This is a genomic window from Bacillus sp. UNC41MFS5 (assembly GCF_000686805.1).
Genome location: NZ_KK366022.1, coordinates 24,674 through 74,426 on the forward strand (window position 1 = coordinate 24,674; position 49,753 = coordinate 74,426).

General features: G+C 39.0%; 54 protein-coding genes, 2 rRNA genes and 2 riboswitches. Of the genes, 7 read left to right on the plus strand and 49 right to left on the minus strand.

Annotated features, from left to right (window positions below; all coding sequences use genetic code 11):
• The first annotated feature begins 421 nt into the window (after positions 1-421).
• Complete coding sequence (locus BR30_RS0132180; RefSeq protein WP_035446491.1) at positions 422-1,717, plus strand: arsenic transporter; 1,296 nt, start codon at positions 422-424, stop codon at positions 1,715-1,717.
• 162 nt (positions 1,718-1,879) lie between these two features.
• Here the strand turns inward: BR30_RS0132180 and BR30_RS0132185 are convergent, their stop codons facing one another.
• The 6 genes from BR30_RS0132185 to BR30_RS0132210 all read right to left on the minus strand — a co-directional run bounded on the left by BR30_RS0132185 (position 1,880) and on the right by BR30_RS0132210 (position 6,165).
• Complete coding sequence (locus BR30_RS0132185) at positions 1,880-2,320, minus strand: SgcJ/EcaC family oxidoreductase (protein ID WP_026568639.1); 441 nt, start codon at positions 2,318-2,320, stop codon at positions 1,880-1,882.
• Positions 2,321-2,439: 119 nt separating this feature from the next.
• Positions 2,440-3,612 carry a DUF3800 domain-containing protein gene (locus BR30_RS0132190; protein WP_026568640.1) on the minus strand — a complete coding sequence of 391 codons (1,173 nt, stop codon included), beginning with the start codon at positions 3,610-3,612 and terminating at the stop codon, positions 2,440-2,442.
• 322 nt (positions 3,613-3,934) lie between these two features.
• Positions 3,935-4,135 carry a cold-shock protein gene (locus BR30_RS0132195; RefSeq protein WP_007083691.1) on the minus strand — a complete coding sequence of 67 codons (201 nt, stop codon included), beginning with the start codon at positions 4,133-4,135 and terminating at the stop codon, positions 3,935-3,937.
• A gap of 208 nt (positions 4,136-4,343) precedes the next feature.
• Positions 4,344-5,009: an LbetaH domain-containing protein gene (locus tag BR30_RS0132200; protein WP_051633877.1), complete on the minus strand. Its 666-nt coding sequence runs from the start codon at positions 5,007-5,009 to the stop codon at positions 4,344-4,346.
• 128 nt (positions 5,010-5,137) lie between these two features.
• Entirely contained in the window at positions 5,138-5,797 is a 660-nt protein-coding gene (locus BR30_RS0132205) for a PspA/IM30 family protein (RefSeq protein ID WP_026568642.1), read from the minus strand.
• A 23-nt stretch (positions 5,798-5,820) separates the two neighbouring features.
• Positions 5,821-6,165, minus strand: coding sequence for a lmo0954 family membrane protein (locus tag BR30_RS0132210; protein ID WP_026568643.1), 345 nt, complete (start codon positions 6,163-6,165; stop codon positions 5,821-5,823).
• 397 nt (positions 6,166-6,562) lie between these two features.
• On the opposite strand from BR30_RS0132210, the gene BR30_RS0132215 reads away from it, so the two are divergent.
• A complete protein-coding gene (locus tag BR30_RS0132215) occupies positions 6,563-7,150 on the plus strand; it encodes a guanylate kinase (protein WP_026568644.1) in 588 nt (195 codons plus the stop codon).
• A gap of 63 nt (positions 7,151-7,213) precedes the next feature.
• Here the strand turns inward: BR30_RS0132215 and BR30_RS0132220 are convergent, their stop codons facing one another.
• The 22 genes from BR30_RS0132220 to BR30_RS0132330 all read right to left on the minus strand — a co-directional run bounded on the left by BR30_RS0132220 (position 7,214) and on the right by BR30_RS0132330 (position 26,417).
• Positions 7,214-7,684: a redoxin domain-containing protein gene (locus BR30_RS0132220; protein ID WP_231507886.1), complete on the minus strand. Its 471-nt coding sequence runs from the start codon at positions 7,682-7,684 to the stop codon at positions 7,214-7,216.
• A 37-nt stretch (positions 7,685-7,721) separates the two neighbouring features.
• The gene (locus BR30_RS37195) at positions 7,722-7,868 is read right to left on the minus strand and encodes a hypothetical protein (protein WP_155929022.1); all 147 of its coding nucleotides are present in this window, start codon (positions 7,866-7,868) and stop codon (positions 7,722-7,724) included.
• Between the two features lie 41 nt (positions 7,869-7,909).
• Complete coding sequence (locus BR30_RS38645; protein WP_269320672.1) at positions 7,910-8,044, minus strand: hypothetical protein; 135 nt, start codon at positions 8,042-8,044, stop codon at positions 7,910-7,912.
• Between the two features lie 221 nt (positions 8,045-8,265).
• On the minus strand, positions 8,266-9,144 hold the full coding sequence (locus BR30_RS35055; RefSeq protein WP_051633878.1) for a GHMP family kinase ATP-binding protein: 879 nt from the start codon (positions 9,142-9,144) through the stop codon (positions 8,266-8,268).
• 64 nt (positions 9,145-9,208) lie between these two features.
• Positions 9,209-10,726 carry a cobyric acid synthase gene (locus tag BR30_RS0132245; RefSeq protein WP_026568647.1) on the minus strand — a complete coding sequence of 506 codons (1,518 nt, stop codon included), beginning with the start codon at positions 10,724-10,726 and terminating at the stop codon, positions 9,209-9,211.
• Between the two features lie 198 nt (positions 10,727-10,924).
• Positions 10,925-12,124 carry a CbiX/SirB N-terminal domain-containing protein gene (locus BR30_RS0132250; protein ID WP_026568648.1) on the minus strand — a complete coding sequence of 400 codons (1,200 nt, stop codon included), beginning with the start codon at positions 12,122-12,124 and terminating at the stop codon, positions 10,925-10,927.
• Positions 12,125-12,234: 110 nt separating this feature from the next.
• Positions 12,235-13,074 carry a methyltransferase domain-containing protein gene (locus BR30_RS0132255; protein WP_026568649.1) on the minus strand — a complete coding sequence of 280 codons (840 nt, stop codon included), beginning with the start codon at positions 13,072-13,074 and terminating at the stop codon, positions 12,235-12,237.
• A 94-nt stretch (positions 13,075-13,168) separates the two neighbouring features.
• Positions 13,169-13,708 (minus strand): cob(I)yrinic acid a,c-diamide adenosyltransferase, encoded by a 540-nt coding sequence (locus BR30_RS0132260; protein ID WP_026568650.1) that lies wholly within the window; start codon positions 13,706-13,708, stop codon positions 13,169-13,171.
• 12 nt (positions 13,709-13,720) lie between these two features.
• Positions 13,721-14,275, minus strand: a complete 555-nt coding sequence (locus BR30_RS0132265; protein WP_026568651.1) for a nitroreductase family protein — start codon at positions 14,273-14,275, stop codon at positions 13,721-13,723.
• Positions 14,269-15,030 carry a uroporphyrinogen-III C-methyltransferase gene (gene cobA / locus BR30_RS0132270; protein WP_026568652.1) on the minus strand — a complete coding sequence of 254 codons (762 nt, stop codon included), beginning with the start codon at positions 15,028-15,030 and terminating at the stop codon, positions 14,269-14,271. Before cobA ends, BR30_RS0132265 begins: the two co-directional genes overlap by 7 nt.
• Complete coding sequence (locus BR30_RS0132275; protein WP_026568653.1) at positions 15,027-15,656, minus strand: precorrin-2 dehydrogenase/sirohydrochlorin ferrochelatase family protein; 630 nt, start codon at positions 15,654-15,656, stop codon at positions 15,027-15,029. Before BR30_RS0132275 ends, cobA begins: the two co-directional genes overlap by 4 nt.
• A complete protein-coding gene (locus tag BR30_RS0132280) occupies positions 15,625-17,010 on the minus strand; it encodes a cobyrinic acid a,c-diamide synthase CobB (RefSeq protein ID WP_026568654.1) in 1,386 nt (461 codons plus the stop codon). The genes BR30_RS0132275 and BR30_RS0132280 overlap by 32 nt, the downstream gene beginning before the upstream one ends.
• On the minus strand, positions 17,007-18,143 hold the full coding sequence (locus BR30_RS0132285; RefSeq protein ID WP_026568655.1) for a cobalt-precorrin 5A hydrolase: 1,137 nt from the start codon (positions 18,141-18,143) through the stop codon (positions 17,007-17,009). The genes BR30_RS0132280 and BR30_RS0132285 overlap by 4 nt, the downstream gene beginning before the upstream one ends.
• Positions 18,140-18,919: a precorrin-4 C(11)-methyltransferase gene (cobM, locus tag BR30_RS0132290; protein ID WP_026568656.1), complete on the minus strand. Its 780-nt coding sequence runs from the start codon at positions 18,917-18,919 to the stop codon at positions 18,140-18,142. Before cobM ends, BR30_RS0132285 begins: the two co-directional genes overlap by 4 nt.
• Positions 18,919-19,623 carry a precorrin-2 C(20)-methyltransferase gene (gene cobI, locus BR30_RS0132295; RefSeq protein WP_026568657.1) on the minus strand — a complete coding sequence of 235 codons (705 nt, stop codon included), beginning with the start codon at positions 19,621-19,623 and terminating at the stop codon, positions 18,919-18,921. Before cobI ends, cobM begins: the two co-directional genes overlap by 1 nt.
• Entirely contained in the window at positions 19,620-20,819 is a 1,200-nt protein-coding gene (locus tag BR30_RS0132300) for a bifunctional cobalt-precorrin-7 (C(5))-methyltransferase/cobalt-precorrin-6B (C(15))-methyltransferase (protein WP_026568658.1), read from the minus strand. Before BR30_RS0132300 ends, cobI begins: the two co-directional genes overlap by 4 nt.
• Positions 20,794-21,930, minus strand: coding sequence for a cobalt-precorrin-5B (C(1))-methyltransferase (locus tag BR30_RS0132305; RefSeq protein WP_026568659.1), 1,137 nt, complete (start codon positions 21,928-21,930; stop codon positions 20,794-20,796). Before BR30_RS0132305 ends, BR30_RS0132300 begins: the two co-directional genes overlap by 26 nt.
• On the minus strand, positions 21,905-22,579 hold the full coding sequence (locus BR30_RS0132310; protein ID WP_026568660.1) for a precorrin-8X methylmutase: 675 nt from the start codon (positions 22,577-22,579) through the stop codon (positions 21,905-21,907). The genes BR30_RS0132305 and BR30_RS0132310 overlap by 26 nt, the downstream gene beginning before the upstream one ends.
• The gene (gene cobK, locus BR30_RS0132315; protein WP_026568661.1) at positions 22,560-23,336 is read right to left on the minus strand and encodes a precorrin-6A reductase; all 777 of its coding nucleotides are present in this window, start codon (positions 23,334-23,336) and stop codon (positions 22,560-22,562) included. Before cobK ends, BR30_RS0132310 begins: the two co-directional genes overlap by 20 nt.
• Before the next feature lie 9 nt (positions 23,337-23,345).
• A complete protein-coding gene (cobJ, locus tag BR30_RS0132320) occupies positions 23,346-24,968 on the minus strand; it encodes a precorrin-3B C(17)-methyltransferase (protein ID WP_026568662.1) in 1,623 nt (540 codons plus the stop codon).
• A gap of 140 nt (positions 24,969-25,108) precedes the next feature.
• A riboswitch (cobalamin riboswitch) is annotated at positions 25,109-25,286 on the minus strand.
• An 18-nt stretch (positions 25,287-25,304) separates the two neighbouring features.
• Positions 25,305-25,559 carry a hypothetical protein gene (locus BR30_RS38315; RefSeq protein ID WP_155929024.1) on the minus strand — a complete coding sequence of 85 codons (255 nt, stop codon included), beginning with the start codon at positions 25,557-25,559 and terminating at the stop codon, positions 25,305-25,307.
• A gap of 57 nt (positions 25,560-25,616) precedes the next feature.
• Entirely contained in the window at positions 25,617-26,417 is an 801-nt protein-coding gene (locus tag BR30_RS0132330; protein WP_026568664.1) for a HoxN/HupN/NixA family nickel/cobalt transporter, read from the minus strand.
• 155 nt (positions 26,418-26,572) lie between these two features.
• A riboswitch (cobalamin riboswitch) is annotated at positions 26,573-26,762 on the minus strand.
• 309 nt (positions 26,763-27,071) lie between these two features.
• Here BR30_RS0132330 and BR30_RS0132335 point away from each other — a divergent pair.
• Positions 27,072-27,461: a CotD family spore coat protein gene (locus tag BR30_RS0132335; RefSeq protein WP_442853017.1), complete on the plus strand. Its 390-nt coding sequence runs from the start codon at positions 27,072-27,074 to the stop codon at positions 27,459-27,461.
• A gap of 484 nt (positions 27,462-27,945) precedes the next feature.
• Here BR30_RS0132335 and BR30_RS0132340 read toward each other — a convergent pair whose 3' ends face one another.
• From BR30_RS0132340 to BR30_RS0132350, 3 genes are all read right to left on the minus strand, one after another.
• A complete protein-coding gene (locus BR30_RS0132340; protein ID WP_026568666.1) occupies positions 27,946-29,382 on the minus strand; it encodes a DHA2 family efflux MFS transporter permease subunit in 1,437 nt (478 codons plus the stop codon).
• Between the two features lie 327 nt (positions 29,383-29,709).
• Positions 29,710-30,009: a DUF2187 family protein gene (locus BR30_RS38320; protein WP_051633879.1), complete on the minus strand. Its 300-nt coding sequence runs from the start codon at positions 30,007-30,009 to the stop codon at positions 29,710-29,712.
• Complete coding sequence (locus BR30_RS0132350; protein WP_026568667.1) at positions 30,009-30,290, minus strand: hypothetical protein; 282 nt, start codon at positions 30,288-30,290, stop codon at positions 30,009-30,011. Before BR30_RS0132350 ends, BR30_RS38320 begins: the two co-directional genes overlap by 1 nt.
• A gap of 276 nt (positions 30,291-30,566) precedes the next feature.
• Here BR30_RS0132350 and BR30_RS0132355 point away from each other — a divergent pair, with 276 nt between their 5' ends.
• Complete coding sequence (locus BR30_RS0132355; RefSeq protein WP_026568668.1) at positions 30,567-31,388, plus strand: Cof-type HAD-IIB family hydrolase; 822 nt, start codon at positions 30,567-30,569, stop codon at positions 31,386-31,388.
• Positions 31,389-31,516: 128 nt separating this feature from the next.
• Positions 31,517-32,011, plus strand: coding sequence for an SdpI family protein (locus BR30_RS0132360; RefSeq protein ID WP_026568669.1), 495 nt, complete (start codon positions 31,517-31,519; stop codon positions 32,009-32,011).
• Positions 32,012-32,068: 57 nt separating this feature from the next.
• Here the strand turns inward: BR30_RS0132360 and BR30_RS0132365 are convergent, their stop codons facing one another.
• The 10 genes from BR30_RS0132365 to BR30_RS0132410 all read right to left on the minus strand — a co-directional run bounded on the left by BR30_RS0132365 (position 32,069) and on the right by BR30_RS0132410 (position 40,197).
• Complete coding sequence (locus BR30_RS0132365) at positions 32,069-32,755, minus strand: LrgB family protein (protein ID WP_035446492.1); 687 nt, start codon at positions 32,753-32,755, stop codon at positions 32,069-32,071.
• Positions 32,755-33,123, minus strand: a complete 369-nt coding sequence (locus BR30_RS0132370) for a CidA/LrgA family protein (RefSeq protein ID WP_026568671.1) — start codon at positions 33,121-33,123, stop codon at positions 32,755-32,757. Before BR30_RS0132370 ends, BR30_RS0132365 begins: the two co-directional genes overlap by 1 nt.
• Positions 33,124-33,258: 135 nt before the next feature.
• Complete coding sequence (locus BR30_RS0132375) at positions 33,259-34,137, minus strand: LysR family transcriptional regulator (RefSeq protein ID WP_026568672.1); 879 nt, start codon at positions 34,135-34,137, stop codon at positions 33,259-33,261.
• 19 nt (positions 34,138-34,156) lie between these two features.
• Entirely contained in the window at positions 34,157-35,260 is a 1,104-nt protein-coding gene (locus tag BR30_RS0132380) for a threonine aldolase family protein (protein WP_026568673.1), read from the minus strand.
• Positions 35,261-35,339: 79 nt separating this feature from the next.
• Positions 35,340-35,540 (minus strand): cold-shock protein, encoded by a 201-nt coding sequence (locus BR30_RS0132385; RefSeq protein ID WP_026568674.1) that lies wholly within the window; start codon positions 35,538-35,540, stop codon positions 35,340-35,342.
• Between the two features lie 189 nt (positions 35,541-35,729).
• Positions 35,730-36,419, minus strand: coding sequence for a BsuPI-related putative proteinase inhibitor (locus BR30_RS0132390; RefSeq protein WP_026568675.1), 690 nt, complete (start codon positions 36,417-36,419; stop codon positions 35,730-35,732).
• 178 nt (positions 36,420-36,597) lie between these two features.
• Entirely contained in the window at positions 36,598-37,389 is a 792-nt protein-coding gene (locus BR30_RS0132395) for an HAD family hydrolase (RefSeq protein WP_026568676.1), read from the minus strand.
• Between the two features lie 108 nt (positions 37,390-37,497).
• Positions 37,498-38,691, minus strand: a complete 1,194-nt coding sequence (locus BR30_RS0132400; protein WP_026568677.1) for a glucose-1-phosphate adenylyltransferase — start codon at positions 38,689-38,691, stop codon at positions 37,498-37,500.
• Between the two features lie 2 nt (positions 38,692-38,693).
• The gene (locus BR30_RS38325; RefSeq protein ID WP_231507887.1) at positions 38,694-38,843 is read right to left on the minus strand and encodes a hypothetical protein; all 150 of its coding nucleotides are present in this window, start codon (positions 38,841-38,843) and stop codon (positions 38,694-38,696) included.
• A gap of 121 nt (positions 38,844-38,964) precedes the next feature.
• Entirely contained in the window at positions 38,965-40,197 is a 1,233-nt protein-coding gene (locus tag BR30_RS0132410; RefSeq protein WP_026568678.1) for a DUF438 domain-containing protein, read from the minus strand.
• A gap of 268 nt (positions 40,198-40,465) precedes the next feature.
• Here BR30_RS0132410 and BR30_RS0132415 point away from each other — a divergent pair, with 268 nt between their 5' ends.
• Positions 40,466-41,443, plus strand: coding sequence for a ring-cleaving dioxygenase (locus tag BR30_RS0132415; RefSeq protein ID WP_026568679.1), 978 nt, complete (start codon positions 40,466-40,468; stop codon positions 41,441-41,443).
• 550 nt (positions 41,444-41,993) lie between these two features.
• Here the strand turns inward: BR30_RS0132415 and BR30_RS0132420 are convergent.
• From BR30_RS0132420 to BR30_RS35065, 6 genes are all read right to left on the minus strand, one after another.
• The gene (locus BR30_RS0132420) at positions 41,994-42,683 is read right to left on the minus strand and encodes a TetR family transcriptional regulator (RefSeq protein WP_026568680.1); all 690 of its coding nucleotides are present in this window, start codon (positions 42,681-42,683) and stop codon (positions 41,994-41,996) included.
• 200 nt (positions 42,684-42,883) lie between these two features.
• On the minus strand, positions 42,884-44,185 hold the full coding sequence (locus BR30_RS0132425; RefSeq protein ID WP_026568681.1) for an MFS transporter: 1,302 nt from the start codon (positions 44,183-44,185) through the stop codon (positions 42,884-42,886).
• Between the two features lie 25 nt (positions 44,186-44,210).
• Positions 44,211-46,256, minus strand: a complete 2,046-nt coding sequence (locus BR30_RS0132430) for a CocE/NonD family hydrolase (RefSeq protein ID WP_026568682.1) — start codon at positions 46,254-46,256, stop codon at positions 44,211-44,213.
• 303 nt (positions 46,257-46,559) lie between these two features.
• Positions 46,560-47,198, minus strand: a complete 639-nt coding sequence (locus BR30_RS0132435; RefSeq protein WP_026568683.1) for a PspA/IM30 family protein — start codon at positions 47,196-47,198, stop codon at positions 46,560-46,562.
• 17 nt (positions 47,199-47,215) lie between these two features.
• Positions 47,216-47,569 (minus strand): lmo0954 family membrane protein, encoded by a 354-nt coding sequence (locus tag BR30_RS0132440; protein ID WP_026568684.1) that lies wholly within the window; start codon positions 47,567-47,569, stop codon positions 47,216-47,218.
• A gap of 123 nt (positions 47,570-47,692) precedes the next feature.
• Positions 47,693-48,676 carry a DUF1835 domain-containing protein gene (locus BR30_RS35065; RefSeq protein WP_051633880.1) on the minus strand — a complete coding sequence of 328 codons (984 nt, stop codon included), beginning with the start codon at positions 48,674-48,676 and terminating at the stop codon, positions 47,693-47,695.
• A 155-nt stretch (positions 48,677-48,831) separates the two neighbouring features.
• On the opposite strand from BR30_RS35065, the gene BR30_RS0132450 reads away from it, so the two are divergent.
• Positions 48,832-49,140 carry a hypothetical protein gene (locus tag BR30_RS0132450; protein WP_026568685.1) on the plus strand — a complete coding sequence of 103 codons (309 nt, stop codon included), beginning with the start codon at positions 48,832-48,834 and terminating at the stop codon, positions 49,138-49,140.
• 120 nt (positions 49,141-49,260) lie between these two features.
• Here the strand turns inward: BR30_RS0132450 and rrf are convergent.
• A 5S ribosomal RNA gene (gene rrf, locus BR30_RS0132455) occupies positions 49,261-49,377 on the minus strand.
• Positions 49,378-49,455: 78 nt separating this feature from the next.
• A 23S ribosomal RNA gene (locus tag BR30_RS0132460) occupies positions 49,456-49,753 on the minus strand; the annotation flags it as partial.

Consider the following 49,753-nt stretch of genomic DNA (forward strand, 5'->3'; position numbering starts at 1 on the left):
ATGGAGAAGACTCTCAATCTCAAGCCGATGGAGAAGACTCTCAATCTCAAAATAATCAAGCCAATAAGAAAGGCCCTGGTTCTCCAAAAGGAAAGAAGAAAAACGACTAATTGCTAAACTGGAGAGAATAGGTGATAACTGGTGATAAGTTGGTGGCAAAGTTTATCTTTTTGCCAGCAATAAAATCACCCTCCATACATCACTAGCCTAATTGGATGTCTTCTGGCATATATTTAATAATTTTCATTTGTGGGAGGGTTTACATTGATTGTTTTGCTATTAGGGGTTTTTTTCTACATTTTCTTGGTTCCATCGACAAAGTATAGTAATTCAGCAAAACAAGCGAGGATAAACGACGACATGAAAGGTTCCCAAATAAACCTTGGGGTGAAACAAGATATTTAACTTAGAATTGATCCTCATGTTTATCATTTTTTTATCAGTAATTAGTTTAATAATTTGGCGACCTAAAGGGCTCAATGAATCGATCCCCACAGCTATTGGAGCAGCGATTACTATTTTTTTAGGAATTGTGCCTTTAGATGATATTTATAAAATCCTCGATATTGTTAGTGGAGCGTCTATTACCATTTTATCAACGATTATTATGTCTATTGTATTAGAAAGCATTGGTTTTTTTAATTGGGTTGCATTCAATTTAGTTAAAAAAGCAAAGGGTTCAGGAACTTTACTTTATATATTTGTAAACCTAATTTGTTTTTTAACGACTATCTTTTTTAATAATGATGGAAGTATATTAATTACTACACCGATAATAATTCATATGACAAATTACCTCAACCTTAAACCCCATCAAAGAATTCCCTATTTACTCTCAGGAGCATTAATTGCAACCGCTTCCAGTGCCCCGATTGCAATTAGTAATATATCAAATTTAATTGCATTGAAAATTGTTGGGATAGATTTAAACAGCTATATAGAAATGATGTTCGTACCATCTATGATTGGTATTGTAACAATTGCAAGCTTGCTTTATTTGTACTATAAGAAGGATATTCCCAAAAAGATTGATCAAAACTTCACTGATCCGCTTACGATGCAAATAAATATAAAGATGGATTGGTGGATGTTTAGGGTATGTATGGTCATTGTTGTAGCAGTAAGAGCCAGTTTCTTTATCTTAACACCATTTGGTATTCCTATGGAGTGGATAGCATTAGCAGGGGCCATTTTACTTATTATGATTAGGTGGTATAAAGCAGGAAAAGGAGTAAAAGATGTCATAAGTAAAACCCCGTGGCATATACTCATTTTTGCTTTTAGTATGTATGTTTTAGTATACGGTCTTCAGAATGTTGGATTAACATCCTTATTAGTAAAACACCTTCAACCCCTTGTAGAAAGTAGTTATTTAAATGCTAGTCTAACAATGGGTATATTATTAACGTTTTTGTCAAATGTATTTAATAATTTACCTGCTGTGATGATCGGTACATTATCACTCACTAGTATGGGGCTAGACCTGCATACATTACAACTATCTTATCTGGCAAATGTGCTTGGCAGTGATATTGGTTCATTAATAACCCCTGTAGGAACTCTTGCCACTTTAATATGGATGTACATTTTAAAAAGCAATAGAATTAGATTTACGTGGGGGCAGTATATTAAAGTCGCTGTACTCGTTATACCAATTGGATTGATTACAAGCTTAGTAGCTTTATATTTCTGGAATGTATGGTTTATCTTCAAATAAGGAATTGTCAATATGGACTTGTTCTCAAAGTGTTATCGTCAAACTTATCCCACCTCGCTCCAGATTGAGAATTATGTGTTACTCTCCAAAACAATTGAGCGATTACCCGAATAATGTACACTTAAAAAAGTATCTTATTCGGGTTGTGTCCAATGGAGCCTATCATTTTAATAATTCTCTCAACTCTTCTGTCATCTCTTCCACTAATTCAGGTCGGCCATGAAACTGAGCAGGAGTATTTTGAAACAATTGTATTTGCCAATCCCCTTCCCTTTTTACAACAATCAGTGTATGAAGGGTGTTCACGTTCGGGTTAATATCCGATTGCCCCGGAGGCACCATTCCTGCAATGGCTCGTAAAAGGGCTATCTCGGCACTTAAAAAACGGACTTCCTTCACTTTACTAACAAATCTTGCGGTAGGATGGTGATCAAAGATTGGCTTCAGGTGCGAAAAAATTTCTTGTTTGCCAATTGATTGAGATCCATCAAATCCGATACTCTCGCCATCGTCTGTAAATAAGGCTGCCATGCCCTCAGCACTGCGTTCATTCCATGCATCTAATAGCTTTTTATAAATTGCTTGTACATCTTTTGATTCCATCATTTTACTCCTCTCATTTCTTTTATATTATCGTAATTCAAACCTGAGCATAATTTCAACTTTCGGGCCAGCCCGACCTCAAAAAAAAGGTCAGACCCAAATGAACCAGGACTGATCCTTTATTCCGTAACCACTAATTTTTCCATCTCAATTATTTTTTTAAGATATTCATATTCATTGTTAGCGAGAATATCAATCTCATTGTTCGTGGCCAGGAGAATTTGATTTCGACACTTAGATATTCTTTGAATCATTGGATGAATCGTAAGGCTGGATAAATTAACAAAATCATATATGTCTGTTAAACAAACCGGCAGCTTATAGCCCTTATTACTGCTGGCAATTAACAAGCCGCTATCGCGGAGCTTGGAAACGATGTTCGACCTGAAGTAATGGTGATTGATTTTGTTCACCCGGATGGCATTTAGATTATCAAGAATTTCTTGTGTGAAAACATATTCACTCGGATTTTCTCGTAGATTAAATAATAGAAACTTGAGCAAATCAATCCTGATTTTCTCATCCAAGTCTTCACTGTTTTTATTTTTCTCTAGGTAATGAAGGGTTAAATTCACCGATTGTTGAAAAATAACCTCATCAAACTCCGAGTCCTGATTCCTTGATATGTAATCATGTAAATAATTTTTATAGTTTTGCGGCCATAAATTCATTGCGATGATTTTCTTTTTGATGATTTTATTAAAATGCGGATAATGTTCCGAGTACTGGGTTTGATCATATCCTTTCGCAATCGTCCCAGCGATTATATTTGCCAATTGGAGGAGGATCTCAGATGAGCTGTTGTTAAATCCAAAGGTGGAGTAATTGAATAAATCGGGAATACTTTTTTCGGTGATATAGTTTTTAAATTCGGTCATGAATTCTTTCGATCCCAGTTCAACCAAAACAAGATCGAGCTGATCAAAGGTTCGTTTTAAGTCATCATATATCAACCGATTCATGTATTTAATAAACGTCTTTTCAAACGTGATTCCACAATCTTCTCTAATTTTTCTTTTGTCGACGACGTAGGCATAGATATTAAACGGAAGATCCTTCAGTTCATTTAATAGTTGAATTCTTAGATGGGGGTTGTCGATTTTGTCTGATTGCATAACTTCGGTTGAAAAATATTTTTGTCGAACCTGCTCAACTTCCTGTTCTAACCATTCTTTATTAGACTCTTTTGCTAGAATAGCCACGATAATAAAGTGGGTTGAGACTTCATTATTTTCAAAATCAAAACTATAATCTCCTGATTCGTCGATAAACGCAAATTGGATATCGTTCATTTTCCCACCTCACTCCTAAATTCTTACCTTTTTAATTCAACAAAATAGGCTCGAAAACCTTTAAATAGTTAATTTTTCCTTTAAAAATTGAAGAATAATATGGTTAAAAGTGATCTTGGGATTAGTATGTGGGGGAATGGGAAAATATAACTTTATAAAAAAGATTAGGGATTACTATGATTGTGTGCTATACTCTGTATACCATTTGCTTTACGTTATTCTAATACCCGCCCTACTCGACTGCCGAGTAGGGTTTTTTATGTTTTATTGGACACACAAAAAAAAGACTCTACAAAAGAGTCTTTTTATCTATTGGTTCTTATTATGCTTTGCGAACGTTAGTAGCTTGGGGTCCACGTTGACCTTGCTCTACTTCAAATGTTACAGCTTGACCTTCGTCTAAAGATTTGAAACCTTCGCTTTGGATAGCTGAGAAGTGTACGAATACGTCGTCTCCTGCTTCACGTTCGATGAATCCGAATCCTTTTTCTGCATTAAACCATTTCACTTTACCTTGTTCCATTTGTTGTTTCCTCCTCGTGTGCTTTGCACACATTGTGTTACTATCCTTGCTCAGATCTTCAAGACAGAAAGTTTAGCACTTATTATCCTACCGACAAACAAAAATAATTCTTCCTTACTATAACAGAGACCGCCTATTAATGCAAACCTTCCACACGAAAGATTCACTTGGAGGGTACAATTTTAATCCAACACGATTTTAAATATGATCAATACGATAAACCACATGTGCACCGATTTTTTCCAAAAACAATGGAATAGGCAGAAGGGAATTCTTGATTCACCCGTTGAACCTCTTTGGCAAACTCTACTTCATTTTTGGGAACTTGTGATAAGGAATCCGCCTTTTTCTGCGAATCAATATGCGCTCCTGGTGGAACGAAGCTGCCCGGCTTAAGTGTCACCCCACCGGTAACAAGGGCTCCGGAAGCAATAAAACTACCCTCTCCGACTTGTGCGTTATAGACAATTGCCTTAAAACCAATAAATACTTTTTGATCAATCTGGCAAGGGCCATGAATAAGCGCCCCATGGGCACAAGATACCTCGTCCCCCAAATAAATCGAGTATATCTTTTGGTTAATCTCCATATGTTTGTTTTTTAACCCATGAAAGATTACTCCGTCTTGAAGATTACAGTTGTTTCCAATATAGAATGGCGTCCCTTCATCTGCACGGATACTGACAAAAGGAGCGACAAACGTATTTTTTCTGATCGTAACATCGCCGACAATATAGGTGAATGGACTTAAATAGACAGTTTTATTTATTTTTGGAAAAATAGGGGTTGGATTGACGGACGTTGGCGGATTCGCTCCGACAAAGTAACAATAGATATTAAAAGGACCATTTACATTATTGGAATAATTCCACAAGATAAATTCCCCTTTCTAATCATTGAATTATTCATACTACTTATACGTAAGTTTTCAAGATTCATTCCAAATAGCAGTCATAGAATCATCAAAAAGGCAGTGATTCCCAAATCACTGCCTTTTTCATGTTATTCTTTTGTTAGTTTCACAGATTGTTCGACCTGCTTACCCATTTCTTTCTCTAACTGCTCCATCCGTGCATCAATTGTGCTGTGGAAAAAGGATTGGTTCACTTTTTGTTCTAAACGTTCCAGATAGTTTTCGATATCCTTAAACTTGGATGAAAATTGGTCCGAGTAGGAATTTGATTCTGAAACCTGATTTATTTTGAGATTAGCCCGTGTGACATTTTCCCTACCCATTAATTCCATCCGGCGCAGATGCATATCCTTTAACTTATGTTTCATTTCATCGTGCTTTCTTTCTAATTCACTTAACTGCTCCGAAACTTGTGCAAGCGATGTCTTCAGACGCTCTGCACGTTCAGCATATTGCTGATGCTCTGCAGAGGCAAATTGGTAGAGTTCTGATTCACCAGCGTTGGAAGCAATGTCTGCTTGGTACTTCCTTTTTTCCGCTCGCTCTGTTGCCTGATGATATTCTCGCGTAAATTCTTCCTTCAAACTTGCTTGACGTTCGACTAGTTTACCAACTTTCTCTGTCTCTTGTTCACACTCACGAAGATATTGATTAAGCAAAGCGATTGGACTTTGTTTTTCCTTGTGTTGACGAGTTTCATTCAAATCTGCAATAATGAGATCTTTAATTTTAGTCAATAAGTTGGCCATATTCATTTTCCCCTTTGCAATTATTATTTTTTTAATTCATTCCATTGTTTATCAAAATTTTCAAATGGGTCGGACTCCTTGTTCACTGGTGGCTTTTTATTTTTATTCCATTGTCTATAAACAAGAAATAGTACATAAGCTGCACCTACCCCGATAAGTGCCGGGATATGGTGGATGGTTGCTGATAAAACAATTAAGCCGATGATGATTAACCCAATTTTCCACCCTGTAGATTCCGCCTTCAAAAACTGTTTATAAATGAAGTAAAGAATCGCTAGACTGACAAGTAACCCCACCATCGGACCAATAGTTTTTAGTAAAATAAATGCAGCAATCCCGCCTACTAAAAGTAAACCAAATTTTTTCATGCTATTTTTCCTCCTTTGTTTCATTTAATTTGATCACTGAGCCTTATCATAACTTTATCTTGACTTCATCTTACCTTTTTTCAGGTTGTTTCATAATTGCGCTTTAGCTTGATTTTTCACTACGACTTAAGACGTAGCTGATAACGGACTACATTTAGTGGTACAAAAAAAGCCCACTCTAACTTGACCTTGGAAGTGAGTGTGAGCTATTTTTGATTTTCTTTGTATTTTAGTACTAAAGCATTGTCTTTTAAAAAATTGAAGAGTCAAACTTTTCTTTCCTCAGCTTTTTGATATAATTAAAATATTCCAGTCTGACCATATTATGGTGTAATACTAAAAAGCATTTGCCAATTGGTAGATTCTTTTTTATATAATCCATTTCAGGAGGTTATCTATGTATAAAATCAAGAATAAAGAAAAGCTATTCATTTACACAGGCCCAGATGGTTCAGGTAGAAAAACGGTTGCCAAAATGGTAGCGACCGCTTTTGATATGGAGACAGTCATCTCCTACACGACTCGCTCCCCTCGTCACTATGAAAAGAATGGGGAAGACTACCATTTTATTAATGAGGACACATTCAAAAAGATGGAAGAAAATCAGGAATTTCTTGAATGCGTTGAAATCGATGGTATCCATTATGGCATTCGCGAAGAGGACATTGTTAAAGCATTCGAATCCCACAACCTCGTATACCTCACATTAAATCCCGAAGGAACTGAAAAATTAAAACAGATGTATGGTGATCGTGTCATGCGCTTTTTCATCTATGCCGACCGCGATACGGTTATTGAGAGACAAAAGGAACGACAAGATAATGATCAAGACATTGCCCGCCACATGGCTCATTATGATGAAACCATGAACTATAAAAATAGCTGTGAACATGCCTTTGACAATTATGATTCGCCGCAGATTTCCTTTCAAGTCAGTGAAGTCATTGAAGATTTTCTTGAAAGAGATATTATAGTTACTGACTAATAGATAGAAAAAAGGTGTCAGGCACTCGATTGGTGCCTGACACCTTTTTTTAATCAGAGATTATCAGCTTGTTAATTTTTCAATTTCATTAAATACGGCTTCATAATCTTCTTTTTTGTCTGCTTTAAATGAGGTATTTATGTAGGTTATCACGCCAGTTTTATCTACCAAGAAAACTGAACGAATCGCTGTTCCGCCTTTTTCGTTTAAAACATAGTAACTTTTTACCGTTTCTTTAAACCAATCGGATAATAATGGGTACGGCAGGGTTCCCATACTCGCTGCAAAAACTCTATGAGAGTGGATATGGTCCACACTAATCCCAAGTACTTCAGCATCTAATTGCTCAAATCTCTTGTAATCCTCTTTCCAAGAGGAAATTTCCTTAATTCAGCCTGGTGTAAAGTCCATCCCATAAAAGGCAACGACGATGTTTTTCTGTCCGCGATAATCAGACAAAGCAATCTTTTCCTTTGTCGTCGCCGATAAAGAAAAGTCTGGGGCGACGTCCCCGATCTTTAATGAACCTACCATGACATCTCCCTCCTCTTTTAGTGGTTCCTGAACTCATTTATTTCCCTTTTTTGCTAGTTGGGTCCTGAATCGGTACATGCTTTGGCCGTTCTGGATAGGTACCCTTTCCTTCATCTGGACCGGTAAGATCATTTCTTTGGTCTAGAACTTTCCCGGAATATTCAATTGGATTATTCTTCGGCATTGTCTCACCTCCTCTCCTATTGATGACCGCAATTAACTCACTTAGCTTTTCTTATTTGTAAATTTCAGTTTCTGCTCGGCTTCACTCATATTCGGATTACTTCTGGGCTGGCTTTTGTTTAACGCCTTTTTTAATTCAATAGTAGCATCGTCGCCTGTATTGTATTTTTGGTCCATGCTGTTCCCTCCTTTTAGTTTAGTTTTATTATGAACCTAATTAAAAATGTTTAAAACGGTACGAAATAATTTATAATAAAAGTCCTACAAACCTTGATATATAGCCATTTCTTGAAATAGCTTAAAATGCAAAATAAATTCAATCCGGCATGAAACCGGCACGAAATTGGAACGGTGCCTACACGTGCTAAAGCCTTATTAATTAAGGTTTTTTCAGGGTATTAAAATGTTTTGACATTTTCAACATCGGAATAATAGAAAGGTTTTTTTTTCAGGTTCTTGAAAAGAAGTGACAAATGCTTTGATAATTGGAAAACAATCTCGTTACTATTCAGCCTATTTTTGTCTATTAAAATTCCCACCACTGTTCCACTGTGAGCAACAACAATTCCGCCTTGAAATGCATGTGCTAATTTTTCCATTTCCAAAAAATAAGGTTTTGTTAATATTTTTTGATTCACTCGTGCACTAATCGTTGTTGCCTTACAAATAAGAGAAAACTCGTTTTTACTGAACCCTTCTCTGACCCAATGATATGCTTCTGAAAATAGCTGTTGATCATATCGATCATATGCTTTTTTAAATTGATTAAATTCAATTGTATTTACGGCTCCCCCGAGGTCTATCCCTACAAGGATGAATGGCGGTAAAACTCCAAAGCTTTCAATAAGATTACCGTGTATATAATCATAAGCTACAACCTCATCATACATAACACCATCTGTTGGCTCAATCTTAGCGGCTATTGAAGAGATCAAATCTTTCGTTAGGGGGAGCGAGTAACTATGAGCAATTGCTTTCATAGATGCTACAATATCTGCAGAACTACTTGCCATCCCTTTGCCCTCTGGAATATTTGAACGAATGTTTAGTTTGCCGCCCCCCTTCAAACCAAACTGATGTAATAACAATTCTCCAGCTTTAATTGCTTTTACCTTTGAATTCACACCTGTTATTTCTGATGAAGTTGGATCTGGGATGAAGATGGCCTCACTTCTTAAACTTTGGATTGGAAAAGTAATTAAAAAAGGCCGTTCGTCTATTATCCCTTGAACAAGTTCTCCAAATGTTCCATTACAACTTCCCTTACCTATTTTCATTGTGAAAGCTCCTATTTCATCCACAGTTCAACCAACCAGGAAGTGATAACTGTTTGGACACCCTTCATTGGCTAATCCGACTTTTTGGGAATTCCTTCATTTTTTGTTCAATCAAATCAAGCTTTACGTGCGACCTTACATGATCCGCTAACAGATCAAATGCTTCTTCACGCAATTGGTTGAAGGATACACGCTGATGAATCGGCTCCAATCCTTTTCCTTGACGAATCTGATTCAGCAGCTCCTTACGAAATTCATCATTATGAAAAATCCCATGAAAGTAAGTACCAATGATTCTTTCATCTGCGGTTTTACAGCCATCTATTCGGCCTTGTGTATCAATTAGTCCCCGGGAATCTCGGGTCGTCCCCGTTTCTCCCATATGAATCTCATAACCTGACACGTTGAAATGTTTGCCGTTAAGGTGTAAGAGTCCGTTTGATGACACGGTTGTCTTGTCTTTTGTAATGGTCGTCCTGATGGGCAGTAAGCGGAGACCTTCGATTTCTTGGTGAAGTGACTCAATGGCAAATGGATCCTCGATTTTTTCACCGAGCATTTGATAGCCGCCGCAGATTCCAAATAGAAGGGATTCGTTCATTTGCTGCAATTCCACGATTTTCTCGGCGATACCACTTTTTCTTAAAAACAGCAAATCTTCGATCGTATTCTTGCTCCCAGGAAGAATCACTAAATCTGGGCTGTGTAATTGGTCTGCTCTTGTAATAAACCGGACATGGCAATCAGGTTCGGCAAAAAAAGGATCGACATCGGTGAAATTGGAGATTTTCGGATACTGAATCACCGCAATATCAAGTTCTTTTTCGGTATTTCGGACCGATGTATATTGATTTAATATCACGGAATCCTCGGCATCGATGTTTAAATTCTCCACATAAGGAATCACTCCCAGAACCGGTTTTCCTGTATATTCCTCAAACCATGTTAATCCAGATTCCAAAAGCCGTATATCACCGCGGAATTTATTGATGATGACGCCGATGATTCGGTCACGGTCATTAGGGTCCATGAGCTGAAGGGTTCCTACTAAACTGGCAAAAACTCCGCCTTTTTCGATATCCCCAATCAAAATCACAGGGGCGCCAGCCATTCTTGCGACCCGCATATTGACCATTTCCCTGTCATTCAGATTAATCTCGGCAGGACTGCCCGCCCCTTCAATGACAATCCGTTCATACTTTTCTGATAGAACAGCAAGCGATTCTTTAATAAGCTCAATACCCGTTTGAAAGAATTCCTTGCGATACGCACTGGCTTCCAGATTTTTATACGGTTTTCCATGGACCACAATTTGGGATTGGTTATCCCGATTCGGCTTGAGCAGAATCGGATTCATATCAGTTGTCGCCTGAATCCCTGCTGCTTCAGCCTGGACCCCTTGTGCTCTTCCTATTTCTTTTCCATCCACTGTGATATAAGAGTTTAACGCCATATTTTGTGACTTAAAAGGAACCGTTTTATATCCGTCCTGGGCGAATATACGGCAAAAGGCCGTCACGACGACACTTTTGCCGACATCCGAATTGGTACCTTGAAACATCAATTTAAGAGCCTTAGCCATCTTCTTTGTTCTCCTTACATTTCTTGATTTAATTTCCGACCACCAGGGCACCATTAACTCCCCCAATATGTCTTGTCATGGGTCACATACTAGGTTGATGGAACTCGTTGCCGTATGCCACTCGCACTTTTCTTGGCAAACAAAAACCATAATACAAAGAAAAACCGGACTATAAAACAAAATCCGGTTGTCTATCCTCTAATTATGGTGATGATGATGTTCATACCCATGTTCTTCCGCATATTTACGGAAATTTTCTAAATCTTGCATTCCAGTCGAAGTACCGTTTAAGGCCTGATTCATACGATCTAAGAGTACCGTTCTTAGCTTTGGATGATAGCCAAAATACTGAGCAATATCAATTGATATATGCGGGAAAGACGCTTTAAATTGTTCGGCCATTTTATTCATTCTTTCCATTAAAATTCCCGTAAATAAAAAATACGGCAGCATGATGATTTTTTTTGCGCCTAATTTAATGCACCGTTCCATCCCATCCTCCACAGTTGGCGTCGTTACCCCCATAAAGGCACTTTCAACAATAGGTACATTTAATTTCTCCCACAATAATCTGCTGATTTTATAAAAATCACCATTAGCATATGGATCGCTGCCGCCACGTCCAATTAATAAAATGGCCGTATCCTCATGCTTTTGATCTACATCAAAACCTGCTTCAGCAAGTCTTGTTCTTAAAATTTCAAAAACTTCCTCATGAACACCTATCGTTTGGCCATAAGTAAATCGAACATCTGGGAAATGCTCTTTAGCATGTTCTATCTCTGCAGGAATGTGCAGTTTTGAGTGTCCTGCATGTAATAATATGATGGGAATTACATGGATTTCATCTGCACCTTTTTCAACACACAACTGAATCCCATCCTCAATATTTGGTGATGCAAATTCTAAAAAACATGTTTCTACTAAAAGGGCTGGATCAATGTATTCTTTCATTTGCCCGACAAATTCGCGAACTTCTATATTCCCTGCCTCAAGCCTGCTGCCATGTCCAACAAATAATACAGCTTTTTTCATCGGTCCATTACCTTTCTTGTATTTTTCAATTCCTTTTATGCGATCTTCGCTGCGTTTCCGCACACCGTGCTCCATTGAATATATAATCGCATCTTCTTTAACTCCTTCATGAACAACATCACGTGCAGTTTCTTCATTTTGAACCGAATACCATGTCCCTTTTGGGTAATCAATTACGACGCATTTATCTTTACAGCGGCCGTTACATCGTGTACGCGATGTATGAATATGCTCATCTAAACGGTTTTTCCGGATTTCGTCTCGAATTTGCTGCGTGACCTCCTCAGCTCCTGCTCCCATACAGGTTGCCCCATTGCAAATGAGTAAGTGACGCTGCATTTGCGTTAAATTCCATGTTGTCATAAAGTGACCTCCCCCTCTCCCATCATTTTTTAACCACTATGTCTATTTGTTATATCAACAGTTCCCCCGATTAAAGCCCCAATTAGTAATGTCAATAGTCAAAACGAAACTTAGTCATGTAACTTCATTGGCTCCCAACTAATGATCGCCGCATAGAATGGGTAACGGTATACATGCTGGCCATCCTCCATTGCTATAAAGCGTTCGAGTGATGCTTTCACATCTGCCATATCAAACCGAGGTGATAAGATTTTTTTGCTTTGTGCTTCATATAATTGCTGCAATGTATCATAACGATACTCACGCTCCAGCTTAAGCATTTCACAATTTGCATAAATCCCTAACTGATACAGCATATTTAAGATGGTAATATAATCACGGCGAGGATGTTTAATGTCATAGCCAAACTGCTCATCTAAAATAACGTAATGCGGTTGAATAGGTCCTGTTGTTAAACCAATGATGGCGCGCTTCTTGGCAAGACTGTTCATTTTTTTCAGCGCCGCATTCATTTCATACATCCGATAAAAGCAGTTCACCCCAATAACAACATCATGCTGCTCCATTTGTGCTTCTTCCCATTTACTATGAATGAACTGAACATTTGAATCGTTTTCAAAGTATAGTTTTAAATAAGAAAGCACACTTTCAGAACCATCTACTAATTTTAAACTTTTAACATCTTGACGGAGTTGGAAGGTATAGTTGCCCCATCCCGGCCCAATTTCAATACAAGTTGAATTTTGGGGGATATGTTGTTTCATGTTTTCGTAAATTTTTTTTGCATAGTTATCTGTTTGCTTGTATGTTTTTTTCTTCATGGACTGAGCCCAATATGCTTCTTCCAGCACATCATCAATCATTCTTTCTGGCATCTTGCCATGCCAGTCTAACATGCCTGCTTTCCACAGCTTTTCAAAATCAAATTGTAAAGGGGAACCTTTTATCATTGAATTTTCTCCTCAATCTCGACAACATAAATGGACAATCCATCTCTGGTGAATTGGGTGCCAGTTAGTGATTTAAACATGGCGTTCTGGCTGCTTAAAACTCAAGCCCCATCATCGCTTTGACATCCTGTTCCGCATAATAATGTTTTGTGGCATCAATCGTTGACACTAAATCAGCTAAACCTAGTAGAGATGGATGTGCAGAACGGCCTGTGATGACAAGGTGCATCGTTGTAGGACGGTTTTGTATGGCCGCTAACACCTCTTGTAATGGCAATACATCATCGATTGGAAAACGTGTGATGGCTAACGCATTATTCAACTCATCCAGCACTAAAACATCTGTTGTTTCATCATTTAGCTCTTCTTTTACAGCCTGCCAGGCTTTCGCAAGTGCTTCGCGATGCTCCTCCGGTGTTTTCGTCCATGTAAAACCGACACCTAATTGCACTGTTTCAACACCAAGTTTTCGCAGGGCAATTTGTTCACCATATGTACGATCAGGTGATTTAATAAATTGAAAGTATTTCACCTTCATCCCGCGGCCAATTGCGCGTAATACAACACCAAGTGAAGCAGTTGTTTTTCCTTTGCCTTCTCCTGTATAAACTAACAGCATCCCCTGTCGTGCCATGTACAAACCTCCCTATAGCCAAGTTGTTTTTTCTGCAAATGGTGTACGCTTTTTCGCGGAAGTGATTTCTTCTGCAGGGTAACCAATGCATAACGTCCCTACTAATTGCTCTCCATCCGATGCACCGATAAAATCATGTAATGCTGTATCATGCACCAAGCCAACACCGCGTGTACGCCATACCATGCCTAAACCCTGCTGTTCGGCCATTAACCACATCGACATAATCGCACAGCTGACTGCAAAGGTATTATCTTTGGTTGCACCTTCATCACCTTCGACAATGGCAGATGTCACCACAATGACAAGCGGTGTTTTTGTGATGGCTTCCATTGAGCTTTCCACTAAATGTGGTTTTGTTGGGAAACGTTTTTGTAAATAATCGAGCGCCACCTGCTCATAACGTTTTAAGCTGTCACCCTGTAATACATAGAAATGCCAGGGCTCACGCATTCGGTCATTTGGTGCAAACGTTGCAGCTTCTAATAACGTCTCAATTTTGTCATGTTCCACTTCGCGCGTTTCAAATTGGCGAATCGCACGACGCTTTTTAAATGCATCTAACATAATTCATGCTCCTTTTCTATAAACCAGGCAATTTGATCCCGTACACTAACTACCTCGCCAACTAAAATCATGGATGGATTAGAGATACGATGGATTTGAATATCTTGTGCAATCGTAGAGAGATGGCCTGTAATCGTACGCTGATTTTTGGTTGTGCCCCATTCAATGACGGCAACAGGGGTTGCTTCACTTTTGCCATAGGATATTAAGCTTTTCGTAATATGCTCGATATTGCCAATGCTCATATAAAAGGCCACCGTATCAATTTGAGCAAGCGCGGACCAATTTAAAAAGTCATGCTCCTTTTCCGGGCGCCCATGACCTGTAACAATCGCAAAGCTTGCAGCATGATCACGATGTGTTACAGGAATCCCTGCATAAGCTGGCGCAGCAATCCCCGCTGTAATACCCGGCACGATTTCAAATGGAATATCGGCTTGCCGTAACATCGCGGCCTCTTCTGCACCACGTCCAAAAACAAATGGGTCACCGCCTTTTAAGCGGAGAACCTGCTTGCCAAGATTGGCTTTTTCCACTAACACACGATGAATTTCATCCTGAATCAGTCCATGCCTTCCTGGTTCTTTTCCACAATAAATCAGCTCGGCGTCTGCTTTCGCATGTTTTAATAATTCAGCATTCACCAGACGGTCATATAAAATCACATCTGCTTGCTGAATGCACTCTAATCCACGAATCGTCAATAGTTTTGGGTCACCAGGGCCAGCTCCTACAATATATACAAATCCACTCACCGTTTTTCTCCTATACGCTGCTGCAGCCACGCTTCACATTTTTGTTTTTCACCTTGCTCCATCCATTGTAATAACTGTGGATTCAGGAGCTCTGCTAATAGCTGTTTTTTCGCATCGCCCGTAAACACTTGTAAAATTCGCTGACGCGCTTCCTTTAAAAATGAAACATACTGCGCGTAATGTACTCCAAATTGCTCTTCTAAATCCGTCTTTACTTTACGTGTCAGACCTGGACTTGCTCCAGACGTCGATACAGTCAATAAGAAATCACCACGGCGAACGACTGCTGGATTGATGAAATCAACACGTCCCTTTGCATCCGCACGGCTGAGTAATTGCCAATGCTGTGCCGCTTCTTCCACTGCATTATTTACCTCTTCGTCATTTGTAACGGCGAAAATCAGTGCTGCATCATCTAAATCAGCCGGTACAAATGCTTTTTCTTTCCATGTCACAAGCCCTTCATTGATGTAGTGCTGCAATTTTTCGGTTACAGCTGGGCTTATCACTGTCACTAGTGCCTTTGTTGGCAGCAGAGCTTCTACCTTTTGACGAGCTACATGTCCGCCCCCAACAATAACAACCTTTTTATAGTCAATATTCATTAATAGTGGGAAATAATTCATTGTTTACCTCCAAACATGCTGTCAGCCAATTTTTCACAAGCTGTGGATTCGAAGCAAAATGAAAGTGTGTATATCCAGCAACAATATTTTTATGTAGATAACCTTCCTGCTGAGCACGAAAACGGCCTTTACTAAAATAAGCTGGTGATGTATGCTCCCCCTCATACGTTGAGTAATGGAACTCATGCCCTTTTGCCTGCTCCCCTTCATTGATTAGAAAGTTGCCTGGAACACCTGTAATTTCCCGGTATCCAAGTGCCGCTAATTTATCTTGCATCCGCACACGTCCTGGAATGATCCCGAGCATCGGGAATACCTGTCCTTGACGATTCACCATTTCCTCTGTTAAATACATAAAACCGCCGCATTCCGCTAATGTTGGCACCCCTCTCTCAAGCGCGGCTCTTATTGATTGCTTCGTTTCCTCATTTTTCGCCAATACTTCAGCAAACTCTTCTGGGAAACCGCCGCCGATATACAGCCCCTGAGCTTTTTCTGGAACTTCTTCATTTTGTAATGGAGAGAAGTAATGTAATGTAGCACCATATGTACGGAGTAATTCTAGATTTTCTTCATAATAAAAGTTAAAGGCGGCATCCTTTGCAACTGCAATATGTATTTCTTCTATTTGCGGCTGAGCATCAAAGATAGATTCAGATACGTCCAATGATTGTGTTTTTGTAATTTCCAGCAGTTGTTCAATATCCACTGTTTCTTCGATTGCTTCTGCAAGACTATCAAAATATGAATCTAAATCACCACGTTCAATGGCTGGCACTAAACCCAGATGACGGCTTGGCATCAAAGGGACAGCTCCTTTTGGCAGATAGCCAATGACAGGAATTCCACATTCTTGTTCAACTGCTGCCTTGACAATTTCAAAATGGCTTTTACTTCCTAATTGATTGGCAATAACACCAACAATATTGGAGCTTTCATCTAACATTTGAAATCCTTTGACAATCGCAGCCGCACTTCTTGCCATACTTGCTGCATTGACAATTAATATGACAGGGCTTTTTGTAATCTCACTAATATGAGCAGCAGATCCTTCATTTGATAATGGAGATTTGCCATCATAAAAGCCCATCACTCCTTCAATAACAGCTGCATCTGCATCTTGACTCGCTCTTGCGACAATGGCACGAACTGTATCATGGGACATCATGAAACTATCAATATTACGAGAAGGGCGTTGTGTGACAGCTGTATGATACGTTGGGTCAATATAGTCTGGGCCGCATTTAAAGCCCTGGACTGTTAATCCACGCTTCATAAGCGAACGCATGATGCCGATTGTGAAAGTTGTTTTTCCAACGCCGCTTCCTGTACCGGCTAGTACAAATCGATTCATCGTACTTCCTCCTCAAAGTTGACACGTGCAATAGATATAGTCACATTTCCGCTTTTCTTTTTCTCCAGCAGTAACTCTTTCGCATTCGCATAATGCAATGCGGCAGGCTCACTGACCCCATAGGCACCTGTATATTTAAAGACTGTTTCCGATGGATTTTGCATCGGTATTTCATTTAGCTGGTCAGGTGTGTAAGTTACAAACGGCCAATTATGTTTAGCAGTTAATTCAAGCAGGCCTATTTCGTTTTTCTTTAAGTCGATGGTCGCAACTGCTTTGACACTTTTTTTACTTAAACACAGCTCAGCTAATGTTTCATCTATGACTTGTTCAATTTCTGCCATTGCCGTACCACGATTACAGCCAATGCCAAGTACAATTGATTTTGGACGATACACAACTCCGTTCTCGAGTAGCACTTCTTCATGTTCCTCAATTAACCGATCTGTAATAAGTAGTGCCGCTTGTGGCTTTGCCATGATCGCGTCATCTATTGTTGGATAAATTTTTAAATTGTCAGGCATTGAGCGATCGTACATCCACCAATTTTTTTCACCCGTTTCCTGCACGATCGCAACATGCTCTTCATTGACAACCGATGCACTAACAGGTGTTAATTTTTCTTCACTATCCCACATCCACCCAAATTGGGCGCCAAATAAATCCACGGGAATTGTTTTTTGAACATCTGAAGCTGTTGTTACAACTGGTGCAGCACCAATCGCTTTTGCAAATTCATGAGTTAAGGCATTGGCACCGCCAATATGCCCCGATAATACGCTGACGACATACTGACCTTTATCATCCACCACTAACACTGCAGGATCTTTCTTTTTATCAATCAAAAGCGGAGCAATCATGCGAACGACAGCACCGAGGGAAATGATGCAAATGATTCCTTTATACTGCTGGAACAAAGCGGGCAATATTAGGCGAACCGTACCATCAAATAACTGAATTCGGCGCGTTTCTTCGTCGCCCTGCTCGAATTTCTTCATATAATAAAGGTCCACATATGGAAATTTTTCCACATAGCTTCTTGCATGTTCCACCCCATGTTTCGTTATAGCAACGAGGGCATAGGGTTTGCGCTTTTCTATTACAGGAATTTCCCCTTCACGTAAACTAATCATTCGCCCGTCACACCTTTGCGGAAGCCATGAGTAAAGGCTTTGTCATAAAGCTTCGAACGATAATTTTTTTCATGGATATGCGGGTCTAATGCCCAGCCTGCTAGAATCATCGCATGCTTGCGAATGCCATTGACACGCATTGCTTCATCTAATTCAGACAATGTTGTCCGCACAATTTTTTGGTCTGGCCACGAAGCACGTTGTACAACCGCAACTGGTGTATCGTCTGCCCATCCCGCTGCCTGCAATTCTTTCGTTATTTTCTTTGTTAATGTCGCACTCAAAAACATAGCAATCGTACAGTGATGGCTTGCCAGTGCCTGTAATTTTTCACGTTCAGGCACAGGGGTGCGTCCTTCAGCCCGTGTTAAAATAAGCGTTTGGGTTAAATCAGGAATCGTCAGCTCTGCCCCAACAGCTGCTGCAGATGCAAAAACAGAACTTACACCTGGTACAACTTCATAGCCAATCTCATGCTGCTTCAAAAGTGCCACTTGCTCCATCGTTGCCCCGTACATCGCCGGGTCGCCTGTATGTAAACGTACAACCTTTTTGCCTGCATTGACACGCTCGATAATACAATCCACCATTTCCTGCAGATGCATCCCTGCTGTGCGGATAATTTCTGCCGACTCCTTCGCTTCCGCTACTAACGTTTCGCTTACGAGTGAATCAGTATACATCACAACATCCGCTTCTTTTAATAGCTTTAAACCTTTCACCGTGATTAAATCCGGATCTCCCGGACCTGCTCCAATAATCCAAATTTTCTTCATTATTTGCGCACCACCATACATGATAAGTAATTTAATTCTGCACCCCGTAGTTCATTGATCTTCCAAATTACCTCTTCATCAGATGTAACTTTTGTAACGACATGTGCTTTTTCTAATAAATTCATTTCCTTCAGTAGATCGAGCATTGCGTCTATAACTTTTGCTACTTTGATAAAGACGATTGCATCGTGGTTTTCAATTACTCGGCGCATTTCTTCCATGTCCTCCGTAGCAGGAATCATGGCGACATGGTCATCACCATCAGCCAATGCAATCCCTAAGCGATTAACAGAACCATTAAACGACGAAATGCCTGCTACCGTTTCAATCAGAACATCAGGGTACATCGATTTCATTAAATTCATTAAATGTATAAATGTGCTAAACAGCATCGGATCCCCTTCAGTTACAAAAGCTACATCTTTTCCTTGAACTAAAAAGCTATAAATAGCTTCCACTGATTTTGTCCACTCAGTACGCAGGGTATCTTCATCTTTTGTCATAGGGAATACCAAACCAAGCATCTCTTTTTCTGCCGGGTTAATATACACTTCAACAATACGATGGGCATAAGATTTACTGCCCTTTAATTTTTTGGGATAAGCTATGACTGGGCTTTCCTGCAATCTGCGAAATGCTTTTACTGTGATTAATTCTGGATCTCCCGGCCCAACACCTAATCCAAATAAGGTTCCCATTCTCATGATTCTTTTCCCTCTTTCTTTGCTGTCACTATATAGATTGGATTTAACGGTTCAAAACGTGTTAAATTTAAGATTGGCTTACTTTTTGAAATTTGTGCCTGTAATATCGATACTTCACAGCCTAATACTTTTAGATGCTGCAGCGCTTCTGCCAGATTTTCGATCGTTGCAATATTCATAACAAGGCGTCCATTTGGCTGTAAGCGTGAAATACATGTTTGCAATAAATGCTCCATATTTCCACCGTTACCGCCAATAAAAATCGCATGCGGATCTGGAAATTCATCCAGACGGTCAGGTGCCTTCCCCAGCACTGCAACAAAATCTGTACGATGTTTTAATTGATTTTCCAGGCAATTTTCAAGGTCACCCTCATTTTTTTCAATTGCATACACGGCACCTTCCCGAGCCATTTTCGCTGCTTCAATCGCAACTGATCCTGTGCAGGTTCCTATATCCCAAACAATGCTATTTTCCTTAATCCCTAACTCCTGCAGACAAAGCGTCCGAATTTCTCTTTTAGTAATCAATCCTTTATCTGGCTTTCGCTGAAGAAATGCATCATCCGGAATTCCAAGAGAAGAACGTTCCACTACCTCACGCTGTGTTAAAATCACAACATTCAATGGAAAAAAGGAGGTTTGCTCCATTTCGTCCAATGTGAAATAGCGACAGCGCTCGTTTTTACCTTGTAGATTTTCAGCAACGAAGGCATCATATTCTGTCATGCCAAAACGCTTTAAATACGTTGCAATTGCCTGCGGAGAATTCGTTTCGTCTGTTAAAACAGCAATTTTTTTACGTCCATCAATTCTTTGTGCAAACCCTTTAATAGAACGGCCGTGCAAGCTGACAATATACGCATCCTGCCAGCTTTCCTGCATTTTAGAAAAAGCAAGCTGTACCGAGCTGGTATAAGGATAAATCTCTAATGAAAGCTTCTTCGCAAGTAAACTGCCAAGTCCATAAAACAGTGGGTCACCAGACACTAAAATAACGGCATTCCGCGTTTCTTGCTGTAATTCAGCTATTAACGCTGACAAACCACCTTTGATTACTCTTTTCTCTTTTTTATATTCCGGGAAAAATTTTAAATGACGCTCCCCGCCTACAAGCACATCACATTCATTGATCCACTCAGCATATTGGGGGAGCAATCCTTCCGCGCCATTATCCCCTATACCAATCATCTTCATCCAATTTGTCAATATTCTCAGCCTTTCCTAAACAGTCTCCATTCATGGCATACAAGGTTGTCGATACTTTCATGTCAGTATCCATATGATTCAGTGCATAGTAGCAGCAGTTTTTGCAAAGTGCTGCAAAGAATGCCTCGTTTCCCTGAAGCATTTCACCAACCTGTGAAGCTGTATTCGCCTGTAAAATTTCTCGCTGTGCCTCCTCATCAACACCCACTTTATTGGCAATACCTGCTAAAAACTCAAAGCTAATCGGTGCACTTTTTGAGTGAACCATCATAACGCCTTGGGCAACTTTTGAGAACTTCCCCATCATCCCTACTAACGAGACTCTCGGAATCTTCTTCCGTGCAATATTTTTTAACGTAAAACCAACAAAATCGCCCATTTCTATAAATGCTTCTTCTGGTAAATGAGGATACTGCTGCATAGCATATTTTTCACTGCGTCCACCCGTTGTAATGACTAAATGCTCACATCCTGATTCCTTTGCTACATTGATCGCTTGTACGATACTTGCCATATAAGCAGAACTTGAAAACGGAACAACTGTTCCTCGTGTACCTAATATCGAAATTCCACCGATTATGCCTAACCGCCCATTCAATGTTTTTTCAGCAATTTCTTCACCATCTGGTACGGAAATGACCACTTCAATTCCACAATCCAATTTATATTTCTCAATTGCTTCTTGTACAACACCACATATCATTTTACGTGGTACGGGGTTTATCGCTGCCTGACCCACTGGTACTGGTAGTCCAGCTTTTGTCACACGCCCTACACCAACCCCGCCATCTAAATGAATGCCTTTTTCTTTGGAATAACAAACGGTACTCTGAATTCGTGCTTGATGCGTAGCATCAGGGTCGTCCCCGGCATCTTTGATCGTTTCACACATTACCCGGTCATCTGACACTTGAAATGCGGATACTTTAAATGTTGCATACTGGCCAACCGGTAAATAAATCGTGACTTCATCTGGTACCTTTCCTACGACAAGAGCTTGCAGTGCTGCCTTTGTCATCGCTGTTGCACAAGCTCCTGTCGTGTAGCCGTGACGCATTTGTGAAGGATCTTTTTTATTTCGTTTCTTTTGCTCGTTCATCCGCCATAATCGAAATGGCATTAAGTGCAGCGACCGTCACTGTACTGCCACCCTTTCTCCCTGCGTTCGTAATAAATGGAATCCCTTCCAGCACTGCTAACTCCGCTTTCGACTCTGCTGCTGATACAAAGCCGACTGGCATTCCAATAATTAAATCCGGTTTTGCCACACCGTCTTTTATTAAACGAATTAACTCCAGCAGCGCGGTTGGCGCATTACCAATGGCATAAATTCCTCCTTCATGTAAACGCGTTGCTTTTTGCATGGAAATAATAGCCCGTGTTGTTCCTTGAGCCTTTGCTTCCTTTGAGACATCTTCATCCGCAATATAACAATGTAAGTCCCCGCCATGTTTTTGGAATCGTTTCCGACCTGAACCACTTTCAATCATTTGTACATCCGCCACTACATGACGGCCCGCTAAAATGGTTTGAATCCCTGCCTCAATGGCATCAGGTGTAAAAATCATGCTGCGGCCTAACTCAAAATCTGCTGAAGCGTGAATCACCCGCCGAACAACTAGCCATTGTTCATCTGTAAATGAATGTTCGCCCATTTCTTCTTTAATAATGGCGAAACTGTGATCATAAATCTTGTCTGGATCGACCGTTAAAGGAATAAATTTTGTATTAAAGTTCATGTTTGCCATGAATAAAACCTCCTAATAGTTGAGTTACTTCTTCGAAAGAAGTACCAAAATTTTCATATTCTATCGCTGGCCGCTTTATTAAAATTACTGGAATCCCTAATTGCAGAGCAGCTGTCATTTTTTCATCAATAGAGCCCACTTTGCCACTTTCTTTTGTAATCATTAGAGTCACATTATATTGCTCACATAGTGCTTTATTTAAAGATTCCGAAAATGGTCCCTGAATCGCAATAATGTCCTTTTGTCTGATACCTAAACTATTGCACTTTTCCATGTTCCCTATATTTGGAAGCATTCTGCAAATAAGCCGAATTTCATCACGCATTAAATATTTGGTGAATATTTCCAACGTTTTGCTTCCTGTTGTCAGCATGATCGTCCCTTTATGAGATTGAGCTAATTTAGCTGCTTCTTCATAACTTTCAACTTCTGTAATTAGTGGAGAAATAAACTGTTCTTCCGGCCTTTCATAACGAATATAGGGAATATCACATGCTTGTGCTGCTGCCATTGCGGTTTTCGACGCTTCTTCCGCATATGGATGGCTGGCATCGATGACACAGGTCATCTTTTGCTTCTGGATAAGCGCCATCATGTCATCAACTGATAACCGCCCGACTTGATAAGGAATATGGTGGGCCTTTAAACTTTCGGCTGCAGATTCTGTGACAACTGTTGCTAATAAAGGATAGCCTTGATTTTGCAATTGAATGGCTAATGCTCTCGCATCACTTGTGCCTGCTAAAAATAAAATCATGTCTTCCTCCTAATCTCCACATGGTGCCGGCTCGACTTCAATTTTGGAGCTCATATCCTGATAGTTAAAATACTGAATTTTTTTCACTCTTTTAAAATATTTAAAAAGGCGTTCATTTGGATGAGCATTTTGTTTGTACTCTTCTATAATTTTCGTTAATAACGGCAGTAGCTGATCTGGTTCAATTCCTTCTGCTGCTGGCTGCGCTGCATGGGCTGTACGGCCAACAGGCTTTGCGCCAATGAATAAATCAAATTTTTTCTTGCGGTAAACGATTCCGATATCATCGAATACTGCCCGATAACAGGCCATACCACAGCCGTTGAAACCAATATGTAATTCTTTTGGAAGATTTAAGCCTCCTAATTTTGCTGCTATTTCTTCTGCATATGGAATCGATTCTGCTTTTTCACCGTAGCAAAAATCACAAGCTTTTACATTTAATACATCGCCCACAGGCATGACAATTAAATCATTTTGTTCAAGTTTTTCAACAATCGATTCCGGCTGATCTGTTGGAATCTTTAGTAAAAAACGATGGTCCGGTGTATATTCCATGGTGCCTGTCTCGCCAATGGTTTCTGCCAATACGCGCATTTGCTCTGGCTTAATAAATTTATTAGCAACACCAGGTGAAACTGCAAATTCAAATATATTTTCGATCGGCTGGTGAACCAAATGCGGATGTTCTATTTCCGATTTTGACACCATAGATAAAGCCTTTAAGGCCAAATCTAATGAGCTTACTTCCTGTTTTTTTCTTTCAATTTGCTCATAACCAGCTTGCGCTTCCCCTGTTTCTTGATTTAATGCCCATGGTTCGGCTTCCTTTTTCAAACGCTGATGCGGTCTTAAGCTTTGCTTTTCTTCACCTAACGTATATTTACGCTGATAACCTCGAGGGGTAATGATTTTATTGTCATAAAAGAAAGTAGAAGAATTCCCGATAATAACCGTTGTCAACATTCCTATATCATGTTCAAGCATTTCAGCCAGTGTTGTCAGCACTACATTTTGATTTTCACGATAGGCACTTTTCACAAGTCCCACCGGTGTTTCAGGCGAACGATATTTTAATAGAATATTTTGTGCCTCTACGATTTGGCGTGTCCGTCGACCGCTTTTCGGATTATATAAAGCTATTACGAAATCTGCCATCGCAGCTGCTTCAATACGCTTTTCTATTACAGTCCAAGGTGTCAAATGATCACTTAGACTGATCGTGCAGGAATCATGCATGACTGGCGCACCCAATAGACTTGCACAAGAATTAATGGCTGAAATACCTGGAACAATTTCTACTGCAATTCCTTCTTGTTCAGTCCACCCCTTTTCAATCAGCACTTCATACACTAATCCAGCCATACCATAAACGCCTGAATCTCCGCTGGAAATGACTGAGACAATATGGCCTGCTTCAGCTTTTTTAACTGCATCCTGTGCACGTGACACTTCTTCTGTCATCCCCGTACTGACAATGGATTTTGCTGTCACGAAAGGTTCAATTAGCTCCACATATGTTTTATAGCCAATAATACAATCACTTTGCTGCAATGCAACTACAGCTCGATTTGTAATATGCTCACGATCACCGGGACCGAAGCCAACAACAAAAATTTTTCCCTTTTTCATAAACTTACCTCCAAATAAAAAATGCCTGCACTCCTTTTAAAAGGAATACAGGCATGTGAATTGGCAGTATAAAAAAAGCATACTGAAACACAAAAAACAATAGGTATCATTGTCCCGCCTATACTTCTCCCTCCGAAAAGCAAGTGTCGTTTAAATAAGCAGGTTTCCTGACTTAAGCTTCTTGTTACTCTTACACCTTCCCAATTTCTCAGTGGCATTGTAATTTCATCAGCTCTTACAGTAGCGGGGGCTGTACTAGACTTTCACTAGTTTCCCTATTACCTCACAAATGTGAGCACTTATTTAAAGTATTTATTAAATTTTTTTATAACTATATCATATAATCTCGAAAGTTAACATACTATTTTTTTTGATAGCTTTCGACCTCGGATACTTTTTATTGGATAAATTCGTTCTTTGAAATTTTTCAAACACTTCCATAATCCAAGGTTTTTGTAAATGGCTTTTTTCAAGAATTTCTCTTTTATTAAAAACCTCAACGGCCGTTCCTTGAGCTAACAAATGCCCATTGTTTAAGACGATAACCTCATCTGCCCACTCATAAGCTAGATCTACATTATGTGTAGACAATAGAATTGATAGGTGAAAAAAGAGCTCTGACACAATAAAATTGTCAGAGCTTTTTAATTAATTCGTAGTATTTATTTCATATTTTTGTCTCTTAGAGCGAACGCTTATAAAGATAAATGAAGCGACTAAGAAAATGAAAAGAATGATTCCCACGATTTCGAAATCTAGTTCTGCCCAAGGGTTAAAGAAAGTAAATGCCAGATAGAAGGAAACTCCGTATGCTAAGAAGACAATCACCCACCCCATTAGTCTTGACGCAGCTTGACCGATTTTGCTGGACTGATTCACCATTTTATAAACAATCATGGAATCAATAGTATCTGTAATCATCATGCCAAACATAAAAACTAATCCTAAAAATAAAGGTGTGTATTTACCAGAGTTACTTGCTGCCATGGACCAGACAGCTGTTTGACTTACCGTTTCGGCAGCTAAGGCAAATAAAGCCCCTACTAAAATGATAAGAAAGGGATTTGTTGTTCCCTTCGCAACTTTCGGAATAAACTTTCCCTTTAATCCACTAAGTTGAAATTCTTCATTATTATTTTTAGTGCGTAACAGATTGTAAGTATTTAATGTGCCAATGAGGAATAAAGAAATAATGGATACCCATGATGCAAAATTATCAAAAACAGCTGGGAATGAAAAATTCTTTATCACCATTCCCAAAATCCCAGCCGTCACCGCTACCATTCCTCCATGACCAAATGAAAATAACGTACCAACCCAACGTGCAAATGGACTTCCCATTCTCCAGTTATAACGGGTTTGTCCATCAATAAAGGCAAGATGATCCGCATCTAACCCATGTCGAAGTCCCAATACAAAAACAAGTAAAAACAGTGATACAGTTTCCATTTAAAAATTCCTCCCTTTTATAAACAAAATACAACATAAAAAATCCTCAACCTTTGACAGATTGAGGATTTATGGGTACGTGCAAATAGACGACAAACTGGCAGAATACAATTGTCGTTTCATCTTCGTACACCTCTCCTTTCCGCGAAGGCTGTTTTGGTGTTACAACCTAGGTAGGTCTCCTGGCTTTTGAATCATCACGCTCTATCGTCTTCCCCAACTACATAGTTGAGTGACACAATGATAGAAAGCTCCTCAATTACAGTGGCGGGACCACTCGGGATTTTCACCCGATTCCCTGTTACCCCATGTTTTCACACGGGCACCTAGTTTGCTTATAATTTAATGTTCTAACATTATTATACTTGTAATCTTTAACATCTACCATCTAAATTTTTTCTAATGTATATATGAAGTTGTATTATACTGTATATCTGCTCCGTTAACTCAATAAGAAAACGGGATCGATCGCCGCAGCATCCCCTCTTTAACATAAGCACCATTTAGCTTAAGTACATTACTTCACAATATTGCGGTAGTGTGCATCATTTCTATTTCATATCTAATTGTAAAATAGGTATCCAACTAGTCCACATAATCTGAATTTGAATAGACTAATGATGTACCAAGACACATTTAGATGGAGGTCATTTAATGATGAAAAGAAATATTGGATATGGTGGTTTTCCATCAAATATCCCACCAAATATAATGCCTAGTCAGATTGCTCCTACACAACCTATGCCAGCACAATATTGCCCACCACCACCATGTCCACCTCAATACTGTCCGCCTCAAGTGTTTCCGGCTCAGTATGATCCGCCTCTAGTTTCACCGGGTCAGCAATATGTTAAAACAAATATATTTAATAAAGTAGTAACACATTTACATCCTTCTCACACCACCACAGTCAACAAGCAAATGATTAACCATCAACACTATTTCCCACATACGGAATCAGTTGTAAATGAATGCTGTGAAACACATACAATGTGCGGTGTGCCATATAATCCTTGTTGTCCTCCAAGACCATTTGGTTTCTAGTTAATATTTCTACCCTCATTTATGTGGATTTTCATTAGCAAGTTAATACAAATTTCATATACCTTAAACAGTCCGAGATAATAATCTTCCTGGGTGCCATATTGGTACCTTTTTCTCATTTGTGAATGGCATTGTAATATGCATTTATCTTGCGGTTCTCAATATTTCTTTGAAATACTCCATATTTGTCCATTTACATTTGATACAAGCTGGCATAATATTTCCCATTTCCTTTCGGAATGAATTTTTAGGTATCGGTATTAATAGTCTGTGATATTTGACTTAAAAAAAGAATTTTTCAACCTTTATTCAACTCCCTCAGTTTGATTCGAATATCTCTTGAATGCTCACTTATTCTCAGGATATCATAACCTCTATAATTAGAATGTCCATTCTCTGAACTACCAAAGGTGTCTAATAAAAAGAACTCTGAAAAACAAATGACCTTTGTTTTTCAGAGTTCTTGGGTGGTTAATAAATAAAACTACTCCTGTAATTTAACTTTTACCTTCCTTTGTTGCTTTCCTTCACTTTCTGTCTGATGGTCATTTTTTATAAAAAAGGAAAGAATGAGGGCTAGTAGTGAAAGGATGGATACGACCATAAAGGCGACATTGGCCCCATACATATCCGGATAGGAAATCTCTGGGCGCTCCTGGGCATTTTCCGCCGTGGTCGTCATAACCGTGACAAGTATGGCAGTACCAACAGAGGCTGCGATCATCTTCATCGTATTATCCACTGCCGCTCCATGAGGGATTAATTGTTTGGGTAACTGGTTTAAGGCAGATGTTGCCACTGGCATCATTACCATTGAAAAACCAAACATTCTGACCCCGTATAAGACAGTAATATAGGTCATCGTTGTCGAAGGACCTAAATTCGTAAAAGCAAACGAAGATGCCGTCATAATTGTTAAACCAATCATTACTAACCATCTCGCGCCGATTTTATCAAACACTCTCCCAATAATTGGTGCCATCAATCCACTGATTAGTGCCCCAGGTAATAGTGCGATCCCTGCCTCCACTGCCGTAAATTCGCGCATCCGCTGCATAAATAAAGGGATAATCGTCTCTGCCCCAATCAGTCCCATAAAGCCAATCATACCAATGATAATGGCAAATGGGAAAACAGAATATTTAAATACACCGAATTCAAGCATAGGATGTTTCAGTCTTAACTGTCTTGTAATAAATAGAACCAGTGACAATCCCCCGATTCCTAACGTTAAAAGCGTGGTGGGGTTTACCCATCCATAATTTCCTGCACTAGTAAATCCATACAACAAGCCGCCAAAACCTAGTGTAGATAACACAATGGAAATAACATCCATTTTCGGCTTTGATACCTCAGTTACATTTTTTAAAGCAAAGAAAGCAACAAGAATATCAATAAGAGCAATCGGCAAAATGATAAAAAACAGGACTCTCCATGAAAATTGTGATGTCACCCAACCTGACAGTGCTGGACCAATTGCCGGCGCAAAGGATATGACCAGACCGACCAACCCCATTGCTGCACCACGTTTATTGACTGGAAAAATCATCAGAAATACCGTTGTCATTAAGGGAAGCATAATCCCTGCCCCGCCAGATTGTATAATCCTTCCTAATAAAAGTAGTTCGAAGTTAGGAGCTATCCCGCCTACAAGGGTTCCCACGGCAAAAATGCTCATCGCCGAGATAAACAGCTGCCTCGTGGTAAACCGTTCTAATAGAAATGCACTAATTGGGATCATAATCCCATTAACTAGCATAAATACAGTTGTCAGCCACTGAGCGCTATTAGCGGTTATATGCATTTCTTCCATAATTGGAGGTATCGCTGTAATCATCAAAGTTTGATTTAAAATAGCAATAAAAGCTCCTGCAAGCAAAAGCGCAACGATCGTCGATTGTTTATTTCTTGATATCGCCATCTATCCATCCCCCATTCCTATTTTCTTTCTTTATGATGGTGAGTTTCGCTTTTAGACTAAGCAAAAAACGTACTTTTACAGATTAACTGATTTATCCAAAAAGTGCCAATTTAATGCTCTTAGTTTTAGCCACTTTCCATGTGCAACCCTGCCACAAAAAAGAGCCCTTTCCCCACAAAGGGAAAGAACTCCTAATTTACGCTAGTTAATTGACTCGCTTCGGACCTGCCCACTCCAAGTCAATTATTCAATTGATTTTTCAGAATATATTTGGAAATTTTTCAATAAAAAAATCGAGTGGAGATTATCATCCCGCACTCGATATTCTTACTTCTTAATTTTGTAATTTTTATGGTTGACTATAGTTGTCAGTGGCTCATCTTTATCCTTCGAAAAACCATATTGGACCATAACGGAATTTTCCCTAATCCCAGAAACGACACCTTCAAGGTTTTTTCCATCCCGTTTAAAGGAAATTGTATCGCCTAACTTTGCCGTTGCCATTCCATCACCTCGACAATATCGTATCCATAAATTCCCGAAAAAATACTTTTCAATTGCAAGTTCATAGCAAAAAGAAAAAGCCTTTGTAAGGATAAAGGCTTCGTGGGTTATTGTAGAAACCATTAATGGGCCATCGTGCCCTCTAGGATCATTTCGTTAATGGTCTTTCTAAATCCCCATATAATATCAGATAACATATCCAGGTCAATATCAACTTCTTTAATGTCCCAATAATTTTCATTTTTTCGGTGGTAAGTAAAATTCCCTTCTGGATACTTCATAATCGTAAGTGTACCTTTTGGATTAACCGTGTTTAATGTAAGAAAATATTTTATACCATCCTGTTGAGCATATCTCTCAAAGTCATGAAGAAATTCAGTTATTTCACTAATTCTCAAAATCATCACTACTCACTCCCAATCTCTTATTCTTAAAAACAATGTGTGAAAAAGTAACGTGAAGAATGGGGACAGGACACTTCACCAATAAGGTTATTGTATTGATTATAGAAGGAAAAAAATGTTATTTCAACTTAAATGTTAAATATCCAAGCATCTTTTCCTGATAATTGGTGTCAGGCACCACTATTTCTCAATAAACCATAAAATTTGGAATCCCATTTTTGTGTGTAAATCTGATATAGTTGTCTTTATGATGGAATGGAAAGGAATTTTGATATTATGAAATGTATTTCAATTGATCTAGATGGGACATTATTAAACTCTCAGCATGAAATTTCTGTGGAGAATGAGAAAGTTTTAAACGAATTAAAGGCTCAAGGTCACTGCCTTATTTTGAATACAGGACGGGCTTACGCAGATGTTATTAAATTAAAAGCTGTTCAAAATATGGAGATTCCGATTTTTTGTATCAATGGGTCCGTATTATATTCAGAAACTAGAGAACTAATGTATGAGGCTACTTTACCTATTTCAACCTACAAAAATATTTTAGAGAAACTAAAAGAACTAGGTGTGGGTATACTTGTTTACACGAATTATGGAGGTTTTCCTTCAACATTGCCTCCATTACACGGCAAAAGTAAACAGGAGTTGGATGAACTTTTTCAAACATTTAATTATGATGATATTCTCGAAAAAGACAATCTAAAAATCTATAAACTTATTGCATTGGTCCACCCTGATCAAGTAGAAGAAATCGAAAAAGTTAAAGCCGCCTTAGATGGGAAATTTGATATTTCTATGGCTTCTTCTTTTCCAAATAATGTGGAAATGACGTCGAGCGAAGCTCATAAGGGAAAAGCATTATTACGTTACCAGCAAATGATGAATCTTTCTTTTGAGGAAATTATTGCCTTTGGTGACGGCGGCAATGACCTTGCCCAATTTGAAGTCGCAACCACGTCTGTTGCAATGGGAAATGCCCCTGCCCTTGTTCAACAAAAAGCCGATATCATCACAAAAACTAATGACGAAGATGGTTTTTCCTATGCTGTTCGCGAACTCCTACAGTTATTAAATGCTAAAGAAACAATACTATGATAAAAGTTTTCACTTTACCATTTGATTATGCACAATTTGTCGGTTAATTTTCCTACGGTCTGTTAGACTTGTTCAGTCATTTAACATAGTGGAAAGCATACCCTTCTTACTAAAGGAGGGATTTTTTTATGAACAGAGAATTCGCAAATAAAACGTCATCCAGATCTTCTGGTATTTTTGGACTTATTTTTTGTTTTATTGGAATTGGATTCATGTTTATTAACGTATTGATTGGATCGATTATCGTTATTCTTGCCCTCGTCATTTTTCTAATTATGTATTTCTTTGGCAATGACACCACGGTTATTTGTCATGAAAAAGGGTTTACTGTCACCATCGCGAACCAAAGAAAAGGTACATTTATTAATGAGTATACCTGGGAAGACGTAACGGACACCATTTATTATGAGAAAGAATCGGCAGGTGAAAATAATACCACCACATGTTATTTCCAGGTAAAAACAGAAAACGGCATCGCCTTTAATGTATATCAGATGAAGAACTTCCATGACCTTATTGAACTCTTTAACCAAAATACAACTCACCTTGCATTCTTTTGGGAAAAACCAACAGGCATGCTTAAAACTGGTTATCATAAACAAACGCGCGTCCCGAATAATTAGTAAAAGGTGTCAGGCACCATGTGAAGAATTCACATGGTGCCTGACACCTTTATGTTTTTAGACATTAAAGTGCATTAGGGGTGGTATGAGGAGAGCTCCCCAAATTAAGGTAATTAAAGCTGCGAAGATCATGGCAAGGGATGAGAAGGTTGCTTCTTGTTTCCCGTATTCAAACGCTTTGTTTGTTCCTGCACCATGGGCACCCATGCCTAAGGCAAGGCCTTTGGCGATAGGTGTTTTAATGGATAGTCCTTTGATCACCGATGGCCCGACAATGCTGCCAATAATACCTGTTATAATGACGAAAACAGTTGTCAAGGTAGGCAGACCGCCAATTTCTTTTGATACCTCAATGGCAATCGGTGTTGTAATCGACCTTGGAAGCATCGATGTGATAAAGTCATATTTTAAGTGAAACAATTTCGACAAACCAAAAGTAGATAAAATTGCCACTAATGATCCGGAGGTAATACTAATTAAAATCGTACCCACATATTTTTTTATAATCTTTAAGTGTTTATAAATCGGTACAGCAAACGCAACTGTTGCTGGTCCCAGTAGATGTGACAGCCATTTTGTATCCTCTAGGTATTGATTAGCTGAGACATGAGTTATGGAAATCAAAATAATTAATAAAATAGGAGCCAGCAATAAAGGATGGAAAAGGAACAGGCTCCATTTTGCATGAACCTTTTTCGACAGTCGGTAGATAAGAAAAGTTACAATCGTAAATAAAAACATCATCAATGCTGCTCACTCCTTTTCCCGCCCGTTATTCTTTCAGCAATCAGTGCCGTAATTCCCATAACAATTATCGTACTAATCCCTATCAAGCCCACGATTTCTGCACCTTCAACACTTAGAATTTCATCATAATTTACAATCCCAACTGCTGATGGGACAAAGAAAAGCAACAGCTCGGCTAGCAGCCAATTTGCTCCTTTTTCCACCCATTCCAATTTGATTATTTTGATGTAAAGCGCGAGAAATAGAAGGCACAATCCGAACATAGACGCAGGGATAGGAAGCGGAATTACCTCTTTCAGTGCCGCGCCCAGAAATAAGAATACATGTAAAAATAATACCTGTATGATAATCACTCCAAGTTTCATCGAAAAAATCCCTCCATCATGCAAAAAAGGAGCTAAAAGACTCCTTTTCATTCCGAAATTAACTATAGAGTATATCGTACGCTGATTTTCGCCATTCGTAAAATACATATATCGAATGATTTTCATAACTGAAAGTTATAATGGATCTTTTAAGATAAAATCAATAAAGGTTCGACCTGCATTAGAAATATAGCGGTCTTTCTTCGTGATGACTGCCAGTCTCCAGAGAATATCTTCCTTCAGCTCAATGACCCTTAAATCTGGGTTAAATGCCCGGTTACAAATTGATCGAGGCAGAATCGTGATTCCGAGATTAGCAGCCACCATTTCCGTCATTAGGTCCCACTGCGAACTCTGAAACAAAATTTTGGGCTCAAACCCCACTTTGATAAACTGATTTCTCATAATTTGATTTAAGGCAAATTCTTCATGGTAAAAGATAAACTCCTCTTCTTTTAGTTCCTTAATGTCTACGACTTTACGCGATGCCAGACGATGGTCTTTAAAGACCAACAATTTCATTTCTTCTTCAACAATGGGATAAACATCAAACTGCTCTTCATCAATTGGCAGTACCGCAACACCAAGCTCGAATTCCCCTTCCTCGACACTCTTTACCACTCGAGCACCACCATACTCGGTAATTTTTAATTCTATTTTGGGAAAGGCATGATGAAACTTAGCGATTACCCTAGGAAAAAATAAACTGCCAATAATAGGAGGCAGTCCAATTTCAATCTGCCCCCTAGACAGGTTCGTGATGTCATTTAATGTCGTTTTCATTTCAGATAAGATTCCGGCCATTTTCTGAGCATATTCTAAGACAATTTTCCCTGCATCAGTCAGGTCACTTGTCTTATTCGTACGAATAACCAACGTCATCCCTAGCTCTTCCTCTAATGCTCGGATTGACTTACTAAGGGCTGGTTGTGAGAGATGCATGCTCTCCGCCGCTTTTGTTATACTTTTATGCTTAGCCACTTCAATGAATAATTGTAATTGTCTTAATTCCAAAGCTTACACCTCTGAAAAATTAAATTCTCCTAAGAAATTCCTTCATCTTCTCATCCAGAAGTATAAATGCTTTCTTTAATTCAATCTTAGGAATTTTAGAATACATATCACCGATGCTTATTTCAAAAGAACTGGACGCCTGGTCTACTTCTTTAAGATGACCGGTTAAACCAATACCAGTTTCCTCGTAAAATTCAACTAAAATCGACTCTATCTCCTCTTTTGAACCATTAATATGGACGTGAAACATATTAGAAACAGGTTCCATAGGCTTTGTCACTATTCCAGGGCATTGATTATAGTATCCTGCAAGTTCCTTCGCTTCATGAAAATATTGTTCCATCTTACCAATGTTTTGATCAAAATAGTAATCCGCACTAAGAATATATGGATAAAGACTAATCAAATCACCGCCATGTCGCCGTTTCCAGACTTTTGATTGTTCGGTAAAAGCTTGATCACCAGCAAGAATGGCTCCAGCAATCCCGCCAATTCCTTTGTAAAAAGACACATACACACTATCAAATAAAGTACATACTTCCGCAGCAGTCTTTTCATAGTAAGGAAGAATTTCAAAAAGTCGCGCTCCATCCAAATGCAATTTAATCCCTTTTTCACGACAATAAACAGAAATTGCCTCTAAGGTTTTATAATCTGGAAGTTGTCCGCCAATCTCCCTTTGTGGTAATTCCAACAATAAGCAGGAGATCTCCTCTTTTAATTCCAAGACATCACCCAATTGGATCACACGATTCTTATCTGCCAATAAGACAGTTTCTATTTGATGCAATTCTTTCAGACCATCTTCTTCATGAATCTCTAAATGACTCAACGGATGATAAGCAACTTTCTTTGTTCCCTTTTGATCACACCAAATTCTTAAGGAGATCTGCTGGGCCATCGTTCCACTCGGAAAAAATACTGCCGCTTCTTTTCCTAAATATTTAGCCATCTTCAATTGGAAGTCTTCAATGATTTTTCCATTCCCATAAATATCACTTTCCACTTGTCCATCGATGTCATTAAGTACCGCTTTTAATGTTTGAATATCCCTAGAGCCATGCCCAGGGACCTTATATTTTGCTTTTTTATAAGCTTCTAATATGGTATTATTTTCGGTCAATTTACTTTGCCTCCTTTTTTGTGGTTTTTTTGCACAAAAAAAGACTCCCAAAAGAGAGTCTTTTTATATTTTGGTTCAATTATGCTTTACGAACGTTAGTAGCTTGAGGTCCACGTTGACCTTGTTCTACTTCAAATGTAACTGCTTGACCTTCGTCTAAAGTTTTGAAACCTTCGCTTTGGATAGCTGAGAAGTGTACGAATACATCGTCTCCTGCTTCGCGTTCGATGAATCCGAAACCTTTTTCTGCATTAAACCATTTTACTTTACCTTGTTCCATTGTTGTTTCCTCCTCGTGTGCTTAGCACACATTGTGTTACTATCCTTGCTCAGTTCTTTAAGACAGAAAGTTTAGCACTTATTATCCTACAACTAACAAAAATAATTCTTCTTTACTATAACAGAAAAATGATAGAAATGCAAATAGTTATTATCAAGGGAGTTTGTCTTTGTATTTTATAAGAAACATTTATGAAGTTCCTGAAACAAATTTATGAATTAACTTTTGTCCTGTTTCATTTTCTGCATATAAAAAGGATACTCGTTTGCCTTCTTTCAGTGATGGTAATTGCTTGATGGCCTCCTCCGTTAACTGAAAAGCTACCTTTTTACCTTTGATATCGATTTCAATCGTATGAGGATCCATTTGACCAACGAGCACACCACTTCCTTGACTATACGAATTCTTTACGATTAGGTCAGTCACCACTTTAGCTTCTTCTTCTTTTGCCGTTAAGAACACCTCTATTTTATAGCGGCCATTAGGAATATCTGAAATCGTAAATTCCTTAGCTATTTCTTGATTACTTCCTAACTCTACTATCTTAATCGCTTGCGTTGACATGACCTCATCCGAATATTGTTTGACTTTCTTCCCTTGTAAATCATGAACAATATAATCTGCCTCTAACCCGCTAGGAAAAGTTAGCTTCTGTGACTTGTCTGAAAGATTTTTAACCGTGTATTTAATAATCATTGAGTTGTTCTCGGGCTTCGTTTCAATGGTGGCATGAAATTTTGCTGCTATCTCATGCTGTTCTGGTATCTCTGTCTTAGTACCTTCTGCATTGCCCTTTGGAGTAGTCCCTGACCCACACCCTGCTAAAAGGCCAATCATCAATGCTGAACCTAAAAGAGGGAACCATTTATTGTTTCTCATTTCAATCCTCTCCTTTTCCAAAAGGAATTTTGATAGTCTTAGCCATATAGTCGCCGAAATGCATAACAAAGTTACATGATTATTAAAATATTTTAGTTCGAAAATCCAATAAAACAAAAAAATTGCCATAAAAATAGGATAACTCCCTACATCTACGGCAACTTTTTTAGGATATGTTTTATTTCGAATTCAATTCCTCTAATAAAGGAAAAAGTTCCTCTAAATGGTTAATCTCATAAGTTGGAATAACTTCGTTTCTCGCTTTCTCATGTCGGTTAATCCAGACTGTCTTGATTCCTGCTCGATTCGCACCAAGAATATCGGTCATGAGATTATCTCCCACCATAATGACCTCATCCTTATCGACCGACAATAACTCAAGCGCGTGTTCAAAAATGGTCGGGTCCGGTTTCCCTCTGCCAAAATCCCCTGAAATAACAATGTGGTCAAAATAGGGAACAAGTTCCGGCGTGATCTCCAATTTTGTATTTTGAAGATCTGGTGAACCATTGGTTAACAGCAACAGTTGATAATTCCCTTTTAACCTATCAAGAATTTCAAATGATTCCTCATAAACAAAAGGTAATTTTCTGCGTTCCTGTGGAAAACGTTCCGCCAGCTCCAAACCAAAATCGGCATCGTCCACACCCACAGCCTTCAAACCGGCTGTCCAAGCATCTTTCCGGTAGACAGGCACCATTTCCTTCATTTTTCTAAACTCATCATGATCATCTAAAAAGTTCCCCCACAGCCCTTCAAACGGATTGATTCCAATCATTTGCGTGAAAGGGTAAAATTCATAGCCAGCATAAATACTTCTCGCAGCTTCGCGAACGGCCTCTTCTAATTGATCCGCATTAAGCCCATACCGCTCCTCTGCTACTTTACAGGTAGCAACAAAAGCTTCCTTTACACTTTTTTGATCCCAAAGCAGTGTATCATCTAAATCAAAAAAAATCGCTTTAACCATCTTAATCTTCCCCTTGTCCAAGATATATTTTTCTAGTTTACCATTTTACAAATAAAAAATATATCATTCTGAATTTTTTATTTTTTTAAAAGAGAAGATTTCCGATTTTTAGGATGATATTGTTAAAACATGGTTTTTGGATGTAAATTCATGAAGGGCCGGATCTACGGTAACATTATTTCCGACAACTATTAAATGTATGTCCGGATCCTTTGAGACAAGGATGACACCTTTCTTAATCACTGTTTGGCTGCCAATGACCGCATTTTCAATCCAAGCGTTCTCTTCAACGATGGTATTTGGCAGTATAACAGCATTCTTGATTCGCGCCCCCTTTCCAACCTTCACCCCGCTAAACACAACAGACTTTTCGATTGTGCCGTATATTTCACAGCCTTCACTTAGTAAACTTTGCTGTGCTTTTGCGGCTTGATCCAAATACAAAGGGTCCGCATTATTTTCGACAGTATGGATTTTCCATTCTGGATTTTGCAGGAAGATGTTCGTTTCCTTATTTAAAAGATCTAAATTAGCATCCCAAAAACTCCGGACCGTCCCCACATCTTTCCAATAGTTGTTGAAATAATAGGCATAGAGCCCACGTCCATCACACAGCATAGATGGAATAATATCCTTGCCAAAGTCTCGATTTGTATATTCTTTTTGCTCCTCTTGCAGCAAGTACTCTTTTAATACTGGCCATTTAAAAATATAAATACCCATTGATGCTAAATTCGTCGTCGGATGTTCCGGTTTTTCTTCAAAATCGATAATTTTATAGCTTTCCTCATCTATTTTTATGAGTCCAAAGCGGCCGGCATCTTCCCACGGAACTTCAACGACAGCGATGGTACAATCCGCGTTCGTTTCAATATGCTGTTCAAGCATTAAAGAATAATCCATTTTATAGATTTGGTCTGCAGAAAGAATCAGAACATGCTCTGGCTTTTGCTGCTCGATAAATTCAATATTTTGAAAGACAGCATGCGAAGTCCCTTCATACCATTCTACTCCAGAGTTATTGCGTTGAAATGGCGGGAGAATCGTCAGGCCCCCGTGACGATTATACAAGTTCCAATAGCTGCAATGACCAAGATGCGAATGAAGCACGTAGGGTCTGTATTGTGTTAAAATGCCCACAGTTTCAATTCCGGAATTCATGCAGTTACTTAAGGCAAAATCAATGATGCGGTACTTCCCACCAAAGGGGACTGCTGGTTTAACTAATGATTTTGTCAGCAGGTTTAACCTTGTACCCTTCCCGCCAGCCAATAACAATGCAATCCATTTTTGTTTTTTCATTGTTACCCTCCTCGAAAAATTAGTTCCTTAAATGTGCCATCAATAACATCTTCCTCTACTTTTATTATCTCCGTTTTCTTCCATTTTTCCGTTGAACCTGTTACAGCTTTGTGAAAGTGACCAGCTTTTTTATCGACACTAACAGTAAGCAAACTCTAATATTAGCTAGTATTGTCGAAATCTTAGGAACTGAATTTTTCCCATAACAAAAAAAACTGCCATTTCCTGACGATTACCTCGACATTGAAATGGCAGTTCTTTTAATATTTGCTCTTAATTAAGGATTCGTTTCTCTCCTTCAATTGCTTTGATCGGATCGATATTTTGGGTGAATTCAAGCGTACCGAAATAGTTTCCATTCTCATCACGGACCGCAAAGTAGCGAATATAAACATATTTATCCTTGAACTTAATCCAAAAATCTTCACAATCTTTTTTGCCAGACTTAAAGTCTGCCAACAACTCCTCTACAACATGAACACTTCTTGGGGGATGACAGTTTTGGACAGTTCTGCCAATGACAGCTTTCGTCCGCGCAAAAATTCTTTCTTTCCCGTGTGAGAAATAACGGACCACATCATCCTGATCAATAAAAGTGATATCAACCGGTAAATGGTTTAATAACAACTCCAGCTGCTTTAAGGAGAGAATCCCTGTTTCCAACTTAATATACCCTTCAGAGATGGCCTTTTCTTCTAAGGCTTTTCTCTCCGGCTTCCAAACCTCGGTAGAATCGATCAGGCAAAAACCAATTTCATCACTTTCATGGGCTATTTTGACCCACTCTTCTTCCGTAAAATTATTTAAGGCCATCGGGAAAAGGATGTTCTCTTCCTTATAAATCATCCCTGATACTTCTTGAATGACATAATTTAAAACGGCAATAACGGCTTCCTTATCACCATGATAATTGGCAAGTTTCTGCCTGCTATCCTTTATCGCGTCCCGAATGAAATCATCAATTCTCCACATGTTCGTAGTCGGACCAAAGATCCCGTACTTTTCTAAATAAGGAAAAATCAAATTCTCTTTACGGCTATAGTGCTTTTCAATATCCAGCAATAGATTGATATCTTCCATTAGTTTATAGATATTCTCTGTAGAATCTTCTTTCATAAATTCCTCAAAATGGACCTGAAGCTTCATAGTTATCAGATTATCGATTTCTTGATTCTCGAGCTTAAAAGTATGAACGGGATGCCCTGTCTGTTCTTCGGGTCTTCCGTTTTGGAGTGCATCTTCCTCAATTGCTCCTTGAAAAATAGCCGAATGCTGATGATAGATATGTTGAAGTTCTCCAGCTGAAATAATTCCCTCTTCGACAAAATCATGTTGGAGTTGAGTAATTTCATCAATGGTTATTTTTCCGATAAAGGCATCAAAATGGGCTTTAACCTCGTCCAAGTTTCGGCCTTGATGAAGATCGACAAACAGTTGTTTTAATATGGCTAAACGTTCAGTATTTTTACTAATTATTTGTTCACGATTATTAATGATTTCACTCATAATAAGATTCTCCTTCACAGTGGCAAAGTACTTTTGATATTTGTTCTCATTAGTAACTTACCACTTCAGAAAATCCTTGTTAGTGATTAACATCATTAGTAACAAGCTAATTGTGAAAACTTTAGGAACGAGCTTTTGACAGCACAGTTATTTCGTGTTATATTTATTTCGAATTAGAGATAAATTAATTCAAGACAATATTTCCATCTTTTTTTGAAGATACTATTAAAATAAATGATTATTATAGAGGGCACTGGGAGGAACGACAATGAATGGATTAAAAGGTATACATCACGTAACCGCGATTACAAGTAGTGCGGAAAAAAACTATGAATTTTTCACCAATGTCTTAGGGATGCGCTTAGTCAAGAAAACTGTTAACCAAGATGATATTCAAACTTATCATTTATTCTTTGCTGATGATGTTGGCAGTGCCGGGACCGATATGACCTTTTTTGATTTTCCTGGGATTCCGAAAGGAGTTCACGGAACCAACGAGATAGCAAAAACATCCTTCCGTGTCCCTAGTGATGCGGCGATTGAATATTGGGTGAAACGCTTTGATCGTTTAGAGGTAAAACATACAGGGATTAAAGAACAATTCGGTAAAAAAACCCTGTCGTTTGTGGATTTTGATGACCAGCACTATCAATTAATTTCAGATGAAAATAATCAAGGGGTTGCAGCTGGTACCCCATGGCAAAAAGGCCCTATTCCATTAGACTATGCGATTACAGGATTAGGCCCGATTTTTGTTCGTGTCGCAAATTTTGACTACTTTAAAGAAATGATGGAAAAAGTCCTTCTCTTTAAAGAAATAGCAAATGAAGGATCGTTTCATTTATTTGAGGTGGGTGAAGGCGGAAATGGCGCACAAGTGGTTGTCGAGTATAATGTGATCCTCCCTCAAGCACGCCAAGGCTTCGGGACAGTCCATCATGCGGCTTTCCGTGTTGACGATCGCTCTGTATTAGAAGAGTGGATCGGACATATGGAGAGCTTTGGCTTCCAAACGTCAGGGTTCGTCGATCGTTTCTTCTTCGGTTCCTTATATGCGAGAGTAGCACCACAAATATTATTTGAGTTTGCAACCGACGGTCCAGGATTTATGGGCGACGAGCCTTACGAAACACTAGGCGAAAAATTATCCTTACCGCCGTTCTTAGAACCCAAACGGGCACAAATTGAGAGTATGGTTCGTCCAATTGATACCACCAGAAGTACCAAAGAATTCATTAAAGAATAATACAAAGAGCGAGGCTATGATAAATATAGCGTTAATAATTATACTAAAACTTAATAACAATCACCTGAAACAGCCTTTTTCTGAATGAAGAAGGCTGTTTTCTATTCCATCACTTTATAAAAATATAGAGCAAAATATATAGCAAATACGATTACTATTTGTTATGACATTACCAAAATATACTATAAAAATGACCTCATTTACAACAACGAAAAATACGAACTCCAAATGCTGTATGGTTTCAGAAAAGACCTTCAATTGAGACTGGCAAGTGAAGACTGCAACTTCTGCATGTATGACCCATTTGGAAAGAACTGGTATGTTTATTTTATGCAGCGTCTTACGGAAAGACCGCAAAACATAAACCTTGTAGCAAAACAAGGCTTTAATAAAAAAACAATACCATGATGGACTAAGCTGCTGATGGCTTTGCATTAGGAAGATTATCGAAAGTAAACAAGGGAAAAAAATAAAGATTTCTTTATCAAAGGCCCTGATCGACAAATATGAGCAGGGCTATATTTATGTGCTGTTGTATAGGATGAGCAAGTTACTGCTGATTCATATCATAGCATTTTTTAAAATGGAATAGATTCGCGTTGTGAACAATCTCCGTAATATAGTTCATGGTAATCTCCACTGCCTCTTGAAACTCATAGCTTTTGCGATTATTAAGGATATTTGTAAACATCCCCTGCCATATTAAAATGGTTAATTCATTAATCGCATCAACGTTTTCCTTTTTAATATATCCCTCTCTTAGGGCAATTTCTAAAAAGGATCTCCCCCGTTTTGATACATTCCGTTCAAAGAGAATAATCTTTAACTCCTCAGGAATGTTAATCAAATCAGCAGGATAGATTTTATAATATTCTTCAAGCAGCTTCTCGGGTTGATCCCCTAAATCCATAATAAATACTGCATGAAAAATCTGTGGCTGCCTAAAGGAGTGAATACAAAAACATTCCCAAGCCAACAAGTACTTTTCAATGGGATTTTTTCCTTTTTCAATATAAACAGCTACCTCATCTGTGTAGGATTTTAAGAATTTCATGGAAGCAAAAAAGATCAGATGGGAGATCTCAGAAAAATAGTTATAAATGGTTGCACTATTATAACCTGCTTTATCCGCCACTTTCCTGATCGTTACATTCTCTAAACCCTCTTCTTCGATAATTTCAGCTGTAGCGTCCACAAAGTATTTCCACATGCGGCTCAATTGTATTTCCTTTTTTTTCATTGCTTACTCCTTACATATTTTATATCAATATAAGTATTTCGGTCTTAGGCGAAGTAAGATCTAAAAAAGATGATAGAAAAATTATACCAAACTATGGCATGGAAGCCCAAAAAAAGACCTGCAATGGAACGGGTTCAAAATGAAGAACTGGCGAAAACAAAACGTTTATCGCCAGCTTCTTTTCATTTTAGGGACTCATTCTAACCTGCTTTCTTTTCTTTCATTTCTTTCCTCTGAAGGGCAATCTCGTGTCGTTTTTCTTTCGTTACTCTTTGCCAAATGACAGCGGTAATCAACCCGACGATCGTCAATCCTAATAAAATGGCAAATAATACCTTATACCCTGTTGTACCACCCCAGTGGTCCAAACAAGCCCCGGCAATGATTGGCATAAAGATTTCCCCGCTGTACCCGATGATCATTAATGGCATCGCGACGGTTCCTGTTGTTTCAACTGGATAGTCTCCTTCCACTAATATCGCGAAGTGCGTCGCCTGTAAGGCATACATGGATACATAAACAACGGCGATAAAGACCAACAGCATTAAGATCAGAGAAGGCTTTCCAGGTAATAAGATAAGGGCGGCTAAACCGGCTGCCAATAAACTATAGGCAATGATGACCATATTCGAAATCCCAATTCGGTCCCCGATAATTCCAGAGGTGAAACTTCCAACTGGGCGGCAGTATTGTGAAAAGTAACCCAGTGCTGCGGCAATGATGGTGGAAGCACCAAAGGCTGCCGTTGCATATGGGGTAATATAATAGAAACTATTGATCATTGCATAAGACGTCAAAATAAGAACGGCTGCCAGCCAGGTTGTTGGCATTTTTAGAATCTTCCAAAGTACATCCCAATTAAATTTTGTATGATCTTTTTCGTTTGCATGAACACTGCTGTTGTTTTGTTCAGGATCCTTATATATGAACATAATGATGATTCCTAAAAGAATACAAAACACGGAATAGAAAATAATCACAGTGGACAATGCCACCTTGTCACTTAGCTGCTTTGAAACAAAGGCAAAGAGTCCTAATACCAAAGCAGATTCGATGACTTTGGCAGCACCGCGTCCACCTTCAAAAAAGCCGAATGCTTTTCCTTGTTCATTTTCATTTGCTAATGACCGGACGGCTTTAATTAACGCTACCCAAAAGGTCATGATGGATGTTATTCCCCAAGCTCCATAAATTAAGAGCAATACAGAGTAAGGGGGATACAATAGTAAGGTAAAGCCTAGAGTTCCTGTCACGATTAAGGAGAGCGTCAATAAGTGTTTCGTTTTCCAGCGATCTGCCACATACCCTGCAAAGATATAGGAAATCAAACAAGCAATACCAAATACACTTCCGAGCGAACCCATTTGTGTATTGGTTAAGTGAAAGTCCTTTAGAAATACATCATAATAATAATTCCGGAAATATGGCAATGTATAAATCATTTCACCTGCAATGATTAAAATGATTAAAGTAGGTATATTTTTCTTAAGTCTTCCTTCCATCTCTTATCCCCCAATCGCGGGATTTTTAAAGTCCCACGCGTTTAATTTTTTGGTCCCAATTCTTCTGAAATGCGGGTTCGTCATTTTCTTTTACATCCATTTCGCCCACGATGATAAAGTTTTCACCATCAGAAGTTTGCGTAACGGCTATGTCAGCGTCAATCCACCAGCCCTCGCGGCCAATTCTCATTTTTTGATAAATAGTATATTTTGCGGAAAGAGGATCAGCATTAGATAATGTCAACTCCCGCTTCAAATTGTGTTCAACTGTAACATCAATTTCATCAAAGCGATAAACCCCTTCGCCAAATACCCCGCCGACACCATCCGTTATGCAAGTCCACGTATCGGTTACAAGATTGTATGAAATCGAACGATCGACTTTGCCCTCTGAAAGAAGGGTTATCGGAGTTAATGGCGCGCTTTGAGGACTCATATTTGGCCCTGCTGTCAGGCTGCCCTTAAAGATTGGCAATGAAAACTTAGCGGTTTCCAGATTCAATGTAAGTGTTGCATCCTCCGGCATGGTCCAAAACATTGGCCATAAAGTGGTGGCAATCGATAAACGCACCCGGTGCCCGGCTTTAAATTTATGTCCGCAGCAGTCGAGATTCACATAGGCATTTACCTTCTCATCAGCGGCCAGCAAGTCTACCCGATCATGTCCATTTAAATGGGTTAAGTTCATTACACCATAGGAAACTCGGGTAACGGCTCCGTCCGGTGCCACATCTGATAACTGCGCAAAGAGCATTGCTTTTGGTTTGTCACTCGATAATTGTACTTCAAATCTCGGGTAGCCTACTATTTCTAATGGGTTTTCTAAATTATCACTTTCAAATACCATCGCCATTCCATCATCTAATCGCTGGTCTGACGGACTTTCTCCAAGTACTCCGGCACCCATCCATTCACCTGATAAAAGGCCGTGATTTAAAGGTGTTTTTAATATCACCTGTTCTTCTTTTTCATTTCTTCTTTCTAGCAATTTTCCATGAGTCAATTGATACGTTTTCGTGAGAACTTCAGTGGATGGCCATGATTGAAGTCCAACCCACGCACCTTTACTAACCGGTTTAATGGAAGAAGGAGGCATGCTTTCCTCAAGCCATACATCGATCATTGGTCCGTCGATGCAATCGTTTTCGATTCCTTTTAGCCAATGATCCCACCATTTAACAGCCTCTTGTAAAAAGCCCATCGCAGGTCCCGGAACTCCATCCTGAGGATAAACATGTGCCCATGGACCGATTATCCCTTTTCTAGGAACCGAAAGTCCTTTCATTAAACTGAATACGGTATTTGTATAAGAATCTTCCCAGCCATCGATGGCAAGAACGGGCACTTCAATGTCATCATAGTTTTCACAAACTGAACCATGCTTCCAATAGGCATCTCTCGTTTGGTGCTCCATCCACTGCGCCATCCATAACGGCATATTTTCTAGTCGTTCCAGCCATTTTTCCCGCCAGCTATCGCCAACAATATGAGGATCGAGCGGACGCACCTGATAGGCCAGCATAATGTTTCCCCACCAGAAATTATCGTTTAACAGGCAGCCGCCTTTATAGTGAATATCATTGTTATAGCGGTCATCGGTAAATCCAAGAGTAATAATAGCTTTTAAATTTTTGGGTCTTCTAGCTGCGACTTGAAGGGAATTAAAGCCTCCCCAAGATTTACCCATCATCCCGATGTTTCCATCACACCAAGGTTGATTTGAAATCCATTCTATTACTTCCAGGGCATCATCTTGTTCTTTCTTTAAGTATTCATCCATTAGCAGACCATCGGATTCCCCCGAACCTCTCATATCCACTCTGACTGCTGCATAACCATGTCCCGCAAAATAACCATGCATCGGTTCATCTCTTGTCCTTGTTCCGTCTGTTTTTCGGTAAGGAATGTACTCTAAAATGGCCGGTACTTTTTCACCTTCCGGAACTTCAGGCAGCCAGATCCGACTGGAGAGTCTCGTACCGTCTTTTAAAACAATCCAAGTGTTTTCAATCGCTTGATACGCATAAGGAAAATTGGTGATAATTTCTCTATCTTTACATTCCGTTGACATTTTAACATCCCTTTCTTCCTCTTCCGCTGTAAAGAGGTTAAAGTACCTTCCAAAAACTTTAATCGTAGTTAAAAAAGTAATCAAAACCAATTTATAATCATGATTACAAAAATTAATATGATTAGTATAGCATCTGAAAATATGTTGCACAACTCAAAATTTTCAAAAAAATCAATTTTACTTTGGAATACAGGGAGTATAAACCCCGGTCGCCATTGATACCTCCAGAAGTACCAAAGAATTCATTAAAGAATAATACAAAGAGCGAGGCTACGATGCCCCGCTCTTTGTTCATTTAAAAGCTTATGAATTAGTATCTTTTTTCATTTCTTGTTCTAATTGTGCGATGCGCGCATCAATTGTACTGCGATAAAATGAGCTGTTCACTTGGTGCTCTAAGCGGTCAAGATAGTTTTCGATTTCCTTAAACTTTGTGTATGAATTATCAGAGTATGAATGGGAATCGAGCACTTGGTTGATTTGAAGATTCGCGCGAGTCACATTTTCTCGGCCCATTAATTCCATGCGGCGAAGATGCATATCTTTTACCTTATGCTTCATTTCCTCATATTTTCTTTCTAAATCACTTAGCTGCCCATTAACTTGTTCTAAGGATGTACCTAGACGGTTTGCTCGTTCGGTATATTGTTGCTGCTCTGCTGCCGCGAACTGATATAACTCAGTTTCACCTGCTTTTGAGGCAACTTCGGCCTGGTATGTTCTTTTTTCAGCTAGTTCGGCTGCTTGCTGGTATTCTTTTTGAAATTCATCCTTTAAGGTATACTGGCGCTCCAACAGCTTCCGGACCTTTTCGGTTTCCTGTTCACATTGGCGAAGGTATTGATTAAGAAGAGCGATTGGATTTTTCTTCTCCTTGTGATCAATCACCTCGTGTAAATCTGCTGTAATTGTGTTTTTAATTCTTGTAAATAAGTTTGTCATGTTATTCTCTCCTTTTTTTATATGGTTTTATTTTTTAATTCATTCCACTGCTTTTCAAAATTGATGAATGGATCTGATTCTTCTTTTTCAAAATTCTCCTTGCTACTATTCCATTTTTTGTAGACTAGGTATAGCACATATGCAGCTGCAACACCAATGATGGCAGGAATATTGTGTAGAGAAGCGATCAGGACAATCCCCCCAATAATCGCTAAGCCAATTTTCCAACCGGTTGATTCTGTTTTTAGGAACTTTTTGTAGATGAAATATAATAGAACTGCACTTACAATCAATCCTAGCATGGGACCAATAGTTGAAAGTAGGACGATTGCTGCAACCCCACCTGCTAAAAGTAAACCAAATTTTTTCATTTTGTTTTCCTCCTTTGTTTATCTTGATATCATCTTACCTTTTTTCCTTAGTAATCATAATTGCGCCTAAGCTTGATTTTTCACTCGGTCCCAAGACGTAGAAAGGGTCAGTCCTTTACAACATTATGTCGTGAAGGACTGACCCGTATTATATTCAGCTTTATTAATAAGCCTTTTTCCATTCCAGAACCATTTATCCTCTTTTAGATAGACCCCGCCAAGCCACCAATCACGTTCTATTAACTCAAACCGGCTTTTTTGTATATCAAGACCATTAGAAGTTAACCTAAGTTTGGCTAAGGGTTCTGGGCTCTCATGGTTAGGTAGTGGAACATCACATTTCAACAATGGGCATGGCCCCTTCATCAACTCATTTAGCATAGCTGCAAAATAAAGATCACTTATACCATCGTTACTTCTTTTTTGAGTAATGGCTTGGAATAATTCAGTAAAGGAGCAAGTATTTTTATCAAGATATTTAATCACGAAGGTTTCTACCTCATTTAGACCTGTATGTATTGAAGGAAAGAAGCTTAAATGAGATCGTAATGCTTGTTTTAAAAAAGGTAATTTTTGTTTTGAGGCTGCAATCCATGTTTCAATCTCCACGGGATTCTTTGAGGTATATGCCTTCCAGCCCGTAATTGCTTCTTTCATCTGGTCATCTGAAATAGGCTGTCTCTCATTATAAAAAAGTTCTTCCAATTGATGTGAAGTTAATTGCCCAAGGCCATAAAACTGCTCTTCCCCTTCATACTCATTAATGGTCACCATTGATAAGCTCTTCATTTCTTTTTTTGACAGTTCATTAAGCAAATACATTAACATCGTTTGATCATAACGATCGTGCTCAAACCAAAGAACAATTTCTGTTTTCTTTGGAATCTCAGAAAGAAATCGATTTTGTTCTTTACAATTCTGGATGAATAACGCAGCTGGAATCGCTAACTTTTTTTCAAAAAAATGGGCGCGACAACAAATCGAATTTTCACCGGAAATGTCATGGGAGAGTGGACCAAAATCATACATTTCCCGCCAAATCAGAACATCTCCAGGAAGATCTCCAATCTTATTCCCCACCACATCCCCATTCACAATATGTATCATAGCAATACCTCCGCTGTTACTAGCATAAATCTATTTTAGCATGAAAATACATATATCCTTCTAATATATGAATGGCCCAGTAGGTTGCTAATAAGGGATTGCATATTACTGATAGCCTATGCATATCGTTTTAAGACGGGAAAAGGAGTGATGTTATGCTTAGTATCGAAGCAACCAAGAAAATTGAGAGTATTGCCCATCCAAAAGTCCAAAACATCGTTAGAACTTGTGTGGAACAAGGATGTCAATTCAAACCACATCCAAGTAATCCTAACTTAGTTAATTTATTTGACCCTGTCCGCAGGAAAAATATCATTGGAGATTTAAATCTTTTAAGTGAAAGAGGCTATTTTACTTTGGAAGTGGAAAATGGACGTTTCAAAACTTTCCGAAATGAAGTGTTGGGATTGGATATCGATCGCGAGGATTTTGAATACAAGGTATTACGACGATTGAGGCGATAATTTTATTATGTAACCGCGTGGAAAAGGACAATGAATTTTAAACTCATTGCCCTTTTTTATTTATCCGTGAAAAAATACGAAAAACAAAAAAGACAACCTTTTTCAGATTGTCCTTTTCGTGCCTGGCAACGTCCTACTCTCACAGGGACGCGTGTCCCAACTACCATCGGCGCTGAGAAGCTTAACTTCCGTGTTCGGTATGGGAACGGGTGTGACCTTCTCGCCATTGCTGCCAGACTATTTATTTGAGGTTTCATTCCCTCAAAACTAGATAATGCAGAAGAAGTTTTTTGTAAACTCGAGATTGCCTTAAAATTGGTTAAGTCCTCGAACGATTAGTATCAGTCAGCTCCACATGTTACCACGCTTCCACCTCTGACCTATCAACCTGATCATCTTTCAGGGTTCTTACTAGCTTGCGCTATGGGAAATCTCATCTTGAGGGGGGCTTCATGCTTAGATGCTTTCAGCACTTATCCCGTCCGCACATAGCTACCCAGCGATGCTCTTGGCAGAACAACTGGTACACCAGCGGTGCGTCCATCCCGGTCCTCTCGTACTAAGGACAGCTCCTCTCAAATTTCCTGCGCCCACGACGGATAGGGACCGAACT

Excerpts from the sequence above, each read along its gene's own strand:
- BR30_RS0132180 (WP_035446491.1), top strand. The coding sequence starts at position 422 with ATGTTTATCATTTTTTTATCAGTAATTAGTTTAATAATTTGGCGACCT.
- BR30_RS0132260 (WP_026568650.1), bottom strand. The coding sequence starts at position 13,708 with ATGGCACGACAGGGGATGCTGTTAGTTTATACAGGAGAAGGCAAAGGA.
- BR30_RS0132265 (WP_026568651.1), bottom strand. The coding sequence starts at position 14,275 with ATGTTAGATGCATTTAAAAAGCGTCGTGCGATTCGCCAATTTGAAACG.
- BR30_RS35055 (WP_051633878.1), bottom strand. The coding sequence starts at position 9,144 with ATGAAAATAGGTAAGGGAAGTTGTAATGGAACATTTGGAGAACTTGTT.
- BR30_RS0132340 (WP_026568666.1), bottom strand. The coding sequence starts at position 29,382 with ATGGCGATATCAAGAAATAAACAATCGACGATCGTTGCGCTTTTGCTT.
- BR30_RS0132195 (WP_007083691.1), bottom strand. The coding sequence starts at position 4,135 with ATGGAACAAGGTAAAGTGAAATGGTTTAATGCAGAAAAAGGATTCGGA.
- BR30_RS0132385 (WP_026568674.1), bottom strand. The coding sequence starts at position 35,540 with ATGGAACAAGGTAAAGTAAAATGGTTTAATGCAGAAAAAGGTTTCGGA.
- BR30_RS0132185 (WP_026568639.1), bottom strand. The coding sequence starts at position 2,320 with ATGGAATCAAAAGATGTACAAGCAATTTATAAAAAGCTATTAGATGCA.
- BR30_RS37195 (WP_155929022.1), bottom strand. The coding sequence starts at position 7,868 with ATGCCGAAGAATAATCCAATTGAATATTCCGGGAAAGTTCTAGACCAA.
- cobJ (WP_026568662.1), bottom strand. The coding sequence starts at position 24,968 with ATGAAAAAGGGAAAAATTTTTGTTGTTGGCTTCGGTCCCGGTGATCGT.
- BR30_RS0132415 (WP_026568679.1), top strand. The coding sequence starts at position 40,466 with ATGAATGGATTAAAAGGTATACATCACGTAACCGCGATTACAAGTAGT.
- BR30_RS0132190 (WP_026568640.1), bottom strand. The coding sequence starts at position 3,612 with ATGAACGATATCCAATTTGCGTTTATCGACGAATCAGGAGATTATAGT.
- BR30_RS0132205 (WP_026568642.1), bottom strand. The coding sequence starts at position 5,797 with ATGGCCAACTTATTGACTAAAATTAAAGATCTCATTATTGCAGATTTG.
- BR30_RS0132335 (WP_442853017.1), top strand. The coding sequence starts at position 27,072 with ATGATGAAAAGAAATATTGGATATGGTGGTTTTCCATCAAATATCCCA.
- BR30_RS0132330 (WP_026568664.1), bottom strand. The coding sequence starts at position 26,417 with ATGGAAACTGTATCACTGTTTTTACTTGTTTTTGTATTGGGACTTCGA.
- BR30_RS35065 (WP_051633880.1), bottom strand. The coding sequence starts at position 48,676 with ATGATACATATTGTGAATGGGGATGTGGTGGGGAATAAGATTGGAGAT.
- BR30_RS0132395 (WP_026568676.1), bottom strand. The coding sequence starts at position 37,389 with ATGGTTAAAGCGATTTTTTTTGATTTAGATGATACACTGCTTTGGGAT.
- cobK (WP_026568661.1), bottom strand. The coding sequence starts at position 23,336 with ATGATTTTATTTTTAGCAGGCACAAGTGATGCGAGAGCATTAGCCATT.
- BR30_RS0132410 (WP_026568678.1), bottom strand. The coding sequence starts at position 40,197 with ATGAGTGAAATCATTAATAATCGTGAACAAATAATTAGTAAAAATACT.
- BR30_RS0132420 (WP_026568680.1), bottom strand. The coding sequence starts at position 42,683 with ATGAAAAAAAAGGAAATACAATTGAGCCGCATGTGGAAATACTTTGTG.
- BR30_RS0132215 (WP_026568644.1), top strand. The coding sequence starts at position 6,563 with ATGTATAAAATCAAGAATAAAGAAAAGCTATTCATTTACACAGGCCCA.
- BR30_RS0132350 (WP_026568667.1), bottom strand. The coding sequence starts at position 30,290 with ATGATTTTGAGAATTAGTGAAATAACTGAATTTCTTCATGACTTTGAG.
- BR30_RS0132370 (WP_026568671.1), bottom strand. The coding sequence starts at position 33,123 with ATGAAACTTGGAGTGATTATCATACAGGTATTATTTTTACATGTATTC.
- BR30_RS0132300 (WP_026568658.1), bottom strand. The coding sequence starts at position 20,819 with ATGAAGATGATTGGTATAGGGGATAATGGCGCGGAAGGATTGCTCCCC.
- BR30_RS0132310 (WP_026568660.1), bottom strand. The coding sequence starts at position 22,579 with ATGGCAAACATGAACTTTAATACAAAATTTATTCCTTTAACGGTCGAT.
- BR30_RS0132400 (WP_026568677.1), bottom strand. The coding sequence starts at position 38,691 with ATGAAAAAACAAAAATGGATTGCATTGTTATTGGCTGGCGGGAAGGGT.
- BR30_RS0132360 (WP_026568669.1), top strand. The coding sequence starts at position 31,517 with ATGAACAGAGAATTCGCAAATAAAACGTCATCCAGATCTTCTGGTATT.
- BR30_RS38320 (WP_051633879.1), bottom strand. The coding sequence starts at position 30,009 with ATGGTTTCTACAATAACCCACGAAGCCTTTATCCTTACAAAGGCTTTT.
- cobI (WP_026568657.1), bottom strand. The coding sequence starts at position 19,623 with ATGAGAATGGGAACCTTATTTGGATTAGGTGTTGGGCCGGGAGATCCA.
- BR30_RS0132430 (WP_026568682.1), bottom strand. The coding sequence starts at position 46,256 with ATGTCAACGGAATGTAAAGATAGAGAAATTATCACCAATTTTCCTTAT.
- BR30_RS0132305 (WP_026568659.1), bottom strand. The coding sequence starts at position 21,930 with ATGAACGAGCAAAAGAAACGAAATAAAAAAGATCCTTCACAAATGCGT.
- BR30_RS0132450 (WP_026568685.1), top strand. The coding sequence starts at position 48,832 with ATGCTTAGTATCGAAGCAACCAAGAAAATTGAGAGTATTGCCCATCCA.
- BR30_RS0132355 (WP_026568668.1), top strand. The coding sequence starts at position 30,567 with ATGAAATGTATTTCAATTGATCTAGATGGGACATTATTAAACTCTCAG.
- BR30_RS0132365 (WP_035446492.1), bottom strand. The coding sequence starts at position 32,755 with ATGATGTTTTTATTTACGATTGTAACTTTTCTTATCTACCGACTGTCG.
- BR30_RS0132210 (WP_026568643.1), bottom strand. The coding sequence starts at position 6,165 with ATGAAAAAATTTGGTTTACTTTTAGTAGGCGGGATTGCTGCATTTATT.
- BR30_RS0132390 (WP_026568675.1), bottom strand. The coding sequence starts at position 36,419 with ATGAGAAACAATAAATGGTTCCCTCTTTTAGGTTCAGCATTGATGATT.
- BR30_RS0132280 (WP_026568654.1), bottom strand. The coding sequence starts at position 17,010 with ATGAATCGATTTGTACTAGCCGGTACAGGAAGCGGCGTTGGAAAAACA.
- BR30_RS0132285 (WP_026568655.1), bottom strand. The coding sequence starts at position 18,143 with ATGATTAGTTTACGTGAAGGGGAAATTCCTGTAATAGAAAAGCGCAAA.
- BR30_RS0132435 (WP_026568683.1), bottom strand. The coding sequence starts at position 47,198 with ATGACAAACTTATTTACAAGAATTAAAAACACAATTACAGCAGATTTA.
- BR30_RS0132250 (WP_026568648.1), bottom strand. The coding sequence starts at position 12,124 with ATGACAACATGGAATTTAACGCAAATGCAGCGTCACTTACTCATTTGC.
- BR30_RS0132440 (WP_026568684.1), bottom strand. The coding sequence starts at position 47,569 with ATGAAAAAATTTGGTTTACTTTTAGCAGGTGGGGTTGCAGCAATCGTC.
- BR30_RS38645 (WP_269320672.1), bottom strand. The coding sequence starts at position 8,044 with ATGGACCAAAAATACAATACAGGCGACGATGCTACTATTGAATTAAAA.
- BR30_RS0132275 (WP_026568653.1), bottom strand. The coding sequence starts at position 15,656 with ATGAATTATTTCCCACTATTAATGAATATTGACTATAAAAAGGTTGTT.
- BR30_RS0132425 (WP_026568681.1), bottom strand. The coding sequence starts at position 44,185 with ATGGAAGGAAGACTTAAGAAAAATATACCTACTTTAATCATTTTAATC.
- BR30_RS0132245 (WP_026568647.1), bottom strand. The coding sequence starts at position 10,726 with ATGGCTAAGGCTCTTAAATTGATGTTTCAAGGTACCAATTCGGATGTC.
- cobM (WP_026568656.1), bottom strand. The coding sequence starts at position 18,919 with ATGAAGAAAATTTGGATTATTGGAGCAGGTCCGGGAGATCCGGATTTA.
- BR30_RS0132255 (WP_026568649.1), bottom strand. The coding sequence starts at position 13,074 with ATGATAAAAGGTTCCCCTTTACAATTTGATTTTGAAAAGCTGTGGAAA.